The sequence below is a fragment of the Methylopila henanensis genome (assembly GCF_042681025.1).
GTDB lineage: Bacteria > Pseudomonadota > Alphaproteobacteria > Rhizobiales > Methylopilaceae > Methylopila > Methylopila henanensis.
The window spans coordinates 55,130-110,272 of sequence record NZ_JBHUER010000011.1; the positions used below are offsets into that span (position 1 = coordinate 55,130).

Genomic DNA, 55,143 nt, shown 5'->3' on the forward strand with positions numbered 1-55,143 from the left:
GAAGTCGGAGTTCGGCACGATCAGCGTCGAGCGGTCGAACAGCTCGATCTCGGTCGAGCGCACCGAGATGCGCCGGACGTTGCCCTGGTCGGAGCCGATGACGATCCAGTCGCCGGCCTTGATCGGACGCTCGGCCAGCAGGATGACGCCCGAGACGAAGTTCGAGATCACCGCCTGCAGGCCGAAGCCGATGCCGACCGACAGCGCGCCGGCGACGATCGCGAGGCGGTCGAGGCTGAAGCCGAGATAGGACACCGCGATCACGATCACGGTGATGCCGCCGATATAGCCGACGCCGGTGTTGATCGAGGCCTTCAGGCCGGTGTCCATCCGCGTCTTAGGCAGCAGGTCGCGGTCGAGCCAGCGCTGCACGATCTTGGTGAGCGCGAAGCCGAGGACGACGAGCAGCACGGCTCCGAGGACGCCTGCGATCGAGATGTTGATGTCGCCGACGCGGACGCCGTTGACGGCGAAGCGGAGCCACGAGAACACGTCGGTGGATTCGAGGCCCCATGGCGCGAGCAGGATGATCGCCGCGACGCCGATCAGCGCCACGCGGGCGACGCCCGACAGCACCACGCCGATCTGCTCCAGCGATTCCGCCCGCACGCCGGTCGCGCCGCTGATCGCCTTGCCGAGGGGGGTGTCCGCCGACAGGCCGGTCGACAGCAGGTCGTCGACGAACACCAGCAGCAGGAACAGCAGCGACAGCACCACCGCGATCCAGATCACCTGGTTCGCGAGGAACTGGGCGAAGGCGATGTAGCCGGTGGCGGCCGACAGCAGCACGGTCGCGACCGCGACCCAGGCGAGCAGGCGCAGCAGCAGCGCGAACGGGCCGCCGAAGCGGTCGGCGCTCTGGCCCTGGCTTGCGGCTTCCGCGTCCTCGAGCCGCTCCGCCGCGCGCACCCGCCGGAGCGCGAGCGCGAAGGTGCCGGCGTTCGCCACGGCGAACACGCCGCTGACGACGATCGAGGCCGACAGGCTCGCCACGATCATATCGTTGAAGCGGTCGAACAGCCGGCCGACGACGAACACCAGCGCGCACCACATCGGCTGGTTCTTGATCTCGGCGATCGCGTTCTCGGACAGCTCGATCAGGCGCCACGAGGGGCGGCCGGGCGTCAGGAAGGCGCGCATCAGCCCGTGGGTCAGGCCAAGGAAGCCGGCCGCCCAGACGGCCGCGACCGCGAGCGGCGCGACGCGCTCGGGCAGCCACCCGGCGATCCGAAGGCCCCAGTAGAGCGAGAGCATGGCGAGGGCGGGCGCGAGCGTGGAGGCGATCACCACCAGCATGGCGGTCGACGACCGGCGCAGCCGCGTCTTCGGCATCTGCTCGACCACGAGCCGCTGCCCGAGGTCGGCGAGCCAGCGCCGGCCGGGGAGCAGCAGGATGAGCGCGGCCAGGATCGACCCCAGCGCGGCGAGGATCGACGAAGGCGAGAGGTTGCGCCCGATCACCGCGCTCCAGTCAGAGGCCAGGAGCTGCACGCTGCGCGCCTCGCGCGGGATGGTCGTCACCGTCTCGATCCAGAGCGTGGGGTCGAGCAGCGAGCGGCTGCGCTCGAACAGGCGCTTGGCGAGCAGCTCGCGGCGGCGCTGGGTGATCTGGTCGCCGACCTGGCTGGCCTCGACCTGCAGCAGGCGGCCGCGCTTGATCTGCTCGTCGACCTTCTGGCGCGCGGCGGTCTGGGCGTCGCGCTCCTTCGCGACGTCGGGACTCTCGGCGGGCTCGCCGTCCGCAGGTTTCGGCCCGATCTGGGCGAGTCGGGCGTCGGCGGCCGAAAGCTGCGGTCCGAGCAGCTCCACGGCCTCGCCGACGCCGACCGACAGCGGCTCGATGCGGTTGCGCAGCGCGCTGAGCTCCTGGTCGCTCAGGTCTTCCCGCTTCAGCGTCGCCTCGATCTGGTCGAGCTCGGCGCGGGCGGAGTCGATGGTGGCGATCGGCTGGGGCGCCGCGGCCGGGGTCTGCGCCCCGACGGGCCCGGCGATCAGGGCCGCGAACGCCATGGCGAGAACGGCGAGCAGGAGGAGCGGCGCGCGGAAGCCGGTCGTCATTCGAATCAGGTCCATTGCTGCGCGAGGCGATCGGATGGTCGCCCTCAATCGGCGAGGAATGCGGCCAAGGCCGGGCGAAGCGCGCGTCGCGGCCGCTTTTCGCGCCCGGCGGGCGGACGAGGTGGCATCAGGCCACCGTCGCCCGTCCGATGTCACAAAATAATTCCTGCCCGCGAGGCGGTGACGCCCTGTCGAAGCCGCGCGGAATCCCCATAACGGCGGGGCTGCGTGTGGCGCGCCAGAAGGCGGCCAAGTCGCGCGCTGGAACGGGGAAAGCGCTTTCGGTGCTGCGAGGCGACGGAGAAATGGCGAGGCGGATTCGGGACCACGACTGGTCCGCGACTCCGCTCGGGCCGGTGGAGGGCTGGCCGGCGCCGCTCAAGGCCGCGCTCGGCATCTGCCTGAACTCCAGCTATCCGACCGCGGTGTACTGGGGTCCCGAGCTACGGCTGCTCTACAACGACGCCTGGCGGCCGGTCGCGGACGACCGCCATCCCCTGGCGCTCGGACGCCCCGCAGCCGAGGTGTGGCCGGACATCTGGCATGTGGTCGGCGACCAGTTCGCCCATGTGGTCGCGACCGGAAAGGGGTTTTCGACGTTCGATCAGATGCTGCCGATGCGCCGTGGCGCATCGGTCGTCGAGACCTATTGGGACTACAGCATCACCCCGATCTTCGACGAGCGCGGCGCGATCGCTGGCGTGTTCAATCAGGGCGTCGAGACCACCGACAGGGTCCAGACGACGCGGGCGCAGAAATTCCTGCTCGGATTCGGAGATCTGCTCCGCGACGGCGCCGGTCCGGACGTCGATCCGGACGCGGTTCTCGCCTCGGCGCTGGAGGCGATCGGCGGCCATCTCGCCGCCGCGCGGGTCGGTTACGCCGAGGTCGACCACAGCGACTCCACCTGCCTAGTGCTCGGCGACTGGCGCGGAGCGGGCCTCGAAAGCCTCGCCGGGCGCCGCTATGAGCTCGATCGCTACGGCGAGCAGGCGCGGGGCGAACTGCTTTCGGGCCGCGTCGTCGCGGTCGCGGACGTGCGGACGGAAGAGCGCCTCGGCGGCGGTCCGGCGGAGGCGTTCGGCGCGATCGGCGTCGTCGCCAATCTGCTCGTTCCCATCACGCGCGAAGGCCGCACCTTCGCGTTCCTGTTCGTGAACGACGACCGGCCGCGGCGGTGGACGCAGCGCGAGATCGAGACGGCGCAGGAAGCCGCCGACCGGCTGCAGCTCGCCCTGTCCGAAGCGCGCGCGACGGCGCGGCTGCGGGAAAGCGAGCTTCGCTCCGCCGCGATTTTCGGGCAGGCGGCCGTCGGCATGGCCGAGGTCTCGCTCGACGGCCGCTTCCTGCGCACGAACGACGCGATGAAGCGCCTGCTCGGCCGCAGCGCGGAGGAGCTGGCCTCCGCGACGGTCGAGCAGGTCACTCATCCGGACGACCGGGCGGAAAGCACGCGCCGCATGGCCGAGGCCAGCGCGACGGGCCAGTCCTTCGAGTTCGAGAAACGCTATCTGCGGCCCGACGGCTCGCTGGTCTGGGCCGTGACCAACGTCACGCGCCTCGTCGACGAGCGCGGCCGGCCGAGCAGTTTCCTCGCCGTAGCGGCGGACATATCCGAGCGGCGCGAGGCCGAGCGGGTGCGCGCGCTCCTGCTGGCCGAGCTGAACCACCGCGTCAGGAACAACCTCGCGACCGTTCAGGCGATCGCGCGCCAGACCCGCCGGACCGTGCGCGACCCGGCCGCCTTCGAGCAGGTGTTCGACGCCCGGCTGATGGCGCTGTCGAGCGCGCACGACCTGCTGACGCGCGAGGCGTGGTCGAGCGCGAGCCTCGACGAGATCGTCCGGCTGGTCCTCGCTCCCTACGCGAGCGAGCGTCCGGACCGGATCGCCATATCGGGCGCCGGCGTCCGGCTGTCGCCGAACGCGGCGGTGACGATGGCGATGACGCTGCACGAGCTCGCCGCCAACGCGGCGCGGTTCGGCGCCCTTTCGGTCAGCGAGGGCCGCGTCGACGCGGCCTGGTCGATCGACCGTGAAAACGAAATCGTGGCCGTCGAATGGCGCGAAACCGGCGGTCCCGCCGTGTCGCCGCCGACTCGGCGTGGTTATGGTTCCCGCCTGATCGAACGTGGCGTCGCGCAGGAGCTCGGCGGCGAGGCCCGGCTCGACTTCGCGGCCGAAGGCGTGATCTTCACCTTCCGGACGCCGTTCTCCGAGAAAGTCGCACCGCAATGACAGACCGCCCGCTTTCAGGACTGCGCATCCTCGTCGTCGAGGACGAGGCGATGATCTCGATGATGATCGAGGACATGCTGATCGACCAGGGCGTGACGGTCGTCGGCCCTGCCGGGAGCGTGGCGCAGGCGCTCGCCATGCTCGATGTGGAGGAGGTCGACGGGGCGCTGCTCGACGTCAATCTCGGCGGCGAGAAAAGCTTTCCGATCGCCGACGTGCTGACCGAAAAGGGCGTCCGGATCGTGTTCACGACCGGCTACGGCGAGAGCGGAGTCGGCTCCCGATACCCGACCGCCCGCACGCTCCAGAAGCCGTTCCGCACCGCCGACCTCGAGAGCGCGCTTGCGCATTTCCCGGCCCCGCGCGGGTCCGGAGGCCCCCCGGAAGAATAACCCGAAAGCGATTGCGCGACGTTGGGCCGCGGGTATAGTGCATACACACACTAAGGCGAGCGGACTTGATGCCCAGCTACAAGGCCCCTGTCGAGGACACTCTTTTCCTCCTCTATGACGTGCTCGGATTCGACCGTCACGCCAACCTCCCGGGGTTCGCGGACGCCTCGCGCGACGTGGTCGAGGCGGTGCTGCTCGAAAGCGCGAAGCTCTGCGAGGAGGTGCTCCAGCCGGTGAACCGCTCGGGCGACGTCGAGGGCTGCACGCGCTCCGCCGACGGCTCGGTCGCCACGCCCAAGGGGTACAAGGCCGCCTACGACGCCTTCGCGGAAGGCGGCTGGATCGGGCTCTCGGCCGATCCGGACTATGGCGGGCAGGGCCTGCCGCACACGATCGCCGCCATCGTCAACGAATACGCCTCGGCCGCGAACATGGCGCTCGCCATGTATCCCGGTCTGACGCAGGGCGCGATCGCGGCGCTCACCCTGCACGGCTCCGACGAGCTGAAGCAGACCTATCTGCCCAAGATGATCGCCGGGACCTGGACCGGCACCATGAACCTGACGGAGCCGCATTGCGGCACCGACCTCGGCCTGATCAAGACCAAGGCGGTCCCGAACGGCGACGGCTCCTACCGCATCACCGGCACCAAGATCTTCATCTCGGCCGGAGAGCACGACCTGACCGAGAACATCGTGCACCTCGTGCTGGCCCGCATCGAGGGCGCGCCCGAGGGCACCAAGGGCATCTCGCTGTTCGTGGTGCCGAAGTTCAGGCTCGACGCCGACGGCGCGCCGGGCGAGCGCAACGCGGTGTCCTGCGGCTCGATCGAGCACAAGATGGGCATCCACGGCAACGCCACCTGCGTGATGAACTACGACGGCGCGACCGGCTGGCTCGTCGGCGAGGAGAACCGCGGCCTGCCCGCCATGTTCACGATGATGAACGAGGCGCGGCTCGGCGTCGGCATCCAGGGCCTCGCCCAGTCCGAGGTCGCCTACCAGAACGCGGTCGCCTACGCCAAGGACCGCCTGCAGGGCCGCGCGCTCTCGGGCCCGAAGGAGCCGGCGAAGCCCGCCGACCCAATCATCGTGCATCCGGACGTCCGGCGCACGCTGCTGTCGATCAAGGCCTTCAACGAGGCGGCGCGCGCGCTGATCCTGTGGACCTCGCTCAAGGGCGACGTCGGCCACGCCAGCGACGACGCCAAGGACAAGCAGGCCGGCGACGACCTGATGGGCCTGCTCACGCCCGTCATCAAGGGCGTGATCACCGATGTCGGCTTCGACAACACCGTGAAGGCCCAGCAGATGTTCGGCGGGCACGGCTACGTCGCCGAGTGGGGCATGGAGCAGTTCGTCCGCGACGCCCGCATCGCCATGATCTACGAGGGCGCGAACGGCGTGCAGGCCATGGACCTCGTCGGCCGCAAGCTCGGCCGCGACGGCGGCCGGGCGATCATGGCGCTGTTCAAGGAGATCGACGGCTTCATCAAGGAGAACGGCGGCATCCGTGACCTGAAGCCCTTCCTGGAAGCCCTGAAGAAGGCCCGCGACGACCTGCAGAAGGCCGCGACCTGGTTCATGATGCACGCCATGCGCAAGCTGGAGAACGCCGGCGCCGGCGCGACCGACTTCATGCATCTGCTCGGTCTCGTCGCCCTCGGCTACATGTGGGCGCGGATCGCGAAGACCGCGCTCGCCAAGCAGGCGTCCGGCGAGGGCGACGCCGCGCGGATGGAGGCCCGGCTGACCACCGGCCGCTTCTTCATCGAGCGCTGCCTGCCCGAGACCGCGACCCGTCTCGCCGCGATCTCGGCCGGGGCCGACGCCGTCATGGCGCTGCCGGCCGAGGCGTTTTGAGGGCGCCCATGGCCGAGTACCAGCTCCACTGCTTCGCCGACAGCGGGCACGCCTACAAGCCGGCGATCATGCTGGAGCTGTGCGGCGCGGACTGGGAGCCGGTCTTCGTCGACTATTTCAACGGCGAGACCCACGGCGCGGCGTTTCGCGCGCTCAACGTGATGGGCGAAGCCCCGGTGCTGCGCCACGGCGAGCTCACATTGTCCCAGTCCGGCGTGATCCTCGACTATCTCGCCGAGACGCTCGGCCGGTTCGGCGCCGAGACGAAGGCGGAGAGCCGCGAGATCTGGCGCTGGATCCTGTTCGACAACCACAAGCTCACCAGCTACACGGCGACCCTGCGGTTCCTCCGCTCCAAGGCCGGCGGCGGCGAGAGCGAGGTCACGGCCTTCCTGCACAGGCGGACCGCGAACGCCTACGCGGTGCTCGACGCGCATCTCGCCGACAAGGATTTCGTCGTCGGCGGCCGTCCGACGATCGCGGACCTGTCCCTGTGCGCCTATCTGCAGTTCGAGGACGAGATCGGCGTTCCGTTCGCCGATTATCCCGCCATGACCCGCTGGCTCGCCCGCCTGCGAGCGCTGCCGGGATGGCGGAGCCCCTACGATCTGATGCCGGGCGAAAGCGTCCCAGCCGTCTAGGCTGGGCCCTCCGCGACATTCCGACAGCCTCCGGCCGCGCCGGAGCGCGACCACGCCAAAGGGAAGACACCGATGCCCGAGGCCTACATCTATGACGCGGTCCGCACCCCCCGCGGGCGCGGCAAGCCCGACGGAGCGCTGCACGAGGTCTCCACGCTCGGCCTCGCGACCACCGCGCTCCGGGCGATCGCCGACCGCAACAACCTCGCGACCGAGACCATCGACGACGTCGTGCTCGGCTGCGTCGATCCGGTCGGCGAGGCCGGCGGCGACATCGCCCGCGCGGCGGCGCTCGCCGCCGACTACGGCATCCGGGTGCCGGGCGTGCAGATCAACCGCTTCTGCGCCTCGGGGCTCGACGCGGTGAACTTCGCCGCCGCCCAGGTGATGTCCGGCCAGCACGACCTTGTGGTCGGCGGCGGCGTCGAGAGCATGAGCCGCGTCGGCATCGGCGCCTCCGGCGGCGCCTGGCCGATGGACCCGGCGATCGCGGTGAAGTCCTACTTCATGCCGCAGGGCGTCTCGGCCGACCTGATCGCGACCAAATACGGCTTCTCCCGCGATGACGTCGACGCCTACGCGGTCGAGAGCCAGAAGCGCGCCGGCGCGGCGTGGGGAGAGGGACGCTTCGCAAAGTCGGTCGTGCCCGTGCGGGACGTCAACGAGCTGATCCTGCTCGACCGCGACGAGCACATGCGGCCCGAGACGACCATGCAGTCGCTGGGCTCGCTTAAGGCCTCCTTCGCCGAGATGGGCGAGATGGGCGGCTTCGACGCCGTCGCCGTGTATGCGCACCCCGACGTCGAGCGCGTCAATCACGTGCACCATGCCGGCAACTCCTCCGGCATCGTCGACGGCGCGGCCGCCGTCCTCGTGGGGTCGAAGGAGGCCGGCGACAGGGCGGGCCTCAAGCCCCGCGCGCGGATCAGGGCCTTCGCCAACATCGGCTCGGAGCCCGCGCTGATGCTGACCGGTCCGGTCGACGTCACGAAGAAGGTGCTGGCCCGCGCCGGCATGGAGATTGGCGACATCGACCTGTTCGAGGTCAACGAGGCCTTCGCGGCCGTCGTGCTGCGCTACCTGCAGGCCTTCGGCCTCGATCCCGCGAAGGTGAACCCGAACGGCGGCGCGATCGCGCTTGGCCACCCGCTCGGCGCCACCGGCGCGATGATTCTCGGCGCGGCGATCGACGAGCTGGAGCGCTCGGGCCAATCCACCGCGCTGGTGACGCTGTGCATCGGCGCCGGCATGGGCACTGCGACCATCATCGAGCGGGTGTGACCCGGTTCGTCATCCCGGCCGAGCGTAAGCGAGAGCCGGGATCGTTCTGCACTTGAAGCGCTTTTTCGGCTGACGATCCCGGATCGGCCTTCGGCCGTCCGGGATGACGGAGACGACAGATGACCGAGACCAACTTCCACACCGAGCTCGACGGCGACGGAATCTTGTCCGTCGTCTGGGACATGCCCGGCCGCTCCATGAACGTGCTCTCCGCCGACGCGATCGCGGAGCTGGCGGAGATCGCCAGGCGCGTCGCGGGCGACGAGGCGATCAAGGGCGTGGTGGTCTCGTCGGGAAAGAAGGCGTTTTCCGGCGGCGCCGACCTGACCATGCTGGAGGGCCTCGCCCGGCTCTACGCTGCCGAGAAGGCGACGCGTGGCGAGGAGGCGGCGGCGAAGGCCGTGTTCGAGGAGAGCCGTAAGCTCAGCCAGCTCTACCGGTTCATCGAAACGTCGGGCAAGCCGTGGGTGGCGGCGATCGACGGCGTGTGCCTCGGCGGCGCGTTCGAGCTCGCGCTCGCCTGCCACTACCGCATCGTTTCCAACGACCCGTCGACCCGCGTCGGCTTGCCCGAAGTGAAGGTCGGCCTGTTCCCCGGCGCCGGCGGCACCACCCGCGTCGCCCGCATGCTGCCGCCGCAGGACGCGCTGCAGATGCTGATGAAGGGCGAGCAGATCCGGCCGGACAAGGCGCGCGCTATGCGCCTGGTCGACGAGGTGCTGCCGAAGGACCAGATGATCGGCCGCGCCAAGGACTGGATCCGCGAGGGCGGCAAGGCGGTGAAGCCGTGGGACGAGAAGGGCTTCAAGCTGCCCGGCGGGCCGGTGTGGTCGAAGTCCGGCTTCATGACCTTCCCGCCGGCGAACGCCATCTACCGCCGTGAGACCCAGGACAACTACCCCGCGATCCGCGCCATGCTGCAGGTGGTGTTCGACGGCCTGCAGCTGCCGATGGATCTCGCGCTCACCGTCGAGAGCCGCCACTTCGCCAAGGTGCTGCGCTCGCCTGAGGCGGCGGCGATGATCCGCACGCTGTTCGTCTCCATGCAGGAGCTGAACAAGGGCGCGCGCCGGCCGAAGGGCGCGGGCGAGCTGCCGCTGAAGAAGGTCGGAATCGTCGGCGCGGGCTTCATGGGCGCCGGCGTCGGCTACGTCACCGCGCGGGCCGGGCTCGAGGTGGTTCTGGTCGATCGGGACCAGGACGCCGCCGACAAGGGCAAGGAGCACGCCCAGAAGCTGATCTCGACCGAGGTCGCCAAGGGCCGCGTCTCCGGCTCCGAGCGCGACGCGCTGCTCGGGCGCATCACCGCGACGCCGGACTACGCCGCGCTCGCCGACTGCGACCTCGTGATCGAGGCGGTGTTCGAGGACCCGAAGGTGAAGGCCGAGGTGGTCGCCAAGGTCGAGGCGGTGCTGCGCGAGGACGCGATCTTCGCCTCCAACACCTCCACGCTGCCGATCACCGGCCTCGCCAAGGCCTCGAAGCGGCCCGAGCGCTTCGTCGGCATCCACTTCTTCTCGCCGGTCGACAAGATGCTGCTGGTGGAGCTGATCGTCGGCGAACGGACCGGCGACGAGGCGCTCGCGCTCGCGCTCGACTACGTCCGCGCCATCAAGAAGACGCCGATCGTGGTGAAGGACTCGCGCGGCTTCTTCGCCAACCGCTGCGTCATCGCCTACATGCTCGAAGGCCATCTGATGCTGACCGAGGGCGTGCCCGCGGCCATGATCGAGAACGTCGCCCGCCAGGCCGGCATGCCGGTCGGCCCGCTGTCGCTCAACGACGAGGTGGCGCTCGATCTCGGGCTCAAGATCATCGACTCCACCCGCGCCCAGCTCGGGGACGCGGCGGTCAACCCCGCGCAGGAGAAGCTGCTGCGGACGCTGGTCGAGAAGGAAGGTCGGCTCGGGCGCAAGAACCGCAAGGGGTTCTACGACTATCCTGAACAGGGGAAGAAGAGCCTCTGGCCGGGGCTCGCCGACCTGCAGGAGGTGAAGCTCGATCCGGAGACGCTCGACGTCGCAGAGCTCAGGAACCGCCTGCTCGTGGCGCAGGCGCTCGAAGCCGCGCGCACGGTCGAGGAGGGCGTGATCACCGACGTGCGCGAGGCGGATGTCGGCGCGATCCTCGGCTTCGGCTTCGCGCCCTACACCGGCGGGCCGCTGTCGTGGATCGACGCCATGGGCGCGGAGCGCTTCGTCAGGCTCGCCTTGGCGCTCGCCGAAATCCACGGCGAACGCTTCCGTCCCAACGCGCTGCTGCTCGACCTCGCGGCCAAGGGCGAAACCTTCTACGGCCGCTTCGGCGGCGCTTCGGAGCCGGCCTCCGCGGCGGCCTGACGGGAGCCGCGGCAGGCGCGCGCTTGCCGCGGCCCGCGGCGCTCGTCTATCGGACATGACGGGTCGCGCGTCCGGCGCGGCCGGAGCGCGCCATGTCGTCGAGCCGCCTCACCACCATCGTCGTCGCGATCGCGGCCGCAGCCTTCGCCTGCGCGCTCGTGTTCGGCCTGTCGTGGCGGCGCCATCACACGCGCACGCCGGACCCCGCGCCGATCGCAGCCCCGGCGCCGCGCGTTCAGGACCCGCGCGACCTGCTCAAGGACCTGCCCCGCGACGTCTCCCTCTACCTGACCGCGCCCGCTTCCGACCGGCCGGCGCGCTTCGTGCTGCTGCCCTGGATCGTCCCGCGCGCCTTCTGCGACGGGCTGCAGCGGGCGGGCCTCACGGGCGCGACGCTGCACGAGGACGAGCCGCCGGCGCGCGGCTGGACCTGCGTCACCGATCTCGTGAAGCCGGCGGCGGGCCCGGACGAGGAGACGTCGAGCCTGTTCGTCTCGGCGCGCGGGCTGGAGCCCGGGCGGCTCGACGTGATCCGGCTCAAGCTCAACCTGCTCGACGCGCGCACCGCCCCGGCGGTGCGGCGCGCCGCCCGCGAGGCGCTGCGGGCGATCTTCGCCCAGTTCCGCTGGCGGCCGTCCGAGGCGGCGCTCGCCGCGATCGACCAGCTTCGCGAGCAGCGCTTCCTCGAGCGCGGGGCGCAGTTCGAGTTCCTGCGCGAGTTCGGCGACGCGCCGCGCTTCAACCTCATCGTCACCTTTCCCCGCACGCTGCCGCCGGGTCCGGCCGACCGCTACGCCCCCGTCCGGCGGCCGCTGCAGACGCCGCCGCCCGCGCCGGTCGACACGGCGCCGGATGAGGCTGACGCGGCGCGCTGATTCTGACATTTTCGAGAGACTGACTTTAGGAGTTCTGCATGCCACGCCGCGTCGACGTCTATTTCTCGCTGCTCTCGCCCTGGGCGCATCTCGGCCACGCGCCGTTCACCGAGCTCGTCGCGAAGCACGGCCTCGAGGTGGCGTGGAAGCCGGTGCAGCTCGGCGCCCTGTTCGCCGAGACCGGCGGCCTGCCGCTCGGCAAGCGCGCGGTGCAGCGCCAGCGCTATCGCTTCGTCGAGCTGCAGCGCTGGGCGGCGAAGCGCGGCCGGCCGCTGGTGCTGCGCCCGAAGCACTGGCCGTTCGAGCCCGACCTCGCCGACGGCTGCGTGCTGTCGCTGCTGGAGCAGGGCGAGGACCCGGCCGGCTTCATCGGGGCGGCGCTGCGCGCGGTGTGGGAGGAGGAGCGCGACCTGACCGACCGCGCGACGCTCGCCGAGCTGCTGACCGCCGCCGGCCATGACGCAGCGCGCACGCTCGCCGGCGCCGAGACGCCGTCGACGGCCGCCGCCTACGAGGCGAACCGCGCGGCGGCGGCCGCCGGCTCCGTCTTCGGCTCGCCGGCCTATGTGCTCGACGGCGAGGTGTTCTGGGGGCAGGATCGCCTCGACCTGCTGGACGAAGCGCTGGAGACCGGGCGGCCGCCCTACACGGCGGACTTCTGAGCGCCATCTCCCCTGAGCCGCGCTTCGCCGGCGGCATAGCCGGAATCCGTGGAGAGGACCGTCCCATGCGCTCGCTCGCCTGTCTCTGCGCCGCGGCGATGTTCGCCTTGGCGGCGCCCGCCGCCTCCGGGGCCGAGAGCCCGCGGCCCGACCGCTACGAGCTGAAGCCTGCCGACGGCGGCTTCCTGCGGCTCGACCGCGAAACCGGCGCGACCGCCTTCTGCCGCGCGGTCGGCGAGGGCTACGACTGCCGCGCCGCCGGCGCGGCGGAGCAGCCCTCCGAGATCCGGAGGCTGGAGGAGCGCGTGGCTGCGCTCGAGGAGCAGGTGCGCAAGCTCGCCGCAGGGGTTCCGGCCCCGGTCGAGCCCAAGGCCGGGGAGCCGAAGCTTGTGGAGCCCGGCTCCGGCCCGACCCTGCGGCTGCCGACCGACAAGGAGATCGACCAGCTCGCCGAGACCATGGGTCGGGCGCTGCGCCGCTTCCGGGAGTTCGCGGAGACGCTGGAGAAGAGCGCCGAGCCGGACGAGCAGAGGCTCTGACGCGCGCCGGCGGCTAAGGCCGGCGTCAGGACGCCTCGGCCTCCGCGTAGAGATCGGCGTAGCGCTCGCGCAGCGCGTTCTTCTGCACCTTGCCCATGGCGTTGCGCGGCAGTTCGTCCACGAACAGCACGCGCTTCGGCTGCTTGTAGCGCGCGAGCCGGCCGGCGAGGGCGGCGAGCACGCCCGCCTCGTCGATCGCGGCGCCGGCCTCGCGCACGACGACGGCGGTGACGCCCTCGCCGAAATCGCGATGGGCTAGGCCGATCACGGCGCTCTCGACCACGCCGTCCAGCGCGTCGATCTCGGTCTCGACCTCCTTCGGGTAGACGTTGTAGCCGCCCGAGATCACGAGGTCCTTGCCGCGGCCGACGATCGAGACGTAGCCGCGCTGGTCGACGCGGCCGAGGTCGCCGGTGACGAAGAAGCCGTCGTCGCGGAACTCGGCGCGGGTCTTCTCCGGCATGCGCCAGTAGCCCTTGAACACGTTCGGGCCCTTCACCTCGATCATGCCGACCTCGTCGGGTCCGAGCGGCGAGCCGGAGGCCGGATCGACCACCCGCAGCGAGACGCCCGGCAGCGGGAACCCGACCGCGCCCGCGATCCGCTCGCCCTCGTAAGGGTTCGAGGTGATCATGTTGGTCTCGGTCATGCCGTAGCGTTCGAGGATGCGGTGGCCGGTCTTCGCCTCGAAGGCGCGGTGGGTTTCGGCCAGCAGCGGCGCGGAGCCGGAGACGAACAGGCGCATGTGCGCGGCCGCCTCCCGCGTGAGCGACGGATGCTGCGCGAGGCGGACGTAGAAGGTCGGCACGCCCATCAGCGTGGTCGCGCGCGGCAGCAGCGCCATCACCCGGTCGGCGTCGAACTTCGGCAGCAGGATCAGGGACGCGCCCGCGACCAGCGCCGTGTTGGTGGCGACGAACAGGCCGTGGGTGTGGAACAGCGGCAGCGCGTGCAGCAGCCGATCGGCGGCCGTGAAGCGCCAGAAGTCCTTCAGCGCCAGCGCGTTCGACAGCAGGTTGTCGTGGCTGAGCATCGCGCCCTTGGAGCGGCCGGTGGTGCCGGAGGTGTAGAGGATCGCCGCCAGATCGTCCGGCCCGCGGGCGACGTCATCGAAGCGCGTCGGCAGGCCGTCGGCGGCGGCCGCCATCGAGCCCTGCCCGTCGGCGTCGAGGGTCTCGAGCCGGGCGCCGTGGCGCGCCGCGACCGAGGCGAGCGCGCGTTCCGCCTCCGGGTCGACCACGAACACCGCGGGCTCGGCGTCGCCGAGGAAATAGTCGATCTCGGCCGGCGTGTAGCCGGTGTTGAGCGGCAGGTAGACCGCGCCGGCGCGCACGCAGGCGAGATAGAGCATCAGCGCCTCGGCGCTCTTCTCCACCTGCGCCGCGACCCGGTCGCCCGGCGCGACGCCGAAGCTCGCCAGCGCGTGGGCGAGCTGGGCGGTGCGCGCCAGCAGGTCGCCGTACGCGAGGGTCGCGCCGTCCGCGGTTTCGATGAAGACGGCGTCCGCGCCGGGCGCGGCGGCGCGGAGCGCGTCGAACAGGTGATTGGTCACGCCACCTTCTCCGGCTTCGGCGCTCCCGTCCGCGCGGGGGGCCTCGCCGCGGGCGGGCGGGCGCCGCGCGCGAGGCGCTGGACCGACGCCGAGGCGATCACCTCGCCGCGGCCCACGAAGGCCTCGTGGTTGGCCTCGATCTCGGCGAGATCGTAGAGGTAGTTGACCATCGTGCCGTGGGCCTGCCGAAGCGCCCGCGCCGAGCGGTCGCCCAGCACGTTGACGCGCTCGAGCCGCGCGCCGTTGCCGAGGTGGAACCGCGCCACCGGGTCGGCGGCCGCGCCGCGGGCGTTCTTCGCGCTCAGCAGATAGCGGGCGGCGGCGCGCGCCAGCGCCGGCCGCAGCCGCTCCGAGGCCGCGGCGTCGTCGGGCCAGCCGCGGTCGTCCAGCAGCGACAGCGTCGCAAGGTCGTCGTCGTCGAGCACGCCGGAGGGCCGCTCGCGCTCCTGGGCGAGCCATGCGCCGAAGCCCGGCATCGGCGACAGCGTCACGAAGGTCGCGAGCCCCGGCAGGTCGCGGCCGAGATCGGCCGCGACCTGCTTGATCAGGAAGTTGCCGAAGGAGACCCCGCGCAGGCCGTCCTGGCAGTTGGAGATCGAGTAGAACACCGCGACCGTCGCCTCTTCCGCGGGGATCGGCGTGCGGCGCTCGTCCAGAAGCTCGCCGACGGCGGCGGTGATCTCCGTGGTGAGCGCCACCTCGACGAAGATCAGCGGCTCGTCCGGCAGTTGCGGGTGGAAGAACGCGAAGCAGCGCCGGTCGGAGGGCTCGACCCGCCGCCTAAGCTCGTCCCAGTCGCGGATCTCGTGCACCGCCTCGTAGCGGATGATCTTCTCCAGCACGTTGGCGGGGGTCGCCCAGTCGATCGGCTTCAGCGCGAGGAAGCCGCGGTTGAACCACGACGCGAACAGATGCTGGAAGTCGGCGTCGACGGCGGCGAGCTCCGGGCGGCCCGGCAGCATGGCGAGCAGCGACTCGCGCATCTTCACCAGCGCGCCGACCCCGCCGGGGGCGAGGTTCAGCCGGCGGATGATCTCCTGCCGTTGCGGCTCGGCGGCGTTGTGCAGCTCGCGCACGGTGTCGGCCGAGGGCGCGGCGCGGTGGGCGTCGATCGCCGCCTCGAGCCGGGCCTGGTCCGGGCCGTAGCGCTCCAGCAGCAGCCGCATGAAGCCGATGCGCTCCACGGCGTCGAGCGCCTCCCAGCGCTTCAGCACGATGCTCGCGAGCGCCATGCCCGACGCCTCGCCGCGGCCCTGAAGCAGCTTGTCGCAGAGCTTGATCAGGCTCTGCTCCGGGTCCGGGGCGGCGCCGCCGGACGACCCCAGCGACAGCAGCTGCCGCCCGCGCTCCGTGATGGTCTGCAACATGTCGCCGAAGAACGACGTTCCGCTCATACCGTCCGGCCCCTTCGCGCTCGCGCCTGTCCGTGAGCGGGAGATTAGGCCGAGATTGGCCGCCGCGCGACGCCTGCCAAAGGCGCGGTCGGGGAACTCTTTCGTGCGCCGCCGCGTCGGTGGGCGAGGGTCAAGTCGATCGGTAATGAGAACAAATAGTGTCTTCGTGATTCTTGCCCGATTCGTTCTTTTCGAACGAATCGGGACCGAATCGGCGCATCTTGTTTCGTTCTTTATTTTACCTTCTATTAATAATGATCATTAGGTTGTTGTTAACCATAGGCGAGGATTTCGTCGCGCGAGAGCTGTCGTCAAGCGCGCGGCAAGCGATCGCCGTCATCATCGGAGCCGCGTCGGTCGCGGTTGACGGGCGACGCGTGGGAGACGCGCCGGATGGACTGGATGGCCAACCGGGTCGGCCGGGGCCTTGTCGCCTATCTGACCCAGGAGCTGCGCGAGCCGCCGCAGACGGCCTTCGACGCGGGCGCGCTCGGCGCGATGCTGGAGGTCGGCGACGTCATCCTGATCGCGGGCCGCTCCCGCGTGTCCGCCGTCATCCGCCGCATGACGTCGTCGATCTGGTCGCACGCGGTGCTCTATGTCGGCGACATGCTCGACGTCTACGAGCCGGACGGCGAGCGCCACGTGCTGGTGGAGATGGAGCTCGGGATCGGCTGCGCCTCCGCGCCGCTGTCCAAATACGCCCACGAGCAGCTCAGGGTGTGCCGGCCGTTCGATCTCGACTTCGCCGAGCGCGAGCAGGTGGCGCGTTACTGCATCCTGCGGCTCGGCTACGACTACGACGTCAAGAACGTGCTCGACCTGATGCGCTACCTCGCGCCGGTGCCGTTCCTGTCGGCGCGGATGCGGCGGCGCATGCTCGCGCTCGGCTCCGGCCTGCCGACGCGAGCGATCTGCTCGTCGCTGATCGCGCGCGCCTTCGAACGTGTGCGCTACCCGATCCTGCCGCGGGTCGAGACCATCGAGGACGAGGGGCTGCGGCGCGAGATCCTGCACATCCGGCATCACTCGCTCTACATGCCGCGGGACTTCGACATCTCGCCCTATTTCCAGATCGTGAAGCCGACGCTGGTTTAGGGCTTCGACTACCGCAAGGTGGTCTGGGCGGAGCGTCGCGCCGTCTCCCGCGGCCCGGCGAGGCGCGCGGCGGAGTGACGGCCGTCAGCCGGTCCAGACCTCGCCCGGCCGCAGCGCGCGGAAGCGGGCAGGCTCGATCTTCCGTTGCTTCAGCGCCTCGGCCAGCGCGATCTCGGGCGCGTCGATCGCCTCGGAGGTGAGCTGGAACGTGCCCCAGTGGCAGCCGATCGCGTTCTCCGCGCCGACGAGGCCCATGATCTCGACCGCCTCCGCGGCGTCGACATGCTGGTCCTTCATGAACCAGCGCGGCTCGTAGGCGCCGATCGGGATCGCCGCAAGCCGGATCGGTCCGTGCCGCTCGCGGATCGCGCGGAAGATGTTTCCGGGGCCGAGCGCGGTGTCGCCGGCGAGATAGATCTTCCCGGCGGGGCCAGCGTCGAGCACGTAGCCGCACCACAGCGCTTTGCGCCGGTCGGTCACGCCGCGCGCCGACCAGTGGTAGGAGGGCGTGAGATGGGCGACGACCTTGTCCGACAGCGGCACGCGGGCGCCCCAGTCGTAGGCCTCGGTCGCGACCGCCGGATCATGCGCCTTGATGATGGCGTTGTTGCCGAGCGGGACGATCACCCGCGGCGCGTCGCGGGCGGCGAGCCGCGACAGGGTCTCGACGTCGAGATGGTCGTAGTGGTTGTGCGTGATCAGCACGGCGTCGATCTTCGGCAGGTCGTCGAAGGCGACGCCGGGCGGGTTCACGCGCTTCGGCCCGGCGAAGGAGAACGGCGACACTCGCTCGGACCAGACCGGATCGAGCAGGATCGACAGGCCCGCGGTCTGGATCAGGTGGGAGGCGTGGCCGACCAGCGTGACGCGGAGCGCGCCGTCGTCGACCCGCGCCGGAGGACGCTCCGCGAACGGGCTCGGCCAGCTCTCCGGCCACGTGGCCTTGTCCGCGAACCAGACGCCGCGCAGCGCGTCGGCGAAGGACTTCGACCAGAGGTGGTCGGGATTGAAGAAGCGGACGCCGTCGAAATGATCGGTCTTCGGCCCGGAATAGTAGGGATTCTTCGACTGCACGGAGGACCACCATGACCAGCCGCCGGCCCCCGCGGAGGCGGCGGCGAGGGCCGAAAGCTTCAGCAAGGCGCGGCGCGTGAGCTTCATGTGGCGCTCCGTGCGGCTTCGGCCAAGGCGCGCCGGACAGCGATGTCGAGCGCCTGCAGGAACTGCGAGCGGTCGCGCGGGCCGAACGGGCGCGGCCCGCCGGTGACCTCGCCGATCTCGCGCAGGTGGCTCATCAGCTCGCGGGTCGCGAGCGCGGAGCCGATCGAGCTTTCGGTGAATGGCTTTCCTGTCGGCCCGATCGCGGCGGCGCCCTTGGCGAGGCAGCGGGCGGCGAGCGGGATGTCGGCCGTCACCACGATGTCGCGCGGGGCGCAGGCCTCGACGATCCAGTCGTCGGCGGCGTCCGGCCCTTCCGGCGCGAGATGGAACGTGACGAACTCCTCCCGCGGCGTCGCCATGAAGCGGTTCGCCACCACGGTGACGCGCAGCCCGTGGCGGGCGGCGACCTTGTAGACCTCGTCCTTCACCGGGCAGGCGTCGGCGTCGATGAAGATGGCGGGCGGCATCAGCGGGGCTCGACTGGCGGGCGGGGGAGCTTCGCGTTACCACGACCGGCCGCGGCGCGCGAAATGCCGAGCGCGCGACCGCGATCCCCTTTTCGGGCCCTAGACGCGCATGTCCGCTCATCCTCTCGCCGGCCGCGCCGTGCTCCAGATCCTGCCCGCGCTCGAGTCCGGCGGGGTGGAGCGCACCGCGGTCGACGTCGCGGCCGGCCTCGTCGCGGTCGGCGCGCGGGCGCTGGTGGCGAGCGAAGGCGGCCGCCTCGTGGCCGAGCTCGAAGCCGCGGGCGGACGCCACGTGCCGTTTCCGGCCGCAGCCAAGAACCCTCTCGTGATGGCGCGCAACGTCGGACGGCTCGCGCGGCTGATCCGGGACGAGGGCGTCGACCTGCTGCACGCCCGCTCGCGCGCGCCGGCCTGGAGCGCGCTCGCCGCCAGCCGGAGCGCGGGCGTGCCCTTCGTCACCACGGCCGCGGGCATCCACAAGGCCGGCTCCGCGCCGAAGCGGTTCTACAACTCCGTCATGGCGCGGGGCGATCTGGTGATCGCCAACTCCGCCTTCACCGCGGCCCATCTCGCCGCCCGGCACGGCCCGCCGCGCGGCCGGCTCGTGGTGATCCCGCGCGGCGTCGATCTCGCCCGTTTCGATCCGGACGCCGTGTCGCCCGCGCGCGTCGCGGCGTTGCGCGAAGCCTGGGACGTTCCGCGCGACGCGAGGATCGTGCTGCTCGCGGCCCGGCTGACGCCGTGGAAGGGCCAGTCGCTGCTGCTCGAGGCGCTGGCGCGGCTTCGGCGCGACGACGTGTTCGCGGTGCTCGCGGGCGACGCGCAGGGGCGGGGGCGCCATCGCGACCGGCTCGCCGAGGAGGCCGCGGCGCTTGGCTTCGGCGACCGCGTCCGCATGCCGGGCCATGTGGCGGACATGGCCGCGGCGCTCGCCGCCGCCGACGTCGCGGTCGTGCCCTCGCTCGAACCGGAGGCCTTCGGGCGCGGCGCGACCGAAGCGCAGGCCATGGGCGTTCCGCTCGTCGCCGCGGCCCATGGCGCGGTGGCCGAGACCGTGCTCGCCCCGCCGGCCTGCGCCGACGCCGAACGCACCGGCTGGCTGGTCGCGCCGCGCGACGCCCGGGCGCTGGCGGGCGGCCTCGCCGCCGCGCTGGCGCTCGATTCCGTGGCGCGCCAAGCGCTCGCAGCGCGCGCGAGAGCGCATGTGACGGCCCGATACGGGCTCGACGGCATGATCGCGGCCACGCTTGACGCCTATGTCGATCTGTTGACGCGCGCGAGGCGTTGACTTCCCGCCGGTTTGTACCGATCTTCGCGTCGTCGTCGGCGTTCGATCCGCCCCCGCCGTTCGCCTCGTGACCGATCACGGGGCTTTCGTCGTTGGTCGTCCGCCGGCCCCCGAAACGTCAGAGGAGAACGCCGCCATTCGTCGTCCCATGAGGCCTGTCGCGCCCGTCCAGAAGGATGGACCGCGCGTTAACAAGGAAATTCGGGTCCTGGAGGTTCAGCTCATCGGCGCAGACGGGCAGAATCTCGGACCGACCAAGATCAATGACGCGCTGCAGGCCGCCGAGGACGCGGGGCTCGATCTCGTCGAGATCGCTCCGAACTCGGTTCCTCCTGTCTGCAAGCTGCTCGACTACGGCAAGTTCAAGTACCAGTCGCAGAAGAAGGCCGCCGAGGCTCGCAAGAACCAGAAGATCGTCGAAGTCAAAGAGATCAAGATGCGTCCCAACATCGACGATCACGACTACGACGTGAAGATGCGCGCGATGCACCGCTTCTTCGAGGAAGGCGACAAGGTCAAGGTGACCTTGCGGTTCCGCGGTCGCGAGATGGCGCATCAGGATCTCGGCCTGAAGCTGCTGGTCAAGGTGCGCGAAGAGGTCTCGGCCATCGCCAAGGAAGAGAGCTCGCCCTCGCTCGAAGGCCGGCAGATGACCATGGTGCTCGCGCCGCGCTGACGGCGCGGGCTTTTCCCCCAGCGCCGGCCGCCTTCAGTTTTCCTGAAGGGCTGCGTCCGATCTCCCGCGACTCTTGCCGGCGCCACCCATCCGCTATAGTGCTTCAGAACGTCGCGCCCCTCCCGCGACGGGACAGCGCGATGTGCGTGCGTTAAGGAGACGTCGATGCAACCCTCGGTGGACGCGCTCGGAGGCGAGGCGGAACCTCGCCCGGCGACCGGCCAGACCCTGCTCATCGTCGATGACGACCGGGCCTTCGTGCAGCGCCTCGGGCGCGCCATGGAGGCGCGGGGCTACACGGTGATCGTGGCCGAGTCGGTGCGCGAGGGCATCGAGAGCATCGAGCGCTCGGCGCCGAACTTCGCCGTGGTCGACATGCGGCTCGGCGACGGCACCGGCCTCGACGTGATCTCGGCGCTGAAGGCGCGCCGCCCGGAGGCGCGCGGCATCGTGCTGACCGGCTACGGCAACATCGCGACCGCCGTCACGGCGGTGAAGATGGGCGCCGTCGACTATCTCGCGAAGCCGGCCGACGCCGACGAGATCCACAACGCGCTGATCGCCGGCGAGAACAAGCCGGAGCCGCCGGAGAACCCGATGTCCGCCGACCGCGTGCGGTGGGAGCACATCCAGCGGGTCTACGAGCTGTGCGGGCGCAACGTGTCGGAGACGGCGCGCCGTCTCAACATGCACCGCCGCACGCTCCAGCGCATTTTGGCCAAGCGCGCCCCGCGCTGAGGCTTCGCGCCGGGCCTATTCCGCCGCCTGGGGCGTGGCCTGGGCCGCGCGGGCGCGGTCGCGTGTGTAGCGGACCAGATCGGCCTGAAGCGCCTGAAGCTGGTCCGCGGGGGTCCAGACCTTGACCGCATATTCGACCGCGCCGTCGCTGTAGGCCGTCGGCGTGACGACCGGCGCGGGCGTCGCGAGCGCGTGCGGGTTGGCGCTCAGGAAAGCGGCGATCTCGGCGCGGGCGGCCTCGAAGTCCTGCGAGGCCGGGGCCGTGAACGTGGTCTCCACCCGACGGGTCGGGTACTTGGACTTGTTGGTCAGAGCCGTGCCCCAGACCTGCGCGTTCGGGATCAGCACCTGAACGTTGTCGCCGCTCGCGAGCTCGGTGAAGAACAGGTTGAGGTCGCGCACCGTGCCGGCCTTGCCCGCCACCTCGATCGAGTCGCCGACCTTGAACGGGCGGAACAGCAGCAGCATCACGCCGGCCGCCATGTTGGACAGCGTGCCCTGCAGCGCGAGGCCGACCGCCAGCGACGCGGCGCCGAGCACCGCGATCAGGCTCGTGGCCTGGATGCCGACGAGTTGGAGGATCGCCACCAGCACCACGGCGAGCGTCGCGTATTGCGCGAGGCTCGCGAGGAAGGAGGCGACGGTGACGTCCATGCGCTTCGAGGCCAGCAGGCCGCGATGGACGCCGTTGTGGATGGCGCCGGCGACCCAGAAGCCGACGACGGCGAGCACGATCGCGCCGACGACGTTGAAGCCGTAGACGACCACGAGATTGCTCAGAAAAGTGAAATCGATAGGCACTTCGGGCATGGGCGCGCTCCTGTCGCCGTGGAGCGGATACGTACGGGCGGCGCGTCAGGCGCGGCTGGGCTCCCCCGCACGACGAGGCTCGGTCTCGACCTAGCGCGCCGCGGCGGAGCCGCAACCCCCGGCGCCGGGTCCGGTCGCGCTCTTGCCTTCGTTCAGGCGCGCGGGCAATGTCCGTGGTCCCTGCGCGGGGCTTGGCCCCGCGACCTCTCCGGATCGCCGCCGTCCGCCGCGGCGGCCGATCCCAACAAGAACGCCTTTCGGAGCCGGGACACACAATGCGAGCGACCCTCGAGCGGGCGGCCCTACTCAAAGCCCTCGCCCATGTTCACCGCGTCGTCGAGCGGCGGAACACGATTCCCATTCTCGCGAACGTGCTGATCCGCGCCGGCGACGGCGGCCTTCGGCTGCAGGCGACCGACCTCGACCTCGAGGTCGTGGAGAGCGTCGCGGCCGAGATCGGCCAGGCCGGCGCCACCACCGTGCCGGCCCACACCTTCTACGACATCGTGCGCAAGCTGCCGGACGGCTCCCAGGTCTCGCTGGAGATGGGCGGCGAGCGCGGCACGCTGGTCATCCGCGCCGGCCGCTCCCGCTTCACGCTGCAGACGCTGCCGGACACCGATTTCCCCGATCTCGCCGCCGGCGAGCTGCCGGTGCGATTCGCGATCGGCGCCGCCGACTTCAAGCGCCTGATCGACAAGACCCAGTTCGCGATCTCCAACGAGGAGACGCGCTACTACCTCAACGGCATCTACCTGCACGCGGTCGACAGCTCCGGCGTCGCGCTGCTGCGCGCGGTCGCGACCGACGGCCACCGTCTCGCCCGCGTCGAGATGCCGGCGCCCTCGGGCGCGGTCGGCATGCCGGGCGTGATCGTGCCGCGCAAGACGGTCGCCGAGATCCAGCGCCTCGTGGAGGATCCGGAAGGCGAGGTCCAGGTCGAGCTGTCGCCCACCAAGATCCGCGTCTCCATCGGCCAGGTGGTGCTGACCTCGAAGCTGATCGACGGCACCTTCCCGGACTACGGCCGCGTCATTCCCTCAGGCAACGACAAGCGTCTCACCGTCGACCGGCTGGAGTTCAAGAGCGCGGTCGACCGCGTCTCCACCATCTCGTCCGAGCGCGGCCGGGCGGTGAAGCTGTCGCTGGCCGACCGCAAGCTGGTGCTGACCGTCACCAATCCGGACAGCGGCAACGCGACCGAAGAGATCGAGGTCGACTACGACAACGATCCGCTCGATATCGGCTTCAACTCCCGGTACCTGCTCGACATCGCCGACCAACTCGAAGGCGACACCGCGCTGATCCGCCTCGCCGATCCGGGCTCGCCCACGCTGGTGCAGGACCGCGACGACGCCCCGGCGCTCTACGTCCTGATGCCGATGCGGGTGTGAGGGCGCGTCGTCGCTTCGGCCTATCGACAAACGCGCCTTCGTCCTCCGGTTTGACCGGAGGACCCATCTGCGACGTGGAGCTCAGCGCCTGGGATGCATCCTCCGGTCAAGCCGGAGGATGACCCGGTTCATTCGGTGGTCCTCCCGCGGCGGCCGGGTTTCATGACAGGCTCACATCCACGCCGGGCCGCCGTGACGCGGCTGCGCCTCGCCAACTTCCGCTCCTACGCCGCGCTCGATCTCGTCGCGGGGGAGGGCTCGGTCGCGCTCGTCGGGCCGAACGGCGCTGGCAAGACCAACCTCCTGGAGGCGATCTCGCTGCTCGCGCCGGGCCGCGGGCTGCGCCGGGCGCCGCACGGCGAGTTCGCGCGCGTCGGGGGCGACGGCTCCTGGGCGGTGGCGGCGGAGGTCGCCGGCGACGACGGAACGGCGCGGCTCGGCACCGGGACGGAGCCGGGGCAGGAGGGCGCCGGCCGGCGCTGCCGCGTCGACGGCGCGCCGGTTCCGGGCGCCGGCGCCTTCGCGGCGCATCTCCGCCTCGTCTGGCTGACCCCGGACCTCGACGGCCTGTTCCGCGGCTCCGCGGGCGACCGCCGGCGCTTCCTCGACCGTCTGACGCTCGCGGTCGATCCCGAGCACGCCGGCCGCGCCTCCGGCCTCGAAAAGGCGCTGCGCTCGCGCAACCGGCTGCTGGAGGAGGGCGGCGAGCCGCGCTGGATCGACGCCGTCGAGCGCGAGCTGGCCGAACTCGCGGTCGCCGTCGCCGCCGCCCGCCTCGACGTCGCCCGCCGGCTCGCCGGCCTGATCGCGGAAAGCGCCGACCCCGCCTCGCCGTTCCCCTCCGCCGACATCGCGCTGGAGGGCACGCTGGAGGCGGAGCTCGCCCACTTGCCGGCGACCGAGGTCGAGGACGCCTACCGCGCCCGGCTCGGCCGGGGCCGCCCGCGCGACCGCGCCGCCGGCCGCACGCTCGAGGGCCCGCATCTGAGCGACCTCGTCGTGCGCCATGCGGCCAAGGACATGCCGGCGGAGAAATGCTCCACCGGCGAGCAGAAGGCGCTGCTGGTCGGCCTCGTGCTGGCGCACGCCCGCCTCGTCGCCCGGCTCGACGGCCGCGCGCCGGTCGCCCTGCTCGACGAGATCTCCGCGCATCTCGACCCTGAGCGCCGCGCAGCGCTCTACGCCGCCCTCGACGCGCTCGGCGCGCAGGTCTGGCTCACCGGCGCCGACCCCGCCGCCTTCGCGGAGCTCGGGCCGAGGGCGACGGTGTTTTCGGTTGCGGACGGCGCCGTCCTGCGCGCCAAGGCGGGATGACCGGCGCGCCGCTCGGCCACCCTCACCATTACGCCCGCTGGCTCGGCGGCGCCCATGCGCGCGTGCGCGCCGGACTGGCGCGCCTGCATCCGTGGCTCGCGGAGTTTCTGATCTTCGGCTTCAAGCAGGCGTGGGCGGCGCTGTTCGGCGGCGTGATGCTGGCGCTGCTGATCGTCACCAAGCTTGTGTGGCAACCCGACTGGTGGCTCGCCCGCTACGATTTCCTGACGCTGACGGCGCTCGCCGTTCAGGCGATCCTGCTGGCGACCAAGCTGGAAAGCTGGCGCGAGGCCCGCGTCATCCTGCTGTTCCACGTGGTCGGAACGGGCATGGAGCTGTTCAAGACCCATGTGGGCTCGTGGTCCTATCCCGAGCCCAGCCTTCTGCGCATCGGCGGCGTGCCGCTGTTCTCCGGCTTCATGTACGCGGCGGTTGGCAGCTACATCGCCCGCGTCACCCGCATCTTCGACCTGCGCTATGTCCACGCGCCCCCGAACGCCTGGGTTCTGGCGCTCGGGCTCGCGATCTACGTCAACTTTTTTACGCACCACTATCTGCCGGACATCCGGCCGGCGCTGTTCCTTTGCGCCGCCCTGATCTGGCGCCGGACGCGGATCATCTTCACGGTGGACGTCGCGCCGCGCTGGATGCCTCTGCTGCTGGCGGCGGCGCTGACCGCCTTCTTCATCTGGATCGCCGAGAACGTGGGCACGGCCACGGGCGCGTGGCTCTACCCCACCCAGCGGGTCTGGCACATGGTGTCGTTCGGGAAGTTCGGCGCCTGGTTCCTGCTGATCGTGCTGAGCTTCGCGCTGGTCTCGCTGGTTCATCCGCCCCGGCCGCCGGACCGAACGGAGCGGCCTTGACCGCGCCGTCGAAGGGGAGCTTCGTGGCGTCGCCATGACCCTCGCGACCCTTCTCACCTTCTCCGCCGCCCTGTTCGTCGTCGCCGCCACGCCCGGTCCGGGCGTGGCGCCCATCGTCGCCCGCGCGCTCGGCGTCGGCTTCGCCGGCACGCTGCCGATGGTGGCAGGGCTGATCCTCGGCGACCTCGTCTGGCTCGCCTGCGCCGCCTTCGGCCTCGCGGTGCTGGCGGCGAGCTTCGGGACCGCCTTCATGGTGGTGAAATATCTCGGCGCGGCCTACCTGCTGTGGCTTGCGGTCAGGCTCTGGCGCGCGCCGCCGGGCGCGGAGGCGGTGGCGGCGGAGCGAAGGACGATGTCGCCGCTGCGCGGTTTCCTCGCAGGGTTCGCCGTCACCATCGGCAATCCGAAGGCGATGGTGTTCTATCTCGCGCTGCTGCCGGCGCTGGTCGATCTCGGCCATGTCGGCGCGCTCGGCTTCGCGGAGCTGGCGCTCGCGACCGCGCTGGTGCTGTTCGCAGTGATGGGCTTCTACGCCGCGCTCGCCGCCCGCGCCCGCGTCTTCCTCGTCTCGCCGCGCGGCCGGCGCATGCTGAACCGCGTCTCCGGCGCGACCATGGGGGCCGCCGCGGCCGGCGTCGCCGCGAGCTGACGAAAACCTCTCCGCGCGCGGCCGTAAAAGGCCATCGAGATCAATATCTTGTCGCGGCACCGCAGGTTATCGACAGGCGGGCCGCGCGCCGGCCGGCGAAATTCGCCTTTCGCGTCCCGACAGGGTAGAACGGACGGGCTTGAAACACCTGATTCCTGCCGAGTTTCTGTGACGCTCGCCACCGCCCCACGCCGACCGCCGCGCGACGCGGCCATCGAAGGCGCCGGCGCCCCCCGCGAGGAGACCTGACATGTCCGACACTGCTTCGAACGGCGGCGCCGAGGATTACGGCGCGGACTCGATCCGCGTCCTCAAGGGGCTCGACGCCGTGCGCAAGCGGCCGGGCATGTACATCGGCGACACCGACGACGGCTCGGGCCTGCACCACATGGTCTACGAGGTCATCGACAACGGCATCGACGAGGCGCTGGCCGGCTGGGCCAACGAGGTCACCGTCACGCTGAACCCGGACGGCTCCTGCACCGTGACCGACAACGGCCGCGGCATCCCCACCGGCATCCACAAGGAGGAGGGGATCTCGGCGGCGGAGGTCATCATGACCCAGCTCCACGCCGGCGGAAAATTCGACCAGAACTCCTACAAGGTCTCGGGCGGCCTGCACGGCGTCGGCGTCTCGGTCGTCAACGCGCTGTCGGTGAAGCTCAGGCTGCGCATCTGGCAGAACGATCTCGAATACGAGATGTCCTTCACCCACGGCGTCGCCGACGCGCCGCTGCGGGTGAACGGCCCGGCCAACGGCCGGCGCGGCACCGAGGTGACGTTCACGCCGAGCCTCGACACCTTCAAGGGCGTCACCGAGTTCGACTACGCGACGCTCGAGCACCGGCTGCGCGAGCTCGCCTTCCTGAACTCGGGCGTGCGCATCGTGCTGACCGACGCCCGCGGCGTCGAGCCGAAGCGCGAGGAACTCTACTACGAAGGCGGCGTCGAGGCCTTCGTGCGCTATCTCGACCGCGCCAAGCACCCGCTGATCGACACGCCGATCGTGCTCCGCTCGGAGAAGGACGGCATCGGCGTCGAGGTCGCGATGTGGTGGAACGACAGCTACCACGAGAACGTGCTGTGTTTCACCAACAACATCCCCCAGCGCGACGGCGGCACCCATCTCGCGGGCTTCCGCGCGGCGCTGACGCGGCAGGTGAACGGCTACGCCGAGTCGTCGGGCGTCACCAAGAAGGAGAAGGTCTCGCTCACCGGCGACGACGCCCGCGAGGGCCTGACCTGCGTGCTCTCGGTCAAGGTGCCGGACCCCAAGTTCTCGTCCCAGACCAAGGACAAGCTGGTCTCCTCCGAGGTGCGTCCCGCGGTCGAGAACCTCGTCAACGAGGCTCTCAGCACCTGGTTCGAGGAGCATCCGGCCGAGGCCCGCACCGTGGTGCAGAAGGTGGCGGAGGCCGCCGCCGCGCGCGAGGCCGCCCGCAAGGCGCGCGAGCTGACCCGCCGCAAGGGCGCGCTCGACGTGGCCTCGCTGCCGGGCAAGCTCGCCGACTGCCAGGAGCGCGACCCCGCCAAGTCCGAGCTGTTCCTGGTCGAGGGCGACTCGGCCGGCGGCTCCGCCAAGCAGGGCCGCGACCGCGCCTTCCAGGCGGTGCTGCCCTTGCGCGGCAAGATCCTGAACGTGGAGCGCGCGCGCTTCGACAAGATGCTGTCGAGCCAGGAGATCGGTACCCTGATCACGGCGCTCGGCACCGGCATCGGCCGCGAGGAGTTCAACGCCGACAAGCTGCGCTACCACAAGATCATCATCATGACGGACGCCGACGTCGACGGCAGCCACATCCGCACGCTGCTGCTGACGTTCTTCTTCCGCCAGATGCCGGAGCTGCTGGAGCGCGGCCACATCTTCATCGCCCAGCCGCCGCTCTACAAGGTGACGCGCGGCAAGTCCGAACAGTATCTGAAGGACGAGCGCGCGCTGGAGGACTACCTCATCGGCGCGGGGCTCGACGGCGTGTCGCTGAAGCTCGCCGACGGCGAGGTGCGTTCGGGCGCGGACCTGCGCGCCGTGGTCGAGGAGGCCCGCCAGATCCGCGCGCTGCTCGGCGGCCTGCATTCGCGCTACCGGCGCGAAGTGGTCGAGCAGGCGGCGATCGCGGGCCTGCTCGCGCCCGACATCCTGTCCGATCTCGGACGCGCGCAGGAGGCGGCCGACTATCTCGCCCGGCGTCTCGACATCCTCGCCGAGGAGACCGAGCGCGGCTGGGCCGGTGTGGCGTCCGAGGAGGGTTTCACCTTCGCCCGCACCGTGCGCGGCGTGCGCGAGGCGGCGACGATCGACGCGGCCCTGATCGCGAGCGCCGACGCCCGCAAGCTCGACGACTACGCCGAGGGGCTTCAGTCCGTGTTCGGCCGCACGCCCCATCTGCTGCGCAAGGACGACGCCACGGCGACGCACGGCCCCTCCGCGCTGGTCGACGGCGTGCTCGCCGCCGGCCGCAAGGGCCTCGCGCTGCAGCGCTACAAGGGCCTCGGCGAGATGAACCCGGACCAGCTCTGGGAGACCACGCTCGACATCAACGTCCGCTCGCTGCTGCAGGTGAAGGTCAAGGAGGTCGACGAGGCCGACGACATCTTCACCAAGCTCATGGGCGACGTGGTCGAGCCCCGCCGCGAGTTCATCCAGGACAACGCCCTCACCGTCGCGAACCTCGACGTGTGAGCCGAAGCGCCGCGGTCGCTGCGGGCATGGAGCGAGGGGCCGGACGCCTTGCTCCGCCGGACATGGCCCGGCTTTGATCCATCGCGTCGCCACATGGAGCAGCGGCGAGACCGCGCCGTAGGGGCGAGATCCCGCCGCCGGGCGGAAGCGTTGGGGCGTGGTTGCTTCCGCCTGCGCCCGGGGTTGGGGCCCGGGCGGTTCGGATCAAATCCGGCGAACGGCGCGCGTCGTGCCTGCGGCGCCGCCGAACCAGGCGGCGACCGCCGCAAGGGCGAGAGCGAGGAAGCCGAGCAGCGCGCCGCGCGAGACCACCTTGGTCGCCGTCACCGACGCCTCCTGCGCCGCGCGCTTGGCCTGCTCGACCGTCTGGCGGTAGCGCGCCTCATACTCGCCGACCTGGGTGCGGGCCTGATCGAGGCTGATGTTCTGCGCCCGGGCGAGCGCCTCGGCCGCGCGGGTCCGCGCCTCATCGGCCTTCTGCGGGTCGCCCGTCAGCAGCGCCTGAACCGCGGCCGCCGCGCCGGAGCGAAGCGCTTCCGGATCCTGGCCCTCGCCTGCGGAGCGCACCTGACGCTCGATCTCCTGCAGCGGGTTCAGCGTGGCGATCGTCGGGGCCGCGGCCTGGATGGCCGTGGACGCGACGCCGCCGGCGCCGCCGACCACGCTCGACAGTCCGCCGAAGGCGCCGCCGATCAGCGAGCCGACCGAGGTGGTCAGCAGGTAAAGGATGACGAGCGTCGTCGCGGCCCAGGTGGTGAGGCCGTGGAAGCCGCCGACCGTCTTGACCGGCCGGCCCGACACCCGGCTCGACACATAGCCGCCCGCGAAGGCGCCGATCAGGCCGGCCACGAGGTACCAGACGCCGCCCGCGATCGAGAAGGCGCCCGCGCTCGGGTTTCCGGAGGCGCCGGGGTCGACAACCGCGGCGCCGATCCCGACGCCCAGCAGGTTCAGGAGAAGTTGAACCGTCAGCGCCACCACGACGCCGGCGAAGACCGCGCCCCACGAAATCTGGTTCAGCGCGGCGGTCCGGTCCTCGGCGTGCGCGAGCGGTCCGCCTCCGGTGATGGAAGTCTTTGTCATGTCGCCCTCCTGGGGCCTTATGTCGGGAGTTCGGGTCGTCCGGGGGCGGGCGGGGCGGGACGCGCCTAGCGTCCCGCCGGACGTCGGGTCACTTCTTCAGCGCGTCGCGCGCGGCGTCGGCGGCCTTGCCGACCGTGCCCTGGACCTTGCCCTCGGCCTTCTCGGCCTTGCCTTCGGCTTCGGTCTTCTTGTTGCCGGTGAGCTTGCCGATGGCTTCCTTGACGGAGCCCTTCGCTTCCTTCGCCGCGCCTTCGATACGGTTCTTGTCCATCTCGGTATCCCTTCCGAAAACCGGCGGCCGCGGGATTGCGCCGCCTTCGATGGAAGGGAGATGGACTGGCGGCTCCCTGTGCGACAGAACCGGAAGGACCAGTCGGATTGGTATTTTGGGACCGATCAGGCGGAGGGCCGCGGCTTGCCCTTGAGGGCGGCTTCGCCCGTCACGCCGCGTTCGCGCGCCCAGACCACCGCGGCGGCGCGACGGTTCACGCCGATCTTGCGGAACAGCGACGCCACATGGTTCCGTACCGTGTTGGTCGACAGGCCGAGGCGGTCGCTCATCGCGACGTTGTCGCAGCCCTCCGAAATGAGCCCGAGGATCTGCCGTTCCCGCTCGGTCAGATCGCCGACGCCGACGCCGGGTCCCGGCTTGCGGGAGGTCTGGCGGAGGTTGGCGAGCTTCTCGACCACGGTACGGCTGAACCAGGAGGTGTCGGCCATCACGCTCTCGATCGCGGCGATCAGCTCGTCCTCGGTCTTCTTCCGCTCGGTTACGTCCTGCACCACCCACAGGACGCAGTCCTCCTCGTTGATCTCGACCGTCTCGGCGGAGACGAGACAGTCGACGTCCGCGCCGTCCTTGGTCCGCATCGCCAAGGGGGCGTTCTGCACGCCGCGCCCCTCCTTCAGCGCGCCCTCGATGGTCCGGCGCGCCGCGGGATCGGCCCAGAGCCGGATGTCGGCGGCGGCGCGCCCCGTCAGCTCGACGTCGGAATAGCCGCTCAGCGCCTCGAACGCCCTGTTGACCTCCATGAAGGCGTGGTCGGCGAGCCGCGTGATGGCCTCGGCCACCGGCGACAGCCGGAACGACTTCGAGAAGCGCTCCTCGGACTTGCGCAGCGAGGTCTCGGCTTTTCGGCGCGGCTCCAGATCCGCGAAGGTGAAGAGCATGCAGGGCTCGCCGCCGACGTCGATCGGCTGGCCCGCCACGATGACGGCGCGCCCGGTCCCGTCCGGCAGGGGAACCTCGGCCTCCATCTGCGTCACGGCGCGGCCCTCGGCGATGCGCTCATGGGCGAGGTCGCGTCGCTCCGCGCCGGAAAACACGTCGAACTCGCGGACGCTCTGGCCCACCACCGCGCTTCGGTCGTGGCCCGTCATGTCCATGAAGCCCTGGTTGACGCGCACATAGATCTGGTCGGAGACGCGGCAGATCAGGGCGGGGGCGGGATTGGCGTTGAACGCGCTCTCGAAGCGGTCCTCGGCCTCGAAGCGCTCGGTCTCGTCCTTGACGATGAGGACGAGCAGCTCCGGCTCTCCGGCGCGGTCGACCACCACCAGGCTGCGGAGGGTGTGCACCCAGGTCGTGTCGGGATCGGCGGCCGGCGACACCTCCACCGTGACGTCGTCGAACGTCTCGCCGGCGATAACGCGATCGAGCGGGTACTTCTCTTCCGGGAGAGGATGGTTGTTGCGGAACCGCAGCCGGAAGCTCTTCCTGTAGCCGTCGACGGAGCCTCCGAGCCCGTCGAGCGAATGGACCCCGTGCATCGCGAGCGCCGCCGCGTTGGCCCAGGAGATCGACTGGTCAGGCTCGACAAGGATGACGCCGTCGGTCAGGCCGGCGATCACCTGCTGAAGCGCGGCGCGGTCCGTTTTGATCGCGGCGGCGGGGGCGTCCATCGGGCTCTCCGGGGTGTCCCGCTCATATCTACGCCGCCGGCGCGCGATGGCGAGCGGCGGGTCCTCAAAGCTCTCGAAGACGGCCTGTCGATCCTGCGCGCCGTCCTGAGCGTCCGTCGTCCGTCCGGCGACGCGCCGGGCGCGCGGCGCGCTTACGCGCCGGTCGCGAGCGCCGCCATGCCTTCGCGGTAGGTGGGATAGGCGAGGCGGACGCCGAGCTCGTCGCGCAGCACGCGGTTCGCGACGCGCTTGTTCGAGGAGTAGAAGCTGCGCGCCATCGGCGTGATGTCGGCGGTCTCGAACGCCGTCTCCGGCGGCGGCGCGATCCCGAGCAGGCCGGCGGCGTAGGCCACCACGTCCTGCGGCGGCGCCGGCTCGTCGTCGGCCACGTTGACGATCGGCCCCGCGTCGGGGCGCGCGATCCCGGCGGCGAGCGCGGCGGCGATGTCGTCCACATGGATGCGGTTGAACACCTGTCCGGGCTTCACCAGCCGCTTGGCCGTTCCGGCCTTCAGGTTTTCGATCTGGTTGCGGCCGGGGCCGTAGATGCCGGCGAGCCGGAAGATCTGGACTGGAACGCCGCGCTCCCGTCCGAACGCGAGCCACTCCCGCTCCACCGCGATGCGCCGGGCGCCGCGGTCGCTGTCGGCCTGCGGCTCGGTCGTCTCGTCGACCCAGCCGCCGTCGGCGTCGGCGTAGACGCCAATGGTCGAGAGATAGCCGACCCACGCCAGGCCGTTCGCAGCCTGCAGGGCCTCGCCTGCGCCCCGGAGCGTCGGATCGCCTTCGGCGTCCGGCGGCGCGGACACCAGCACATGCGTCGCGGCTTTCACGGCGTCGGCAAGCGCCGGCGAGGCCGGCCCGCCGTCGAACAGATGGGCGTTCAGCCCCTCGGCGCCGAGCCGCGCCACGCCCTCGGGCGAGCGCGTGGTGACGTCCACCGCGTCGAAATCCGCGCCGTGCAGCGCCACGAAACGGCGCGCCGTGTAGCCGCACCCGAACACCGCCAGCCGCCTCACGCCGCCTCCATCCCGATCGCCGCCCATTCCGCCCGCACCTCGTCGTCGGTTTCGGACGGCAGCCGCCGCGCCGCAAGGGCCGCGAGGGTCGCAGGGGGCGCGATGCGGCCGAGCGCCCAGGCGGCCGCGCCCCGGACGAGCGGCGAGGCGTCGTCGAGCAGCGGCTCCAGCGCCGCGGTCAGGCCGGCGTCGCCGGAATTGCCGATCGCGATCGCCACGTTGCGCACGAAGCGGTCGCGCCCGATGCGCTTCACCGCCGATTTCGCGAACAGCGCCCGGAAGCCGGCGTCGTCCAGCCCTGCGAGCTCCGCGAGCCCCGGCGCCTTCAGCGCCGCGCGGCCGGCGAGCCGCATCTCGCGGCCCGCTTCCGCGAACTTGTTCCAGGGGCAGGCGGCGAGGCAGTCGTCGCAGCCATAGATGCGGTTGCCGAGCTTGTCCCGGTAGCGATGCGGGATCGGGCCGGCGTGCTCGATGGTGAGGTAGGAGATGCAGGCGCGGGCGTCGAGCTGGTAGGGCGCGGGGAACGCCCCGGTCGGGCAGGCGTCGAGACAGGCCCGGCAGGAGCCGCAGCGGTCGGTCTCGGGCGCGTCCGGCGGCAGCTCGGCGGAGGTGAAGATCGCGCCGAGGAACAGCCACGAGCCGAAATCGCGCGAGACGAGATTGGTGTGCTTGCCCTGCCAGCCGAGGCCGGCGGCGGCCGCGAGCGGCTTCTCCATGACGGGCGCCGTGTCCACGAACACCTTGGCGGGATGGCCGGCCGAGGCCAGCGCCCCGGCGACCTGCTTCAGCCGGCCCTTGATCAGGTCGTGGTAGTCGTCGCCCTGCGCGTAGACCGAGATTGCGCCGCGGTCGCGCTGATCGAGGATCGCCCGCGGGTCGCGGTCGGGTCCGTAGTTCATCGCCAGCATGATCACGGAGCGCGCCTCCGGCCAGAGCGCGCGCGGGTCCGCCCGCCACTCGGCCCGCTCGGCGAGCCACGCCATCGTGCCGTGCCGCCCGAGATCGAGCGCCGCCAGCAGCCGTTCGCCGGCCTCGAGGCACGCGTCCGGCGCCGTCACCGCGACGGCGTCGAAGCCATAGGCGCGGGCGCGGGCGGCGATCTCGGCCTTGAGGGCTGCGGGCGTCATCACGGCGAGGGCGGCCCGAAAGCCGGTCGGAACCGACGCGCGCCCGTCAGAAATCCAGGTTGGCGTAGTTCAGCGAGGGCTGCATGCCCTTGATCGTCTCGGCCAGCAGCGGACGGAACGAGGGGCGCGACTTGACGCGCGCGTACCAGCTCTTGGCGGTCTCGTCCTCGTCCCACGGCACGTCGCCCAGATAGTCCACCACCGACAGATGGGCCGCGGCGGCGAGGTCGGCGTAGGTCAGCCGGTCGCCGGCGAGCCAGTTCCGCTGCCGCGCGAGATAGCCGACATATTTCAGATGATAGCGGATGTTGGAGCGCGCCGCGCGGATCGCGGCCATCTCCGGCGCGCCGCCGCCGATGCTGGTCGGCATGAAGCGCTTGTAGACCTTCTCCATCACGAGGTGGCTCGAAACCTCCTCGAAGAACTTCTGGTTGAACCAGGCGGTCAGCCGGCGCGTCTCGACGCGGTCGCGCGGGGCCTCCGGCAGCAGCCGGCGGTCGCCGAGCGCAAGCCCGCGGGTCTCGTCGAGATACTCGGCGATCACGTCGGCGCCCGGCACGGACGGGATGCTCGCCTCGACCAGCACCGGCGTCGTCGCCGCCGGGTTCAGGTGCAGAAAGGGCTCGCGCCGCTCCCACACCCGCTCCTCGACCAGATCGGCGTCCAGTCCGTACTCGCCGAGCGCAAGGCGCACGAAACGCGAATGCGGGCACAGGGGATAATGATACAGGATCGCCATGGAGCCGGGGGGCTGGGAGGGGGACTTCGGTGTGGCCGGCCTGCCGCGGACGCCGCCGGAACGCCGGAGGCGCGTGGCGCGGCGTGGGAACCCCGTATAGAACCGGCGGCGCCGCGCGACAACAGCGAATCGGCGGCGGATCCCGGGGAGCGCTAAGGCCATGGACGTCGTAAGCCTGCTGCAGGCGGCGCTGCTGGGCGTCGTCGAGGGACTGACCGAGTTCCTGCCCGTCTCGTCCACCGGCCATCTGCTGCTGCTCGGCCATTTCCTCGGCTTCAACTCCACCGGCAAGACCTTCGAGGTGCTGATCCAGCTCGGCGCCATCCTCGCCATCCTGCTGGTCTACGCCGGTCGGCTGACAAGCGTCGCGCTGCGGCTTCCGACCGACCCCGACGCCCGCCGCTTCGTGCTGGGCGTGCTGATCGCCTTCCTGCCGGCGGCCGTCATCGGCGCCACGCTCCACGGCTTCATCAAGACGGTGCTGTTCGAGTCGCCCGCCACCGTCTGCGTGGCGCTGATCGTGGGCGGGCTGGTGCTGCTCTGGGTCGACCAGATCAAGCCGACGCAGGCCTATTCGGCGCCCGACGCCGACGGGCCGCACGACGAGGTCCGCTACGACGACGCCATGAAGTTCCCGATCTGGATGTGCCTCGCGGTGGGGCTCTGCCAGTGCCTCGCGCTCATCCCCGGCGTGTCGCGCTCGGGCTCGACGATCGTCGGCGCGCTGCTGCTCGGCGCGAGCAAGCGCGCCGCGGCCGAGTTCTCGTTCTTCCTCGCCATGCCCACGATGGCGGGCGCCTTCGCCTACGACCTCTACAAGAACCGCGACGTGCTCTCGGCCGACGACCTCGGCCTCGTGCTGGTCGGCTTCGTCTGCGCCTTCGTCACCGCGCTGGTCGTGGTGCGCTACGTGCTCGACTTCATCTCGAAGCGCGGCTACGCGCCGTTCGCCTGGTGGCGGATGATCGTCGGCTCCGTCGGTCTCGCCGGCGTGCTGGTCTGGGGCTGAGAGGATGTCCGCGGACCGCGTCGCCGCCGCGCTTGCGCTGAAGAGCGTCACGAGCGCGGGACGCGGCGACGACGGGCCGCTGCGCGGACTGTCGCTCGTGATCCCGGCCGGCGCGTTCTGCGCCGCGACCGGAGCCCAAGGGTCCGGCGCCTCGACCCTCGTCCGCTTCGTTCTCGATCGCCAGGGCGACGCTCTGGCGATCGACCCGAGGTCCCTGGCCCCGCGTCTCAGCGTCTACGACGCCATCGCCCGCGGGCTCGGGCGGAGCGGCGTCGCCGCGTCCGAGGTCGAGGCGAGGGCGCTGCAGGCGGCGGAGGCCATGGATCTTGGCCCCTTGCTTGCCCGGGCCACGGGAGGGCTTTCCCTGGAGCAGCGCTGGCGCGTGGCGTTCGCGCGCGCGCTCGCCCACCGCCCGCCGCTGCTCGCGTTCGACGAACCGTTCGCGGGCGCCGGGCCGGTCTGGCGTCGCGAACTCCGCGGCCTGATCCGCCGCGTCCACGCCGAGACGGGCGCCACGGCGGTCGCGGCCTTCGCCGATCCGGCCGAGGCGCTGGCGCTGGCCGACCTGCTGGTGGTGCTGGACCAGGGCGAGGTTCTGGCCACGGGCGCGCCGCTCGCGCTCTACGACCGGCCGGCGACGGCGGCGATCGCGGGCCTCACCGGCCCGTTCGGGATCAACCTGCTGCCGGTCCGGGCGAACCAGACCGGGCTGTCTCTGGAGACAGGCGCGACGCTCGGCGGCGCGAGCGTCATGACCACGGCGACCTTCGCGGTGCTGGGCGTCCGTCCCGAGCATCTGGCGCCCGTCGGCCCCGAGGGCGAGCCGCCGAACGGCGCGCGGCTGCCGCTCGACGTCGACCGGGTGGAGACCACCGGCGCCGACACGCTGCTGTCCGGCCAGGTCGGGCCTCATCCCGTCGCCGCGCGGGTCGCGGGCCGGCTCGCGGCCAAGGCCGGCGAGCGAGTCGTGCTCGGCGTCCGCGGCGAGCATCTCCACATGTTCGACGCCGAGACTCTCACGCGGCTCTGACATGCGCGGGCCGCGGCCGTCCGCCGGCGCGTTCGCTTGAAAGAACGCCGCCGAGCGCCCATTTCGACGTTCGGTCGGGACCTCCGGCCATCGGAGCGCTTTGTTTACGAGGCTCCGTCAAAGTCGCTTTCAGCGAGGACTTTGAGCATGTCGCGTCTGACGAGCCTGCAAAGCCCGTTTCTGCTGGGGTTCGATGGTCTGGAGCGCGCGCTTGACCGCGTCGCGAAAGGCTCCGACGGCTATCCGCCCTACAACATCGAGCGGCTTCCCGCCGCGGCCGAGGGCGAGCAGGAACGTATCCGCATCACGCTCGCGGTGGCCGGCTTCCGGCCCGAGCAGATCGAGGTGACGCTCGACAAGAACGAGCTCGTCATCCGCGGCCTGCCGGCGTCGGAACGCGACGACCGGGTCTTCCTCCACCGCGGCATCGCCGCGCGCCAGTTCGCGCGGGCCTTCCTGCTGGCGGAGGGCATGGAGGTTCTCGGCGCCGAACTTGCGACGGGCCTTTTGGTCGTCGATCTCGTTCGTCCCGAACCGAAACGCTTGGTGAAGCGTATCGCCATTACGGCCCGGGACGACAGCTGCCGCATCGCGGAGAAGGAGTGACGTCATGGTGCATGGAACTGACTTCCGGAAGGCGCCCCTGAGCACGGCGGAATTCGCCGCGATCGGCGACGGACGCCTCGCTTACGTGAAGCCGATCCTGTCCGAGGAGCTCAACGCCCTGTTCCCGCAGGCGCCCGAGCTCGAGCCGGGGCTCGCGCTCTACGCGCTGCTCGGCGCCGACGGCTCTCCGATCGTGGTCGCCGACACCCGCGAGGCCCTGATCGAGAGCGCGCGCGAGCACGAGCTGGTCACGGTCAGCCTTCACTGAGGGCCGGGGCCTTCAACCCCTGACCCTTTGTCATGCTCCGGCTTGACCGGACCATCCATGCTCGGCGTCGAGATCGCCGCCCAAGATGGGTCCTCCGGTCAATCCGGAGGACGACGGGGCTTATGAGGCCGTAGAGTCTACGTCGCCGTATGAAGTCGTGGATACCCGCGCGAAGGCGCGGGCATGGCGGCGTAGTCGCTGAAGCGGTGCGAAATCGCTTAAAACTTAGGCAGAAAACAGCGTCACGCCGCGTTCGGCGCGGCGACCTGCGTCAGCACCGCGTGCAGCGCGGTCGCGTCGCGCGAGGCCCTGAGCTTCTGGGCCGTGCCGGGATCGCGCAGCAGCCGCGCCACGCGCGCGAGCGCCTTGAGGTGATTGGCGCCCGCCGTCTCCGGCGCGAGCAGCAGGAAGGCCAGATCGACCGGCTCGCCGTCGAGCGCGTCGAAGTCGATCGGCCGGTCGAGCCGCGCGAACAGCCCGAACAGCCGGTCGAACTTCGGCAGCTTCCCGTGCGGGATCGCGATGCCCGCGCCGACCCCGGTCGAGCCGAGCCGCTCGCGCTGCAGCAGCGTGTCGAAGATGTCCCGTTCGGGCAGGCCCGTGAGCTCGGCCGCCTTGGCGGCCAGCTCCTGGATCGCCTGCTTCTTCGAGTTCACCTTGAGCGCCGGGAGGATCGCGTTCGGCGCGACGAGGTCAGCTAGGGGCATCGTGCGTCGTAACCTCGGCTCTGCGGCTGCCTGAACGGCCTACGGACAGGGCGTCCGGAGGCCGTCGCGGCCGCGAGGGGTGGTCAATGGCCTTCCGAGCCGTTGACCGCGGGCGGGTCTATCCACCCCACATTGCCGTCGGCACGGCGATACACCATGTTGATCCCGCCGTGAACCGCATGACGGAAGACGACCACAGGCGCGCCCGTCAAGTCGAGCTCCATCACGGCGAATCCCACAGTCATCCGGCGCAGCCGGGTCGTCGTCTCGGCGATGATCACCGGGCTCCAGCCCTCCTCCTCGACGTCGCCGTCGTCCGGGGTCTCGAACACCACATAGGGGGCCGAGTCGGCCTCGCCGTCGCTGTGGTGGTCCTTGAGCCGCTGCTTGTAGCGCTTGAGGCGGGTCTCGATGCGCCCGGCCGCCTGGTCGAAGCTGGCGTAGGCGTCGCCCGCGGCGCCCGCCGACTGGAGCACGATGCCGCTGTCGAGATGCAGGGAGCATTCGGTGCGGAAGCCCGCGCCGTCCTTGGCGACAGTGACGTGGCCGGAGAATCCGCCGCCGAAGTATTTCTCCATCGCGTCGGTGATCCGGTCCTGAACCTGTCCGCGAAGAGCATCGCCAAGGTCGAGGTTCTTCCCGGAGACACGCAAGCTCATGAGGTCCGCTCCACTTGTGTCTGCCGCGGCCGGCCGGACGGCCGGCGCTTTGGATACGGCGTCCTCAAGGGATGGAGCGAGGCCGCCGTCTTGCAAGTGGTAAGAGCCGCCCGATGGGAAGTCAATCAACCCTTAAGCGGGCTCGACGTTCCGCAAACTATTGCAATTAAAGGATAAAAATCTACGAGAGCGCGGCGTCGCGCGCGGCCTGCTTCTCCCGCCGCCGCTGCACCGACGACGGTATCCTGAGGCTCTCCCGGTACTTGGCGACGGTGCGTCGGGCGATGTCCACCCCGCCTTCGTGCAGGCGCTTCACGATCGTGTCGTCCGAGAGCACGTCGTCGGGGCTTTCCGCGTCGATCATCGTGCGGATGCGGTGGCGCACGGCTTCCGCCGAATGGGCGTCGCCGCCGTCCGCGCTCGCGATCGAGGCGGTGAAGAAGTACTTCAGCTCGAACACGCCGCGCGGGGTCGCCATGTACTTGTTGGCGGTGACGCGGGAGACGGTCGACTCGTGCATGCCGATGGCGTCGGCCACGATCCGGAGGTTGAGCGGTCGGAGATGCGCCACGCCGTGGGCGAGGAAGCCGTCCTGCTGGCGCACGATCTCGGCCGCGACCTTCAGGATGGTGCGGGCGCGCTGCTCGAGGCTGCGGGTCAGCCAGTTCGCGGTCTGCAGGCACTCCGTCAGGAAGGTCTTCTCGGTGTCGGACTTCGCCGTCTTCACCACCTTGGCGTAGTAGGACTGGTTCACCAGCACCCGCGGCAGCGAATCCGCCACGAGCTCCACCAGCCACGAACCGTCGGCGCCGGCGCGCACGATGACGTCCGGCGTGACGGCCGGCGCGAGCTCGGCCCCGAAGGCGTGGCCGGGCTTCGGGTCGAGCCGCCGGATCTCGGCCAGCATCTCCGCGATGTCCTCGTCGTCGACGCCGCAGATCCGCTTGAGCGCCGCGAAATCGCGCCGCGCCACCAGCTCCAGATTGCCGATCAGCGCCGCCATCGCGGGGTCGAGCCGGTCGCGCTCGCGCAGCTGGATCGCGAGGCACTCCTTGAGCGAGCGGGCGCCGACGCCCGTCGGCTCGAAGGTCTGCAGCACGCCAAGCACGCGCTCGACCGTCTCTATCGATGCGCCGAGCCGCTCGGCGATCGCGTCGACCTCGTCGCGCAGATAGCCCGCCTCGTCGATCAGGTCGATGAGATGCACGCCGATCAGCCGCTCGACCGGGTCGGTCACCGCGAGCGTGAGCTGGTCCTGGAGATGGTCGGCGAGGGTGGCGCGCCCGGCGACATAGGCCTCGAGATCGGCGCCGTCGCCGCTCGGGGCGCCGCCGGAGCCGAGCGACGACCAGTCGCCGGGCTCGGCGGGCGTCTCCGCGGGCTTCTGCGCCTCGCGCGGGGCGTCGTCCGGAAACACGTTGCCGTAGTCGGTGTCGAGCTGCGCCTCGATCTCGGAGCGCGAGCCGGGGGTCTCGCCGTCGCTCCAGCCGTCGTCGCCGTCCAGGGCCGCGGCCCCGTCGGCGGCCTCGGCGAGGCGCTCCTCGGCCTGCTCGTCCTGCCGCTCCAGCAGCGGGTTCTGCTCGAGCTCGTTGTCGACATAGGCCGCGAGGTCGAGGCTCGAAAGCTGCAGCAGCTTGATCGCCTGCATGAGCTGCGGCGTCATCACCAGCGACTGCGACTGGCGCAGGAGCAGCTTGGGGGTCAGTGCCATCAGGCGGCGGTTTCTCGACGACGGCGGAACGGTTACGCGAAGCCGTCCCGCGCGGCCGTCCGCGCGGGACCGGGCCGCGCCTCGAACACGCGGCTCACGAACCCGTGGGCTCGTGGGCCGATTCTTGCATGAGACCCGGCTTCGCCTTCAGTTAAAGCCGGAATTCCTCGCCGAGGTAAAGCCGTCGCACGTCGGGATGGGCCACGACCTCGTCGGGAGCGCCCTCCATCAGCACGCGGCCGGCGTGGATGATGTAGGCGCGGTCGATCAGGCCGAGCGTCTCGCGGACGTTGTGGTCGGTGATCAGCACGCCGATGCCGCGGTTGGTGAGGTGCCGCACCAGCGCCTGGATGTCGCCGACCGCGATCGGGTCGATGCCGGCGAAGGGCTCGTCCAGCAGCATGAAGCTCGGCCGGCTCGCGAGCGCGCGGGCGATCTCCAGCCGGCGCCGCTCGCCGCCCGACAGCGCGATCGACGGCGACTTGCGCAGCCGCGTGATGCCGAACTCGTCGAGCAGGGCGTCGAGGTCGCGCTCGCGCTGCTTGCGGTCGGGCTCGACCACCTCGAGCACCGCCCGGATGTTGTCCTCGACGTTGAGGCCGCGGAAGATCGAGGCCTCCTGCGGCAGATAGCCGATGCCGAGCCGCGCGCGGCGGTACATCGGCAGCCGCGTGACGTCGTGGCCGTCGAGCTCGATGCGGCCGCGGTCGGCCGGCACGAGGCCGGTGATCATGTAGAACACCGTGGTCTTGCCGGCGCCGTTCGGCCCGAGCAGCCCGACCGCCTCGCCGCGGCGCAGCGACAGGCTGACGTCGTGCACCACGGCGCGCGACCCGTAGCTCTTGGCGAGGCCGCGCACCTGCAGCAGGCCGTCGTCGGTTGCGCCGGCCGCGGCGTCCTGCGGCTCGTCGCGGGACGAGTGCAGGTCGTCGCCATGCGGGAAAGCGGGGGCGCGCGCGTCGCGGCCGCCGATCCAACGCGACATGAAACTCACGCGTCGCTCCTCAAGCACGATGTCGGGGGCGCCGGCGGCGCCTCAGCGCTGCGCGCCGCCCGACGAACCGTTGTTGTCACGCTGCGCGGGGCGGAACACGCCCTGCACGCGGCCGCGGTTGGCGCCGCTTTCGATGCGCGAACGCTGCGACGTCAGGTCGACGAACAGCCGGTCGCCGCGGATGACGTTCTCGCCCTGCGACACCACGACGCCGCCCGTCAGCGTTACGGAGTTCGAGGGCATGTCGAACACGCCGCGCTGGCCGGTGGCGCGCTGGTCCTTCGAGGTCACGACCACGTCGCCCTCGGCCTCGAGCCGGCGGATGTCGCGGCCCTGCGGGGCGGCGGGCGTCCCGGCCGGGCCGGAGGTCGCCCCCTGCGTCGGGCGCTGCTTGTCGCCGGCCGCGGCGGGGCGGTCCTGGTCGCCGTAGTAGAAGATCGTGAGCTGGCGGCTCTTCAGCGTCGAATCGCCCTGCACGACCTGCACGTTGCCGCTGAAGATCGCGGCCTGGTCCTTCTCGCGCACCTCGAGGTTGTCGGCCTCGACGTTGACCGGCTCGTCCGAGCGTCCGGAGAAGCCCTGGAACGCGCTCGTGACGGACTGCGCCGCCGCCGCGGAGGTCAGGGCCAGACTGGAGAGCAGGACGAGGACGGTTCGCATGGGCGCCTCCTTGGGCGTGGTTTTTTCAGCCGTCATTGCGTCTGGGCCTTCGGAGGGCCGTTGGGTTCGAGCGCGCCGCGCAGCGCATTGGCTGTGTCGGCGCCGCGCCGGAGCGTCATCTTCACCCGCCCGGAGAACAGCACGCGGTCGCCGCTGTCCAGCACCTCCATGCGGTCCGCGGTCAGGTCGGAGCCGCCGAGCTTGATGGCGACGGGCTTGTCGGTGACGATCCGGCCGGTCTTCATCTCGGCGCGGGCGTCCTGCAGCGTGGCGTCGTCGCCCTTGTCGGAGATGACGCGCACGTTGTCGTGGAGGTCCAGCACCTGCGTGTCGGCCTGGTAGAGGCCGTTCCGCGAGCTGAGCTTCGCCCAGCCGTTCTGCGCCAGCTCGATGCGCGCGTTGAGCTCGTCGAGATCGATGCGGTTCGGGTCGGCGATGGTCTGCCGCGCGGTGCGGGCGCTGACCTCGTAGGCGCGGTCCTGGCTATTGAAGCCGCGCATCTTCGGCGCGTCCATCGCGACGGTCGGGCCGCCGACGCCGATGCCCGTGGTGTCGACGTGGATGTCGCCCGACAGCGGCTGCAGGACGGCCGAGAGCGCCGCCGCCGCGACCGCCGCGGCCGCGACGAACGGAGTCGCCACCCTCAGCCGACGCACCAGGCGCGAGTGCCGTTCCGCGGCGCGGAAGGCCTCCGCGCCGCGCCGGCCGGCGCCTGCGACCGCGATGGTGGGGGACGTCGTCAAGGACGGGCGCTCTCTGTCCTGGCTCAGGTGTGGGCGAAGATGTCGCTGTCCGCCCATCCCGCGAGATCGAGCGCGGCGCGAACCGGCACGAACGCGAAACAGGCCTGGGCGAACGCGGTCCGACCCTCGCGCTCCAGCAACCCGTCGAGCTTGGCCCTGAGCGCGTGCAGATGCAACACGTCGCTCGCGGCGTAGGTGAGCTGCGCCTCCGACAGTTCGCCCGCGCCCCAGTCCGAGGACTGCTGCTGCTTCGAGATCTCCACGCCGAGCAGCTCGCGGACGAGGTCCTTCAGCCCGTGTCGGTCGGTGTAGGTGCGCACCAGCTTCGAAGCGATCTTGGTGCAGTAGACCGGCTCCGTCATGACGCCGAAGGCCTTGTAAAGGGCGGCGACGTCGAAGCGGGCGAAATGGAACAGCTTGGCGACCGAGCGGTCGCGCAGCAGCGCCTCGAGATTGGGAGCCGACGTCTGGCCGGGCGCGATCTGGACGAGGTCGGCGTCGCCGTCGCCGGTCGAGAGCTGCACGAGGCAGAGCCGGTCGCGCTGCGGATTCAGCCCAAGCGTCTCGGTGTCGATCGCGACCGCGGACCCCGCCGCGTAGCCGTCTGGAAGATCGCCGCGATGAAGCCGGATCGTCATGCCGTTCCTAACCGAAGACACGGCGCGTCGGAGAAACGGCGGGGGTGCAATCGGCCGCCGGCGTCCGGCGCGCGCAGAACGCGAACGCGCCTCAGCGCCGCGAAGATCGTTTCGCGGCGCTGAGGCGCGGATGTGGTGCCCAGGAGAGGACTCGAACCTCCACGGTGTTACCCACACGGACCTGAACCGTGCGCGTCTACCAGTTCCGCCACCTGGGCTCGCGGCGGGTCTTAGGGGGTCGACCCCTGTCCTGTCAATGGCGCTTGCGCCCGCGACCGCGCTTTACGCCCTTCGGACGATGCTCTACCTCTTCGCGCGGTTTCGATCTTTTCCAAGGAGCTCGCGCCATGGCGCTCGGCCAATCCCCGCGTCCGGTCGGGGACAAGCTCGTCACCGTGTTCGGCGGCTCGGGCTTCGTCGGGCGTCATGTGGTGCGGGCGCTCGCCCGCGACGGATGGCGGGTGCGGGTCGCGGTGCGCCGGCCGGATCTAGCCGGCCACCTGCAGCCGCTCGGCGGCGTCGGCCAGATCTCCGCGGTGCAGGCGAATCTGCGCTTTCCCGAATCGGTCGCGCAGGCGGTCGCCGGCGCCTCCGCCGTGGTGAACCTCGTCGGCATCCTGGCCGAGAGCGGCAAGCAGAGCTTCGAGGCGGTGCAGGCGACCGGCCCCCGGCTGGTGGCCGAGGCCGCGGCCGAAGCCGGCGCGCAGCGTTTCGTGCAGATGTCGGCGATCGGCGCCGACCGGGCCGGCAAGGCCGCCTACGGCCGCTCCAAGGCCGCGGGCGAGCAGGCGGTCCAGGACGTGTATCCCGACGCCGTGGTGCTCCGGCCCTCGATCGTGTTCGGCCCCGAAGACAGCTTCTTCAACCGGTTCGCCGGCATGGCGCGCATCGCGCCGGCGCTGCCGCTGATCGGCGGCGGCAAAACCCGGTTCCAGCCGGTGTTCGTCGGCGACGTCGCCCGCGCCGTGGCGCTCGGCGCGTCTGGCGAGGCTGCGGGCGGCCCCGCTTACGAGCTCGGCGGGCCGCAGGTCCTCACCTTCGAGGAGATCCTGCGCTACGTGCTGAAGGTCACGGGCCGCAGCCGGCCGCTGGTCAACCTGCCGTTCGGCCTCGCGAAGCTTCAGGGGCGCATCCTCGAGAAGCTGTCGGGCGCGCTGCTGACCGAGGACCAGGTCGTGATGCTCGAGACCGACAACGTGGTCTCCGCCGAGGCGGTCGCCGCCGGCCGCACGCTCGAAGGCCTCGGCGTCGTCCCGACCGCGGTCGATTCGATCGTCCCGAACTACCTCTGGCGCTACCGCAAGTCCGGCCAGTTCGAGAAGATCAAGTCCGAGGTCTGAGCGACGCCCCCCGCGATCGCTCCCCCTCACCCGGATGACGCAGTCATCCGGGTGAGGGGGAGCGGTGGCCGGAAGACCTATGCCTTCCGCTACCGCGCGGAGGCCTGCGGGGCCGGGGCGCGCGCCTTGGCGATCTCAGGCGACAGCGTCTTCGCCACCGCCTCCGGCGTCAGCGGGCCCACGAACTTGAAGCGGATGCGGCCCTCGCCGTCGACCACGAAGGTCTCGGGCACGCCGTAGACGCCCCATTCCACGCCGGCGCGGCCGTTGGGGTCGACCCCGACCCGCTCGTAGGGATTGCCGAGCCCGCCGAGGAACCGGCGCGCGTTTTCAGCGGTGTCCTTGTAGTTCAGCCCGAACAGCCGCACGCCCTTGGACTTGAGGTCGACGAGGACCGGGTGCTCGACCCGACACGGCCCGCACCACGACGCGAACACGTTGACGAGCTTGACCTCGCCGTCGGCGAGATCGGTCCCGTCGAAGCCGGGCGAGGGCTTGCCGTCGAGCAGCAGTCCCGCGAGCGGCGGAAGCGCGAGCTCGGGCGCGGGTCGTCCGATCAGCGCCGAGGGCAGGGCGGACGGATCGCGCCCGCTGACGAGCGAGGCGTAGAAGAACCAGGCGCCGAGCGCGACCGCCACGAAGGGGATCGCGAACAGGGCCCGGCGCAGCAGCGACGGCGCCCCGGTGGAGGGGGCCTCGCTCATGTCCGCCCGCCGTCGGGACGCCGGCGACCGCTGCGGGCCTCGAGCTCCGCCAGCGCGCGCCGGGTCAGCCGCCAGTCCGCGACCGTCCAGAGAATGAGGCCGGCGATCACCGTGAAGGCGATGGCGTAGGAGGCGATGATGAAGGCGGCGTGCGGGCCGGTCATTCCGCGGGCTCCGGGGCGAGCGTCGCGCGGGCCGCGGTGGTGAGGCGCAGCGTCCGAAGCCGCCGGCGGATGAGTTCGGTGCGCATGCCGGCGAGGTGCAGGGTGGTGAACAGCGCGGTGAAGGCGAGCGCCGCCACCAGCAGCGGGATCAGGATCGAGACGTCCATGGTCGGCTTGCCGGCCCGGATCACGGAGGCCGGCTGGTGCAGCGTGTTCCACCAGTCGACCGAGAACTTGATGATCGGGATGTTGACCGAGCCGACGAGGGTGAGGATCGCGCAGGCCTTGGCGGCGCGCGACGGCTCCTCCATCGCGGAGCGCAGCGCCATCAGGCCGAGATACATCAGGAACAGGATCAGGAACGAGGTGAGCCGCGCGTCCCAGACCCACCAGGCGCCCCACATCGGCTTGCCCCAGAGCGAGCCGGTGGCGAGGGCGAGGAAGGTGAAGGCGGCGCCGAGCGGGGCCGCGGCCTTGGCCGACACGTCGGCGATCGGGTGGCGCCAGATCAGCACGCCGAGGCTCGCCGCCGCCATCAGCACGTAGGCGAACATGGCGAGCCAGGCCGACGGCACATGGATGAACATGATCCGCACCGTCTCGCCCTGCTGGTAGTCCGGCGGCGCGACGAACAGCGCGAGATAGAGCGCGGCCGCGAACAGGACCGCGGTGACGCCGGCGGCCCAGGGCAGCGCGCGGTCGGCGAAGGACGCGAAGCGCGACGGGTTGGCGAGCGAGGTGATGGCGGAGAGGATCGGCATGTCTCGTCTGTCGTCGCTCGGGCGTCGGCGCGAAGGCGCTCCGGCGCCGCGATGCCCGTCCGGACTAAAGCGCCGAATGTGGGGAATTTCCGGCGGAACGGCGCGTCCCCTGTCCGCGGCGCGCCTGTTCGTCGGCTGGACTCCTAGAACCGAACGGCCGGCGCCCGCAACCGGCCATCCGTCGCAACACGTTCAAATGTCAATCACGCAGCAGCCGCAGCGCCGCCGCGGAGGCGAACGGGCCCAGCACGGCGTAGCCGAGCGCCAGTCCCGCCAGCACGCCGAGCGGGCCGGCGGTCTCGGCCGCGGGGTCGCTCGCGGCCACGCCGAAGATCAGCACCGGGATCGCGAGCGGCAAGATCAGCACCGGCGCGAGCAGGCCGCCGCGGCGGAGGCCCACGGTGAGCGCCGCGCCGACCGCGCCGAGGCAGGCGAGCGCGGGCGTGCCGACCGCGAGCGCCGCCGCGACCTTCAGCGTCGCCTCCGGCCCGACGCCAAGCATCACGCCGAACAGCGGCGCGGCGACCACGAGCGGCAGCCCGGTCGTGAGCCAGTGCGCGAAGATCTTGGCGGCGATCATAAGCTCGAGCGAGGCCGGCGCGAGGTGCATGAGGTCGAGCCCGCCGTCCTCGTGGTCGGCCTGCAGCAGCCGGTCAAGCCCGAGCAGGGTCGCGAGCAGGGCGCCGAGCCACAGGATCGCCGAGCCGATCCGGCCAAGCAGCGCGAGGTCCGGCCCGACCGCGAACGGCGTCAGCGTCACGACCAGCAGGAAGAACACCAGCCCGAGCCCGCCCCCGCCGCCGCGGGCGAGCGCGAGGTCGCGCCGGAGCACGGCGGCGAGCGGCGAACTCATGGGCGGGCGCCGTGCGGGCGGGGGGATGCGGACGGGATGGGACGCTCCTCGGGGCGGCGGCGAACGGAAAAGGCGGCGTTTCTTCGCCGCCGGCGCGAAACATAGCAAGCGCTCGCGCGTTCAGCATGCCCAGGGCGGCCCCCGCCGCCCACGCATGGAGATATCCGATGACCAGGTCGTCCTTCATCCTCGCGTCGCTCTTCGCCGCCGGCGTCGCCGCCGCGCCGCTGTCGGGGGCGCTCGCGGACTCCACCGAAATGGCCAAGAACGCCAAGGTGTCGCTGGTTCAGGCGCTCGAGGCCGCCGAGGCGAAGAGCGGCGGCAAGGCGACCGAGGTCGAGTTCGAGGACGACAACGGCGGGCGCTGGGAAGTGAAGGTGCTGAGCGCCGGCGGCGACAAGCTCACCGAGTACTACGTCGATCCGAACTCGGGCCAGGTGACGGGCGAGGAGGAGCAGACCTTCGAGAAGTACTTCACGATGCTGAAGCCGGAGGCGTTCCAGAAGGCCTCGACGCAGCTCAAGGACGCGATCGCCGCGGCCGAGACCGCGGGCAAGGGCAAGGCGATCGACGCCGAGGTCGAGCGCGACGGCGAGACGGTCGCCTACGAGATCCACGTCGCCGGCGCCGACGGCACCAAGGAGGTCAACGTCGACGCCAACGGCAAGGCCGTTCTGGACTGATATGAGCCTGAAAAGCGGTCGGCCCGTCTCCTCCCCGCGCCGCGGGGAGGAGACGTCCCGCCGGTGATGGCTCAGGAGACCGCCGCGGCGGCGGCCCCCAGCTCCAGCCGCGCCGCCTCAAAACCCATGTCGAGATGCGTCGCGGCCACCACGAGGCCGCCCTTCGCCCGGTGCTCCGCCACCAGTTCGCCGAGCAGCGCCTGGCCGCTCGCGTCGAGCGCCGCCGTCGGCTCGTCGAGCAGCCAGACCGGGCGCGGCGCGGCCAGCAGCCGGGCGAGCGCGAGCCGCCGCTTCTGACCGGCCGACAGCACCGAGCCCGGCAGGTCGGCGAGCGCGCCCAGCCCGACGCGGTCGAGGCTGGCGTCGACGTCGCCTTCGCCGCCCAGAACGTCGCGGGCGAACACGATGTTGCGGCGCACGCTCAGGCCCGCCTTCACGGCGTCGAGATGGCCGAGCAGGTGCATGGCCTCGCGCGGCGGGGCGTCCGGATCGCCGCCGTCCAGCCGCACGGCGCCCTCGACAGGCGCGATCAGCCCGGCGAGCGCGCGCAGCAGGGTCGACTTGCCGGCGCCGTTCGGGCCGACCACCTTGAGCGCTTCTCCGCCGGCGACGGCGAAGGAGACGTCGCGCAGGATGGCGCGGCCGCCGCGATCGACGCCGAGCCGGTCCGCGATCAGCCGCATGGCCGGGCCTCCTTCGGCGCTGGAATGGTTCGAGCGGCCCCCGAATTCGGATGCCTGCCAAGCGCGTTCGCACGTATCTGTAACGTCTTCAACCTGCGCGCCACTTCCCCTATAACGAGCCAGCATTTATGTCTTGTGCACCGCACGCGACATCGCCCGGCGCACCCGCCGCTCGCCTCCTGCGACGGCGTTTCCGCCCTGCCCAAGGAGCTCGACACCCGTGTCCCATCCCGACAGCTTCAAGGCCGCCAAGACCCTGTCGGCGAACGGAAAGAGCTACCGCTACTACAGCATCCCCGACGCCGAGGCGAACGGGCTCGAGGGCGTCTCGCGGCTGCCCTTCTCTATGAAGGTCCTGCTCGAGAACCTGCTGCGCTTCGAGGACGGCCGGACGGTCAAGAAAGAGGACATCGCCGCGATCAAGGACTGGCTCCAGAACCGCGGCAAGACCGAATACGAGATCGCCTACCGCCCGTCGCGGGTGCTGATGCAGGACTTCACCGGCGTGCCCGCCGTCGTCGACCTCGCCGCGATGCGCGACGCGATGGTGAACCTCGGCGGCGACCCGAAGAAGATCAATCCGCTGGTGCCGGTCGACCTCGTCATCGACCACTCGGTCATCGTCAACTTCTTCGGCGACGACTCCGCCTTCAAGAAGAACGTCGACGAGGAGTACAAGCAGAACCTCGAGCGCTACCGCTTCCTGAAATGGGGCCAGTCGGCGTTCGACAACTTCCGCGTCGTGCCGCCCGGCACCGGCATCTGCCACCAGGTCAACCTCGAATACCTCGCCCAGACGGTCTGGACGAAGGATGTCGGCGGCGAGGCCGTCGCCTATCCCGACACCTGCGTCGGCACCGACAGCCACACCACCATGGTGAACGGCCTCGGCGTGCTGGGCTGGGGCGTCGGCGGCATCGAGGCCGAGGCGGCCATGCTCGGCCAGCCCGTCTCCATGCTCATCCCCGAGGTGATCGGCTTCAAGCTCACGGGCAAGCTGAAGGAAGGCATCACCGCGACCGACCTGGTGCTCACCGTCACCCAGATGCTGCGCAAGAAGGGCGTGGTCGGCAAGTTCGTGGAGTTCTTCGGACCCGGCCTCGACCACCTCTCGCTCGCCGACCGCGCCACCATCGGCAACATGGCGCCGGAATATGGCGCGACCTGCGGCTTCTTCCCCGTGGACGCCGAGACGCTCGCCTATCTCGACGAGACCGGCCGCGATCCGGACCGGCTCGCGCTGGTCGAGGCCTATTCCAAGGCGCAGGGCATGTGGCGCGACGCCGACACGCCCGACCCGGTCTTCACCGACGTGCTGGAGCTCGACATCGGCTCGGTCGAGCCCTCGCTCGCCGGCCCGAAGCGCCCGCAGGACCGCGTGCTGCTGAAGGACACCAAGGCCGGCTTCCTCGCGGCGCTGGAGGGCGAGTTCAAGAAGCCGGGCGAGGCGGGCAAGCGCGTCCCCGTCGCCGGCACGGATTTCGATCTCGGCCATGGCGACGTGACGATCGCCGCCATCACCTCCTGCACCAACACGTCGAACCCCTCCGTGCTGATCGCGGCGGGCCTGCTCGCCCGCAACGCGGTCGCCAAGGGCCTGAAGTCGAAGCCATGGGTGAAGACCTCGCTCGCGCCGGGCAGCCAGGTGGTCGAGGGCTATCTCGACAAGGCCGGCCTGCAGGACGACCTCGACGCGCTCGGCTTCAACCTCGTCGGCTTCGGCTGCACCACCTGCATCGGCAATTCCGGCCCGCTGCCGGAGCCGATCTCCGAGGCGATCAACTCCCACGACCTCGTGGCGGGCGCCGTCATCTCCGGCAACCGCAACTTCGAAGGCCGCGTGAACCCGGACGTGAAGGCGAACTACCTCGCCTCGCCGCCGCTCGTCGTCGCCTACGCGCTGGCGGGCTCGCTGCAGATCGACCTCGCCACCGAGCCGCTGGGCGAGGGGACCGACGGTCCGGTCTATCTTCGCGACATCTGGCCCTCGAACCAGGAGGTCGCGACCTTCATCCGCGAGAACGTCACCAAGGCGATGTTCCAGGAGAAGTACGCCGACGTCTTCAAGGGCGACGAGAACTGGCAGAAGGTCGACGCGCCCAAGGGCGAGACCTACGCCTGGGTCGACACCTCGACCTACGTGCAGAACCCGCCCTATTTCGAGGGCATGGAGCGCGAGCCGGAGCCGATCACCGACATCGACGACGCCCGCATCCTCGGTCTGTTCCTCGACTCGATCACCACCGACCACATCTCGCCGGCGGGCTCGATCAAGCAGGCGAGCCCTGCGGGCGAATATCTGCGCGACCATCAGGTGCGGCCGGCCGACTTCAACCAGTACGGCACGCGGCGCGGCAACCATCAGGTCATGATGCGCGGCACCTTCGCCAACATCCGCATCAAGAACCAGATGCTGGACGGAGTCGAAGGCGGCGTCACCAAGCACTTCCCCGATGGCGACCAGCTTCCGATCTACGACGCCGCCATGAAGTACAAGGCGGAGGGCGTGCCGCTGGTCGTCTTCGCCGGCAAGGAGTACGGCACCGGCTCGTCGCGCGACTGGGCGGCGAAGGGCACCAACCTGCTCGGCGTGCGCGCCGTGATCGCGCAGTCGTTCGAGCGCATCCACCGCTCCAACCTCGTCGGCATGGGCGTCGTGCCCCTGACCTTCCAGGAGGGCGTGTCGTGGCAGACGCTCGGGCTCAAGGGCGACGAGACGGTCACGATCCACGGCCTCGCCGAGGGCCTGAAGCCGCGCGTGACGCTCGAGGCCGAGATCACCTCCGCCGACGGCACGAAGCAGGTCGTGCCGCTGCTCTGCCGCATCGACACGCTCGACGAGCTCGACTACTTCCGCAACGGCGGCATCCTGCACTACGTGCTGCGCAGCCTCGCCGCCTGAGGCGAGGCTCGGCCGGCCGGGCGTCCCCGCGGGACGGCGCCCGGCGCCCTTGCTCCGCGAAGGCCGTCCAGCGTTCACATCCTGCGGCGTCACCGCAGTGTGAGTGGCGGGCGATCGGAGAGAGGCCCTATCTTGGGGCGGCCTACCGTCCTACCCCGTGGTGCTCCATCATGCGCGTCATCCCCCTTGCCCTCGCCGCGACCTTCGCCGCCGCGACCGGCGCGTTCGCCGATGACGCTCCCCGCCCGCGCGGCGTGATCGAGCTGTTCACCAGCCAGGGCTGCTCGTCCTGCCCGCCGGCGGACCGGCTGGCCTCGGAGCTCGCGCGCGACCCGGCCAACCTCGTGCTGACGCTCCCGGTGGACTACTGGGACTATCTCGGCTGGAAGGACACGCTGGCGAGCCCGGCCAACTCCGCCCGCCAGCGCGCCTACGCCATGGCGCGCGGCGACCGCAAGGTGTTCACGCCGCAGATCGTCGTGAACGGCCGCGAGACCGCGATCGGCGGCGACGGCGCCGCGGTCGCGGGCGCCGTGACCCGCGCCGAGGCCGTCGAGAACCCGTTCGCGCTGCCGGTGCGCCTCAAGGTCGAGGAGGGCCGCGTCGCGGTCGCGGTCGAGGCGGCGCGCCGCCCGATCCCGGAGCGTCACGGCGAGGTCTGGGCCTTCGCGATCGAGCGTTCGCGCACGGTGCAGATCGGCCGGGGCGAGAACGCCGGCCGCACGGTGACCTACGCCAACGTGGTGCGGAAGATGGTGCGGCTCGGCGCCTGGGACGGCGCGCCGGCCAAGTTCGAGGTGCCGATCGAGGAGGTCGCGCGGCCCGAGACCGACGGCGTCGCCGTGCTGGTCCAGGCCGGAAGCGGCGGCCAGCCCGGCGCCATCCTCGGCGCGACCCAGGCCGACAGCCCGGCTTCGCCGCCGCCTGCGCCCGCGCAGATCAGCCGCCTGCCGCGCGACCCGCTGTGATCCTGGCGAGGCTCGCCGCCGCGGCGGCGCTGTTCGGCGCGATCCTCGCCGCGCCCGCGCAGGCCGAGGGCTACGGCGCGCAGCTCGAGGGCTTCGACTACCCGCACGAGGTCCGCCGCTTCGCCTTCACGTCGCAGACGAAGCCGGTCGAGATGGCCTATATGGACGTCGCCCCGACCGGGGCCGCCAACGGCCGCGTCGCGCTGCTGCTCCACGGCAAGAACTTCTGCGCCGCCACCTTCGAGAGCGCGATCGCCGCGCTCGCCAAGGCCGGCTTCCGGGTGATCGCGCCCGACCAGATCGGCTTCTGCAAATCCTCGAAGCCGGACGGCTACCAGTATTCCTTCCACCAGCTCGCGGCCAACACGCGCGCGCTGCTCGCCTCCCTCGGCGTCGAACGCTCGGTCGTGCTCGGCCACTCCATGGGCGGGATGGTCGCGACCCGCTACGCGCTGGATTTCCCGGCCGCGACCGAGCGGCTCGTCCTGGTCAACCCGATCGGGCTCGAGGACTGGAAGGCGAAGGGCGTGCCCTACGCCACCATTGACAAACTGCTGGAAGGCGAGCGCAAGACCAGCCCCGAGGCGATCAAGGCCTATCAGCTCAAGTTCTATTATTCCGGCGAATGGAAGCCGGCTTACGATCGCTGGGTCGACATGTCGTTCGGCATGTACGCCGGGCCGGGCAAGGAGGCGGTGATGCGCGCGAGCGCGCTGACCTCCGACATGATCTTCACCCAGCCGGTGGTCTACGAGCTCCCGAAGCTGAAGGTCCCGACCACGCTGTTCATCGGCCTGACCGACCGCACCGCCCCCGGCGCCAACCGCGCCGCGCCCGAGATCGCGAAGACGCTTGGCGACTATCCCGCGCTCGGCAAGGCCGCCGCCTCAGCCATCCCCGGCGCCGAGCTGGTCGAGTTTCCGGAGCTCGGCCACTCCCCGCATGTCCAGGCCCCGGCGGAGTTCGAGGCCGCGCTGCTGAAGGCGCTCGGCCGCTAGCGGCGCCGCAGAAAGCCGGACCGCTCCTCTCCGCGCTCCGCCGTCTCCCCACGCTGCTCGTCGTCCTCCGGCTTGACCGGAGGACCCATCTCGGGCGTCGCGCTCCACGTCCGGGATGGATGGTCCAGTCAAGCCGGACCACGACGAACGCGTTTCGGCCCGCGTCGCCATCGGCCCGTCACCCGAATTCACAGATTTGAACGGCGCCTCGGCGCGTAATCCCGCCGGGGCGGGCGGTACGCGTCGGGCCGACATAAGTCGCCGCTCAATGTATCAAAGTATGTCAGCGTTCAGCCTTCGGCACAGTCTGCGACACGTCTCACGGAAAGTTCAATAAAAGGGACTTCTAACGCAAAGCGTTCGGACAAATTCAGGCGCGACAACGCCCGACCTGAATTCGCCGCCGCGGCGCGCCGCCGGATCGCAACGCCGATCCCGCCCTCGCCGCAAGCGGTCGCTCCCGCGAGGATCGAATGCCGGCTTCCCCAGATTCAACGCCCCGCCCGTCGCTGTCGGTGTTCGACGCGACGACGATCATGGTCGGTCTCGTCGTCGGCATCGGGATTTTTCGCACGCCGTCGCTGGTGGCCGCGAACGTCGGCAGCGAGCTGGCCTTCGTGGCCGTCTGGGTCGCGGGCGGCGTGATCACGCTGATCGGCGCGCTCTGCTACGCCGAGCTCTCCGCGGCGCATCCGAACGCGGGCGGCGAATACCACTTCCTCTCCCGCGCCTATGGCAAGCCGGTCGCCATGCTGTTCGGCTGGGCGCGCGGCTCGGTCATCCAGACCGGCGCGATCGCGGGCGTCGCCTTCGTGCTCGGCGACTATCTCGCGCAACTTCTTCCGCTCGGGCCCTACGGCCCGGCGCTTTACGCCGCGATCGCCATCATCGTCTTCACCGGCGTGAACGTGATCGGCACCCTTGAGAGCAAGACGCTGCAGATCGCCATGACCGCGACGGAGATCCTGGCGATCCTCGCGATCATCGCCTTCGGTCTGCTCGGCTCGGCCGAGGCGCCGCCGCCGGCCCCTGCGCTTGCGCCTGAGACCGCCTCGCTCGGCATGGCGATGATCTTCGTGCTGCTGACCTACGGCGGCTGGAACGAGACCGCCTATCTCACCGGCGAGCTGAAGGACCCCGCCCGCAACATCGCGAAGGTTCTGGTGCTCGGCACGCTGGTGCTGGTCACGCTCTACGTGCTCGCGAACCTCGCGCTGCT

Annotated in this window: 52 protein-coding genes and 1 tRNA gene (2 of these 53 only partly in view); 28 read left to right on the plus strand and 25 right to left on the minus strand. The window is 71.0% G+C overall.

Features of this window, described 5'->3' with window-relative positions:
- Positions 1-2,058, minus strand: the 5' portion of a protein-coding gene (locus ACFSCV_RS17220) for a DUF3772 domain-containing protein (RefSeq protein WP_378800816.1). The gene continues 468 nt to the left of window position 1, outside the view; 2,058 of the gene's 2,526 nt are visible here — the first part of the coding sequence; the start codon lies at positions 2,056-2,058; the stop codon falls past the left edge of the window.
- A 305-nt stretch (positions 2,059-2,363) separates the two neighbouring features.
- Here ACFSCV_RS17220 and ACFSCV_RS17225 point away from each other — a divergent pair, with 305 nt between their 5' ends.
- From ACFSCV_RS17225 to ACFSCV_RS17265, 9 genes are all read left to right on the plus strand, one after another.
- A complete protein-coding gene (locus ACFSCV_RS17225) occupies positions 2,364-4,295 on the plus strand; it encodes a PAS domain-containing sensor histidine kinase (RefSeq protein WP_378800817.1) in 1,932 nt (643 codons plus the stop codon).
- The gene (locus tag ACFSCV_RS17230; protein WP_378800818.1) at positions 4,292-4,687 is read left to right on the plus strand and encodes a response regulator; all 396 of its coding nucleotides are present in this window, start codon (positions 4,292-4,294) and stop codon (positions 4,685-4,687) included. The genes ACFSCV_RS17225 and ACFSCV_RS17230 overlap by 4 nt, the downstream gene beginning before the upstream one ends.
- Positions 4,688-4,755: 68 nt before the next feature.
- Entirely contained in the window at positions 4,756-6,549 is a 1,794-nt protein-coding gene (locus ACFSCV_RS17235; protein WP_378800819.1) for an acyl-CoA dehydrogenase C-terminal domain-containing protein, read from the plus strand.
- An 8-nt stretch (positions 6,550-6,557) separates the two neighbouring features.
- The gene (locus tag ACFSCV_RS17240) at positions 6,558-7,190 is read left to right on the plus strand and encodes a glutathione S-transferase family protein (RefSeq protein WP_378800820.1); all 633 of its coding nucleotides are present in this window, start codon (positions 6,558-6,560) and stop codon (positions 7,188-7,190) included.
- 72 nt (positions 7,191-7,262) lie between these two features.
- Positions 7,263-8,471 (plus strand): acetyl-CoA C-acetyltransferase, encoded by a 1,209-nt coding sequence (locus ACFSCV_RS17245; protein WP_378800821.1) that lies wholly within the window; start codon positions 7,263-7,265, stop codon positions 8,469-8,471.
- Positions 8,472-8,590: 119 nt separating this feature from the next.
- Complete coding sequence (locus ACFSCV_RS17250; RefSeq protein WP_378800822.1) at positions 8,591-10,810, plus strand: 3-hydroxyacyl-CoA dehydrogenase NAD-binding domain-containing protein; 2,220 nt, start codon at positions 8,591-8,593, stop codon at positions 10,808-10,810.
- Between the two features lie 92 nt (positions 10,811-10,902).
- Positions 10,903-11,685, plus strand: coding sequence for a DUF6030 family protein (locus tag ACFSCV_RS17255; RefSeq protein WP_378800823.1), 783 nt, complete (start codon positions 10,903-10,905; stop codon positions 11,683-11,685).
- Between the two features lie 38 nt (positions 11,686-11,723).
- A complete protein-coding gene (locus ACFSCV_RS17260) occupies positions 11,724-12,347 on the plus strand; it encodes a 2-hydroxychromene-2-carboxylate isomerase (protein ID WP_378800824.1) in 624 nt (207 codons plus the stop codon).
- A 65-nt stretch (positions 12,348-12,412) separates the two neighbouring features.
- Complete coding sequence (locus ACFSCV_RS17265; RefSeq protein ID WP_378800825.1) at positions 12,413-12,886, plus strand: hypothetical protein; 474 nt, start codon at positions 12,413-12,415, stop codon at positions 12,884-12,886.
- Positions 12,887-12,911: 25 nt separating this feature from the next.
- Here ACFSCV_RS17265 and ACFSCV_RS17270 read toward each other — a convergent pair whose 3' ends face one another.
- Complete coding sequence (locus tag ACFSCV_RS17270; protein WP_378800826.1) at positions 12,912-14,438, minus strand: malonate--CoA ligase; 1,527 nt, start codon at positions 14,436-14,438, stop codon at positions 12,912-12,914.
- The gene (locus ACFSCV_RS17275) at positions 14,435-15,832 is read right to left on the minus strand and encodes a malonyl-CoA decarboxylase (RefSeq protein WP_378800827.1); all 1,398 of its coding nucleotides are present in this window, start codon (positions 15,830-15,832) and stop codon (positions 14,435-14,437) included. Before ACFSCV_RS17275 ends, ACFSCV_RS17270 begins: the two co-directional genes overlap by 4 nt.
- A 402-nt stretch (positions 15,833-16,234) precedes the next feature.
- On the opposite strand from ACFSCV_RS17275, the gene ACFSCV_RS17280 reads away from it, so the two are divergent.
- Entirely contained in the window at positions 16,235-16,930 is a 696-nt protein-coding gene (locus tag ACFSCV_RS17280; RefSeq protein ID WP_378800828.1) for a lipo-like protein, read from the plus strand.
- Between the two features lie 84 nt (positions 16,931-17,014).
- Here the strand turns inward: ACFSCV_RS17280 and ACFSCV_RS17285 are convergent, their stop codons facing one another.
- Positions 17,015-18,091 carry an MBL fold metallo-hydrolase gene (locus ACFSCV_RS17285; RefSeq protein WP_378800829.1) on the minus strand — a complete coding sequence of 359 codons (1,077 nt, stop codon included), beginning with the start codon at positions 18,089-18,091 and terminating at the stop codon, positions 17,015-17,017.
- Complete coding sequence (locus tag ACFSCV_RS17290) at positions 18,088-18,558, minus strand: YaiI/YqxD family protein (protein ID WP_378800830.1); 471 nt, start codon at positions 18,556-18,558, stop codon at positions 18,088-18,090. The genes ACFSCV_RS17285 and ACFSCV_RS17290 overlap by 4 nt, the downstream gene beginning before the upstream one ends.
- Positions 18,559-18,667: 109 nt before the next feature.
- Between ACFSCV_RS17290 and ACFSCV_RS17295 the strand changes: the two genes are divergently transcribed.
- The 3 genes from ACFSCV_RS17295 (at position 18,668) to ACFSCV_RS17305 (ending at position 21,260) form a co-directional block, all read left to right on the plus strand.
- Positions 18,668-19,846, plus strand: a complete 1,179-nt coding sequence (locus ACFSCV_RS17295; protein WP_378800831.1) for a glycosyltransferase — start codon at positions 18,668-18,670, stop codon at positions 19,844-19,846.
- 136 nt (positions 19,847-19,982) lie between these two features.
- Entirely contained in the window at positions 19,983-20,522 is a 540-nt protein-coding gene (infC, locus tag ACFSCV_RS17300; protein WP_271202382.1) for a translation initiation factor IF-3, read from the plus strand.
- A gap of 165 nt (positions 20,523-20,687) precedes the next feature.
- Positions 20,688-21,260 (plus strand): ActR/PrrA/RegA family redox response regulator transcription factor, encoded by a 573-nt coding sequence (locus ACFSCV_RS17305; protein ID WP_378800832.1) that lies wholly within the window; start codon positions 20,688-20,690, stop codon positions 21,258-21,260.
- 15 nt (positions 21,261-21,275) lie between these two features.
- Here ACFSCV_RS17305 and ACFSCV_RS17310 read toward each other — a convergent pair whose 3' ends face one another.
- A complete protein-coding gene (locus tag ACFSCV_RS17310) occupies positions 21,276-22,070 on the minus strand; it encodes a mechanosensitive ion channel family protein (RefSeq protein ID WP_378800833.1) in 795 nt (264 codons plus the stop codon).
- Between the two features lie 275 nt (positions 22,071-22,345).
- On the opposite strand from ACFSCV_RS17310, the gene dnaN reads away from it, so the two are divergent.
- From dnaN to gyrB, 5 genes are all read left to right on the plus strand, one after another.
- Positions 22,346-23,464, plus strand: coding sequence for a DNA polymerase III subunit beta (gene dnaN, locus ACFSCV_RS17315; protein WP_378800834.1), 1,119 nt, complete (start codon positions 22,346-22,348; stop codon positions 23,462-23,464).
- Positions 23,465-23,626: 162 nt separating this feature from the next.
- Positions 23,627-24,778: a DNA replication/repair protein RecF gene (recF, locus tag ACFSCV_RS17320; protein WP_378800835.1), complete on the plus strand. Its 1,152-nt coding sequence runs from the start codon at positions 23,627-23,629 to the stop codon at positions 24,776-24,778.
- Positions 24,775-25,644: a DUF817 domain-containing protein gene (locus ACFSCV_RS17325; protein WP_378800836.1), complete on the plus strand. Its 870-nt coding sequence runs from the start codon at positions 24,775-24,777 to the stop codon at positions 25,642-25,644. Before recF ends, ACFSCV_RS17325 begins: the two co-directional genes overlap by 4 nt.
- Before the next feature lie 34 nt (positions 25,645-25,678).
- On the plus strand, positions 25,679-26,293 hold the full coding sequence (locus ACFSCV_RS17330; RefSeq protein WP_378800837.1) for a LysE family translocator: 615 nt from the start codon (positions 25,679-25,681) through the stop codon (positions 26,291-26,293).
- 250 nt (positions 26,294-26,543) lie between these two features.
- Entirely contained in the window at positions 26,544-28,973 is a 2,430-nt protein-coding gene (gene gyrB / locus ACFSCV_RS17335; RefSeq protein WP_378800838.1) for a DNA topoisomerase (ATP-hydrolyzing) subunit B, read from the plus strand.
- Between the two features lie 204 nt (positions 28,974-29,177).
- Here gyrB and ACFSCV_RS17340 read toward each other — a convergent pair whose 3' ends face one another.
- The 6 genes from ACFSCV_RS17340 to ACFSCV_RS17365 form a co-directional block, all read right to left on the minus strand.
- Positions 29,178-30,056, minus strand: a complete 879-nt coding sequence (locus ACFSCV_RS17340; RefSeq protein ID WP_378800839.1) for a PhnA-like protein — start codon at positions 30,054-30,056, stop codon at positions 29,178-29,180.
- 88 nt (positions 30,057-30,144) lie between these two features.
- Entirely contained in the window at positions 30,145-30,327 is a 183-nt protein-coding gene (locus ACFSCV_RS17345) for a CsbD family protein (RefSeq protein ID WP_271202298.1), read from the minus strand.
- Positions 30,328-30,452: 125 nt separating this feature from the next.
- Positions 30,453-31,958, minus strand: coding sequence for a helix-turn-helix transcriptional regulator (locus tag ACFSCV_RS17350; protein WP_378800840.1), 1,506 nt, complete (start codon positions 31,956-31,958; stop codon positions 30,453-30,455).
- A 152-nt stretch (positions 31,959-32,110) separates the two neighbouring features.
- Entirely contained in the window at positions 32,111-32,977 is an 867-nt protein-coding gene (locus ACFSCV_RS17355) for an SDR family oxidoreductase (protein WP_378800841.1), read from the minus strand.
- On the minus strand, positions 32,974-34,104 hold the full coding sequence (queG, locus tag ACFSCV_RS17360; RefSeq protein WP_378800842.1) for a tRNA epoxyqueuosine(34) reductase QueG: 1,131 nt from the start codon (positions 34,102-34,104) through the stop codon (positions 32,974-32,976). Before queG ends, ACFSCV_RS17355 begins: the two co-directional genes overlap by 4 nt.
- A gap of 46 nt (positions 34,105-34,150) precedes the next feature.
- A complete protein-coding gene (locus ACFSCV_RS17365) occupies positions 34,151-34,843 on the minus strand; it encodes a glutathione S-transferase family protein (RefSeq protein WP_271202303.1) in 693 nt (230 codons plus the stop codon).
- 160 nt (positions 34,844-35,003) lie between these two features.
- Here ACFSCV_RS17365 and ACFSCV_RS17370 point away from each other — a divergent pair, with 160 nt between their 5' ends.
- The 4 genes from ACFSCV_RS17370 to ACFSCV_RS17385 all read left to right on the plus strand — a co-directional run bounded on the left by ACFSCV_RS17370 (position 35,004) and on the right by ACFSCV_RS17385 (position 37,756).
- Positions 35,004-35,852 (plus strand): undecaprenyl-diphosphate phosphatase, encoded by an 849-nt coding sequence (locus tag ACFSCV_RS17370; RefSeq protein WP_378800843.1) that lies wholly within the window; start codon positions 35,004-35,006, stop codon positions 35,850-35,852.
- A 4-nt stretch (positions 35,853-35,856) separates the two neighbouring features.
- Positions 35,857-36,882, plus strand: a complete 1,026-nt coding sequence (locus tag ACFSCV_RS17375; protein WP_378800844.1) for an ATP-binding cassette domain-containing protein — start codon at positions 35,857-35,859, stop codon at positions 36,880-36,882.
- A gap of 147 nt (positions 36,883-37,029) precedes the next feature.
- A complete protein-coding gene (locus tag ACFSCV_RS17380; RefSeq protein WP_378800845.1) occupies positions 37,030-37,488 on the plus strand; it encodes an Hsp20 family protein in 459 nt (152 codons plus the stop codon).
- A gap of 4 nt (positions 37,489-37,492) precedes the next feature.
- Positions 37,493-37,756, plus strand: a complete 264-nt coding sequence (locus ACFSCV_RS17385; protein WP_271202306.1) for a BQ00720 family protein — start codon at positions 37,493-37,495, stop codon at positions 37,754-37,756.
- 242 nt (positions 37,757-37,998) lie between these two features.
- On the opposite strand, the gene ptsN is transcribed toward ACFSCV_RS17385, so the two are convergent.
- From ptsN to ACFSCV_RS17425, 8 genes are all read right to left on the minus strand, one after another.
- A complete protein-coding gene (ptsN, locus tag ACFSCV_RS17390; protein WP_378800846.1) occupies positions 37,999-38,463 on the minus strand; it encodes a PTS IIA-like nitrogen regulatory protein PtsN in 465 nt (154 codons plus the stop codon).
- An 83-nt stretch (positions 38,464-38,546) separates the two neighbouring features.
- Complete coding sequence (gene hpf, locus ACFSCV_RS17395) at positions 38,547-39,122, minus strand: ribosome hibernation-promoting factor, HPF/YfiA family (RefSeq protein ID WP_378800847.1); 576 nt, start codon at positions 39,120-39,122, stop codon at positions 38,547-38,549.
- Positions 39,123-39,303: 181 nt separating this feature from the next.
- Entirely contained in the window at positions 39,304-40,833 is a 1,530-nt protein-coding gene (gene rpoN / locus ACFSCV_RS17400) for an RNA polymerase factor sigma-54 (protein ID WP_378800848.1), read from the minus strand.
- 151 nt (positions 40,834-40,984) lie between these two features.
- On the minus strand, positions 40,985-41,818 hold the full coding sequence (lptB, locus tag ACFSCV_RS17405) for an LPS export ABC transporter ATP-binding protein (protein WP_378800925.1): 834 nt from the start codon (positions 41,816-41,818) through the stop codon (positions 40,985-40,987).
- Between the two features lie 51 nt (positions 41,819-41,869).
- Positions 41,870-42,487, minus strand: coding sequence for an LptA/OstA family protein (locus ACFSCV_RS17410; protein ID WP_378800849.1), 618 nt, complete (start codon positions 42,485-42,487; stop codon positions 41,870-41,872).
- 32 nt (positions 42,488-42,519) lie between these two features.
- Positions 42,520-43,230, minus strand: a complete 711-nt coding sequence (gene lptC, locus ACFSCV_RS17415; protein WP_378800850.1) for an LPS export ABC transporter periplasmic protein LptC — start codon at positions 43,228-43,230, stop codon at positions 42,520-42,522.
- A gap of 23 nt (positions 43,231-43,253) precedes the next feature.
- Positions 43,254-43,868 carry a ribonuclease D gene (locus ACFSCV_RS17420; RefSeq protein ID WP_378800851.1) on the minus strand — a complete coding sequence of 205 codons (615 nt, stop codon included), beginning with the start codon at positions 43,866-43,868 and terminating at the stop codon, positions 43,254-43,256.
- Between the two features lie 133 nt (positions 43,869-44,001).
- A tRNA-Leu gene (locus tag ACFSCV_RS17425) sits at positions 44,002-44,086 on the minus strand.
- 129 nt (positions 44,087-44,215) lie between these two features.
- Between ACFSCV_RS17425 and ACFSCV_RS17430 the strand changes: the two genes are divergently transcribed.
- Positions 44,216-45,208 carry a complex I NDUFA9 subunit family protein gene (locus ACFSCV_RS17430; protein ID WP_378800852.1) on the plus strand — a complete coding sequence of 331 codons (993 nt, stop codon included), beginning with the start codon at positions 44,216-44,218 and terminating at the stop codon, positions 45,206-45,208.
- 89 nt (positions 45,209-45,297) lie between these two features.
- On the opposite strand, the gene ACFSCV_RS17435 is transcribed toward ACFSCV_RS17430, so the two are convergent.
- From ACFSCV_RS17435 to ccmB, 4 genes are all read right to left on the minus strand, one after another.
- Entirely contained in the window at positions 45,298-45,912 is a 615-nt protein-coding gene (locus tag ACFSCV_RS17435) for a DsbE family thiol:disulfide interchange protein (RefSeq protein WP_378800853.1), read from the minus strand.
- Positions 45,909-46,076: a heme exporter protein CcmD gene (gene ccmD / locus ACFSCV_RS17440; RefSeq protein ID WP_378800854.1), complete on the minus strand. Its 168-nt coding sequence runs from the start codon at positions 46,074-46,076 to the stop codon at positions 45,909-45,911. The genes ACFSCV_RS17435 and ccmD overlap by 4 nt, the downstream gene beginning before the upstream one ends.
- Positions 46,073-46,837 (minus strand): heme ABC transporter permease, encoded by a 765-nt coding sequence (locus ACFSCV_RS17445; protein WP_378800855.1) that lies wholly within the window; start codon positions 46,835-46,837, stop codon positions 46,073-46,075. The genes ccmD and ACFSCV_RS17445 overlap by 4 nt, the downstream gene beginning before the upstream one ends.
- A gap of 199 nt (positions 46,838-47,036) precedes the next feature.
- The gene (gene ccmB, locus ACFSCV_RS17450) at positions 47,037-47,690 is read right to left on the minus strand and encodes a heme exporter protein CcmB (protein WP_378800856.1); all 654 of its coding nucleotides are present in this window, start codon (positions 47,688-47,690) and stop codon (positions 47,037-47,039) included.
- A gap of 167 nt (positions 47,691-47,857) precedes the next feature.
- Between ccmB and ACFSCV_RS17455 the strand changes: the two genes are divergently transcribed.
- Positions 47,858-48,373, plus strand: coding sequence for a PepSY domain-containing protein (locus ACFSCV_RS17455; protein ID WP_378800857.1), 516 nt, complete (start codon positions 47,858-47,860; stop codon positions 48,371-48,373).
- Between the two features lie 71 nt (positions 48,374-48,444).
- Here the strand turns inward: ACFSCV_RS17455 and ccmA are convergent, their stop codons facing one another.
- Positions 48,445-49,056, minus strand: coding sequence for a heme ABC exporter ATP-binding protein CcmA (gene ccmA / locus ACFSCV_RS17460; protein WP_378800858.1), 612 nt, complete (start codon positions 49,054-49,056; stop codon positions 48,445-48,447).
- A 220-nt stretch (positions 49,057-49,276) separates the two neighbouring features.
- Between ccmA and acnA the strand changes: the two genes are divergently transcribed.
- The 4 genes from acnA to ACFSCV_RS17480 all read left to right on the plus strand — a co-directional run.
- The gene (gene acnA, locus ACFSCV_RS17465) at positions 49,277-51,958 is read left to right on the plus strand and encodes an aconitate hydratase AcnA (RefSeq protein WP_378800859.1); all 2,682 of its coding nucleotides are present in this window, start codon (positions 49,277-49,279) and stop codon (positions 51,956-51,958) included.
- A 170-nt stretch (positions 51,959-52,128) separates the two neighbouring features.
- Positions 52,129-52,926, plus strand: coding sequence for a DUF1223 domain-containing protein (locus ACFSCV_RS17470; protein ID WP_378800860.1), 798 nt, complete (start codon positions 52,129-52,131; stop codon positions 52,924-52,926).
- Positions 52,926-53,924 carry an alpha/beta fold hydrolase gene (locus ACFSCV_RS17475; protein ID WP_378800926.1) on the plus strand — a complete coding sequence of 333 codons (999 nt, stop codon included), beginning with the start codon at positions 52,926-52,928 and terminating at the stop codon, positions 53,922-53,924. The genes ACFSCV_RS17470 and ACFSCV_RS17475 overlap by 1 nt, the downstream gene beginning before the upstream one ends.
- A 473-nt stretch (positions 53,925-54,397) precedes the next feature.
- A protein-coding gene (locus ACFSCV_RS17480; RefSeq protein ID WP_378800861.1) for an APC family permease crosses the window boundary here: on the plus strand, positions 54,398-55,143 show its 5' portion. It continues 625 nt past the right edge of the window; the window shows 746 of its 1,371 coding nt (coding positions 1-746); it begins with the start codon at positions 54,398-54,400; the stop codon falls past the right edge of the window.

Coding starts and splice junctions, on each gene's coding strand:
- gyrB (WP_378800838.1), top strand. CDS start 26,544: ATGTCCGACACTGCTTCGAACGGCGGCGCCGAGGATTACGGCGCGGAC.
- ACFSCV_RS17250 (WP_378800822.1), top strand. CDS start 8,591: ATGACCGAGACCAACTTCCACACCGAGCTCGACGGCGACGGAATCTTG.
- ccmB (WP_378800856.1), bottom strand. CDS start 47,690: ATGAGTTCGCCGCTCGCCGCCGTGCTCCGGCGCGACCTCGCGCTCGCC.
- ccmD (WP_378800854.1), bottom strand. CDS start 46,076: ATGACCGGCCCGCACGCCGCCTTCATCATCGCCTCCTACGCCATCGCC.
- ccmA (WP_378800858.1), bottom strand. CDS start 49,056: ATGCGGCTGATCGCGGACCGGCTCGGCGTCGATCGCGGCGGCCGCGCC.
- ACFSCV_RS17310 (WP_378800833.1), bottom strand. CDS start 22,070: ATGCCCGAAGTGCCTATCGATTTCACTTTTCTGAGCAATCTCGTGGTC.
- ACFSCV_RS17330 (WP_378800837.1), top strand. CDS start 25,679: ATGACCCTCGCGACCCTTCTCACCTTCTCCGCCGCCCTGTTCGTCGTC.
- ACFSCV_RS17385 (WP_271202306.1), top strand. CDS start 37,493: ATGGTGCATGGAACTGACTTCCGGAAGGCGCCCCTGAGCACGGCGGAA.
- ACFSCV_RS17435 (WP_378800853.1), bottom strand. CDS start 45,912: ATGAGCGAGGCCCCCTCCACCGGGGCGCCGTCGCTGCTGCGCCGGGCC.
- ACFSCV_RS17445 (WP_378800855.1), bottom strand. CDS start 46,837: ATGCCGATCCTCTCCGCCATCACCTCGCTCGCCAACCCGTCGCGCTTC.
- ACFSCV_RS17365 (WP_271202303.1), bottom strand. CDS start 34,843: ATGGCGATCCTGTATCATTATCCCCTGTGCCCGCATTCGCGTTTCGTG.
- ACFSCV_RS17285 (WP_378800829.1), bottom strand. CDS start 18,091: ATGAAGCTCACGCGCCGCGCCTTGCTGAAGCTTTCGGCCCTCGCCGCC.
- ACFSCV_RS17420 (WP_378800851.1), bottom strand. CDS start 43,868: ATGACGATCCGGCTTCATCGCGGCGATCTTCCAGACGGCTACGCGGCG.
- ACFSCV_RS17380 (WP_378800845.1), top strand. CDS start 37,030: ATGTCGCGTCTGACGAGCCTGCAAAGCCCGTTTCTGCTGGGGTTCGAT.
- ACFSCV_RS17370 (WP_378800843.1), top strand. CDS start 35,004: ATGGACGTCGTAAGCCTGCTGCAGGCGGCGCTGCTGGGCGTCGTCGAG.
- ACFSCV_RS17225 (WP_378800817.1), top strand. CDS start 2,364: ATGGCGAGGCGGATTCGGGACCACGACTGGTCCGCGACTCCGCTCGGG.
- ACFSCV_RS17245 (WP_378800821.1), top strand. CDS start 7,263: ATGCCCGAGGCCTACATCTATGACGCGGTCCGCACCCCCCGCGGGCGC.
- rpoN (WP_378800848.1), bottom strand. CDS start 40,833: ATGGCACTGACCCCCAAGCTGCTCCTGCGCCAGTCGCAGTCGCTGGTG.
- ACFSCV_RS17255 (WP_378800823.1), top strand. CDS start 10,903: ATGTCGTCGAGCCGCCTCACCACCATCGTCGTCGCGATCGCGGCCGCA.
- ACFSCV_RS17305 (WP_378800832.1), top strand. CDS start 20,688: ATGCAACCCTCGGTGGACGCGCTCGGAGGCGAGGCGGAACCTCGCCCG.
- ACFSCV_RS17455 (WP_378800857.1), top strand. CDS start 47,858: ATGACCAGGTCGTCCTTCATCCTCGCGTCGCTCTTCGCCGCCGGCGTC.
- ACFSCV_RS17410 (WP_378800849.1), bottom strand. CDS start 42,487: ATGCGAACCGTCCTCGTCCTGCTCTCCAGTCTGGCCCTGACCTCCGCG.
- ACFSCV_RS17260 (WP_378800824.1), top strand. CDS start 11,724: ATGCCACGCCGCGTCGACGTCTATTTCTCGCTGCTCTCGCCCTGGGCG.
- recF (WP_378800835.1), top strand. CDS start 23,627: ATGACAGGCTCACATCCACGCCGGGCCGCCGTGACGCGGCTGCGCCTC.
- ACFSCV_RS17340 (WP_378800839.1), bottom strand. CDS start 30,056: ATGACAAAGACTTCCATCACCGGAGGCGGACCGCTCGCGCACGCCGAG.
- ACFSCV_RS17430 (WP_378800852.1), top strand. CDS start 44,216: ATGGCGCTCGGCCAATCCCCGCGTCCGGTCGGGGACAAGCTCGTCACC.
- ACFSCV_RS17275 (WP_378800827.1), bottom strand. CDS start 15,832: ATGAGCGGAACGTCGTTCTTCGGCGACATGTTGCAGACCATCACGGAG.
- ACFSCV_RS17295 (WP_378800831.1), top strand. CDS start 18,668: ATGTCCGCTCATCCTCTCGCCGGCCGCGCCGTGCTCCAGATCCTGCCC.
- ACFSCV_RS17375 (WP_378800844.1), top strand. CDS start 35,857: ATGTCCGCGGACCGCGTCGCCGCCGCGCTTGCGCTGAAGAGCGTCACG.
- ACFSCV_RS17265 (WP_378800825.1), top strand. CDS start 12,413: ATGCGCTCGCTCGCCTGTCTCTGCGCCGCGGCGATGTTCGCCTTGGCG.
- ACFSCV_RS17345 (WP_271202298.1), bottom strand. CDS start 30,327: ATGGACAAGAACCGTATCGAAGGCGCGGCGAAGGAAGCGAAGGGCTCC.
- ACFSCV_RS17230 (WP_378800818.1), top strand. CDS start 4,292: ATGACAGACCGCCCGCTTTCAGGACTGCGCATCCTCGTCGTCGAGGAC.
- ACFSCV_RS17235 (WP_378800819.1), top strand. CDS start 4,756: ATGCCCAGCTACAAGGCCCCTGTCGAGGACACTCTTTTCCTCCTCTAT.
- hpf (WP_378800847.1), bottom strand. CDS start 39,122: ATGAGCTTGCGTGTCTCCGGGAAGAACCTCGACCTTGGCGATGCTCTT.
- lptB (WP_378800925.1), bottom strand. CDS start 41,818: ATGTCGCGTTGGATCGGCGGCCGCGACGCGCGCGCCCCCGCTTTCCCG.
- queG (WP_378800842.1), bottom strand. CDS start 34,104: ATGACGCCCGCAGCCCTCAAGGCCGAGATCGCCGCCCGCGCCCGCGCC.
- ACFSCV_RS17325 (WP_378800836.1), top strand. CDS start 24,775: ATGACCGGCGCGCCGCTCGGCCACCCTCACCATTACGCCCGCTGGCTC.
- ACFSCV_RS17350 (WP_378800840.1), bottom strand. CDS start 31,958: ATGGACGCCCCCGCCGCCGCGATCAAAACGGACCGCGCCGCGCTTCAG.
- ACFSCV_RS17240 (WP_378800820.1), top strand. CDS start 6,558: ATGGCCGAGTACCAGCTCCACTGCTTCGCCGACAGCGGGCACGCCTAC.
- dnaN (WP_378800834.1), top strand. CDS start 22,346: ATGCGAGCGACCCTCGAGCGGGCGGCCCTACTCAAAGCCCTCGCCCAT.
- ptsN (WP_378800846.1), bottom strand. CDS start 38,463: ATGCCCCTAGCTGACCTCGTCGCGCCGAACGCGATCCTCCCGGCGCTC.
- ACFSCV_RS17280 (WP_378800828.1), top strand. CDS start 16,235: ATGGCCAACCGGGTCGGCCGGGGCCTTGTCGCCTATCTGACCCAGGAG.
- ACFSCV_RS17290 (WP_378800830.1), bottom strand. CDS start 18,558: ATGCCGCCCGCCATCTTCATCGACGCCGACGCCTGCCCGGTGAAGGAC.
- ACFSCV_RS17470 (WP_378800860.1), top strand. CDS start 52,129: ATGCGCGTCATCCCCCTTGCCCTCGCCGCGACCTTCGCCGCCGCGACC.